50 protein-coding genes and 1 other RNA gene (2 of these 51 cut by a window edge) are annotated in these 56189 nt (G+C 65.0%); 28 read left to right on the forward strand and 23 right to left on the reverse strand.

What is annotated here, in order from left to right; translation table 11 throughout:
* From gabD to C3F42_RS18380, 3 genes are all read left to right on the forward strand, one after another.
* Positions 1 to 155, forward strand: the end of a protein-coding gene (gabD, locus tag C3F42_RS18370) for an NADP-dependent succinate-semialdehyde dehydrogenase (RefSeq protein ID WP_023632033.1). Its footprint begins 1288 nt before the window's first position; only the last 155 of its 1443 coding nucleotides appear in the window; its start codon lies beyond the left edge, outside the window; the stop codon is at positions 153 to 155.
* Between the two features lie 183 nt (positions 156 to 338).
* A complete protein-coding gene (gabT, locus tag C3F42_RS18375; RefSeq protein WP_094010935.1) occupies positions 339 to 1616 on the forward strand; it encodes a 4-aminobutyrate--2-oxoglutarate transaminase in 1278 nt (425 codons plus the stop codon).
* Positions 1617 to 1753: 137 nt separating this feature from the next.
* Positions 1754 to 3079 carry a response regulator gene (locus tag C3F42_RS18380; protein ID WP_256586205.1) on the forward strand — a complete coding sequence of 442 codons (1326 nt, stop codon included), beginning with the start codon at positions 1754 to 1756 and terminating at the stop codon, positions 3077 to 3079.
* Positions 3080 to 3122: 43 nt separating this feature from the next.
* Here C3F42_RS18380 and C3F42_RS18385 read toward each other — a convergent pair whose 3' ends face one another.
* Together C3F42_RS18385 and desA are read right to left on the reverse strand one after the other, a co-directional pair.
* Entirely contained in the window at positions 3123 to 4112 is a 990-nt protein-coding gene (locus C3F42_RS18385; protein ID WP_023632116.1) for a sensor domain-containing diguanylate cyclase, read from the reverse strand.
* 140 nt (positions 4113 to 4252) lie between these two features.
* A complete protein-coding gene (gene desA, locus C3F42_RS18390; RefSeq protein WP_023632117.1) occupies positions 4253 to 5437 on the reverse strand; it encodes a delta-9 fatty acid desaturase DesA in 1185 nt (394 codons plus the stop codon).
* A 150-nt stretch (positions 5438 to 5587) separates the two neighbouring features.
* Here desA and dibA point away from each other — a divergent pair, with 150 nt between their 5' ends.
* Positions 5588 to 7483 (forward strand): phosphodiesterase DibA, encoded by a 1896-nt coding sequence (dibA, locus tag C3F42_RS18395; RefSeq protein ID WP_031316111.1) that lies wholly within the window; start codon positions 5588 to 5590, stop codon positions 7481 to 7483.
* A 30-nt stretch (positions 7484 to 7513) separates the two neighbouring features.
* Here dibA and C3F42_RS18400 read toward each other — a convergent pair whose 3' ends face one another.
* The 7 genes from C3F42_RS18400 to C3F42_RS18430 form a co-directional block, all read right to left on the reverse strand.
* Positions 7514 to 8158, reverse strand: coding sequence for a methionine ABC transporter permease (locus C3F42_RS18400; RefSeq protein ID WP_023632119.1), 645 nt, complete (start codon positions 8156 to 8158; stop codon positions 7514 to 7516).
* Positions 8148 to 9257 (reverse strand): methionine ABC transporter ATP-binding protein, encoded by a 1110-nt coding sequence (locus C3F42_RS18405; protein WP_038707032.1) that lies wholly within the window; start codon positions 9255 to 9257, stop codon positions 8148 to 8150. The genes C3F42_RS18400 and C3F42_RS18405 overlap by 11 nt, the downstream gene beginning before the upstream one ends.
* A 1-nt stretch (position 9258) precedes the next feature.
* The gene (locus C3F42_RS18410; protein WP_023631950.1) at positions 9259 to 10059 is read right to left on the reverse strand and encodes a MetQ/NlpA family ABC transporter substrate-binding protein; all 801 of its coding nucleotides are present in this window, start codon (positions 10057 to 10059) and stop codon (positions 9259 to 9261) included.
* The gene (locus C3F42_RS18415) at positions 10052 to 11443 is read right to left on the reverse strand and encodes an LLM class flavin-dependent oxidoreductase (protein WP_104444721.1); all 1392 of its coding nucleotides are present in this window, start codon (positions 11441 to 11443) and stop codon (positions 10052 to 10054) included. The genes C3F42_RS18410 and C3F42_RS18415 overlap by 8 nt, the downstream gene beginning before the upstream one ends.
* The gene (locus C3F42_RS18420; RefSeq protein ID WP_104444722.1) at positions 11443 to 12624 is read right to left on the reverse strand and encodes an SfnB family sulfur acquisition oxidoreductase; all 1182 of its coding nucleotides are present in this window, start codon (positions 12622 to 12624) and stop codon (positions 11443 to 11445) included. The genes C3F42_RS18415 and C3F42_RS18420 overlap by 1 nt, the downstream gene beginning before the upstream one ends.
* Before the next feature lie 82 nt (positions 12625 to 12706).
* A complete protein-coding gene (locus tag C3F42_RS18425) occupies positions 12707 to 13948 on the reverse strand; it encodes an SfnB family sulfur acquisition oxidoreductase (protein ID WP_038707030.1) in 1242 nt (413 codons plus the stop codon).
* A gap of 250 nt (positions 13949 to 14198) precedes the next feature.
* Positions 14199 to 15179, reverse strand: a complete 981-nt coding sequence (locus C3F42_RS18430) for an NADPH:quinone oxidoreductase family protein (protein WP_046853717.1) — start codon at positions 15177 to 15179, stop codon at positions 14199 to 14201.
* Between the two features lie 157 nt (positions 15180 to 15336).
* On the opposite strand from C3F42_RS18430, the gene C3F42_RS18435 reads away from it, so the two are divergent.
* Positions 15337 to 15738: a flagellar basal body-associated protein FliL gene (locus tag C3F42_RS18435; RefSeq protein ID WP_094010940.1), complete on the forward strand. Its 402-nt coding sequence runs from the start codon at positions 15337 to 15339 to the stop codon at positions 15736 to 15738.
* Here C3F42_RS18435 and C3F42_RS18440 read toward each other — a convergent pair whose 3' ends face one another.
* The 4 genes from C3F42_RS18440 to C3F42_RS18455 form a co-directional block, all read right to left on the reverse strand.
* Entirely contained in the window at positions 15739 to 16848 is a 1110-nt protein-coding gene (locus C3F42_RS18440; protein ID WP_038707028.1) for an ABC transporter permease, read from the reverse strand.
* A gap of 1 nt (position 16849) precedes the next feature.
* On the reverse strand, positions 16850 to 19573 hold the full coding sequence (gene rbbA, locus C3F42_RS18445; RefSeq protein WP_104444723.1) for a ribosome-associated ATPase/putative transporter RbbA: 2724 nt from the start codon (positions 19571 to 19573) through the stop codon (positions 16850 to 16852).
* A complete protein-coding gene (locus tag C3F42_RS18450; protein ID WP_104444724.1) occupies positions 19570 to 20529 on the reverse strand; it encodes an HlyD family secretion protein in 960 nt (319 codons plus the stop codon). Before C3F42_RS18450 ends, rbbA begins: the two co-directional genes overlap by 4 nt.
* Positions 20530 to 20622: 93 nt before the next feature.
* Positions 20623 to 21072 carry an EVE domain-containing protein gene (locus C3F42_RS18455; RefSeq protein ID WP_023631740.1) on the reverse strand — a complete coding sequence of 150 codons (450 nt, stop codon included), beginning with the start codon at positions 21070 to 21072 and terminating at the stop codon, positions 20623 to 20625.
* Positions 21073 to 21248: 176 nt separating this feature from the next.
* Between C3F42_RS18455 and C3F42_RS29640 the strand changes: the two genes are divergently transcribed.
* Positions 21249 to 21404: a hypothetical protein gene (locus C3F42_RS29640; protein ID WP_011536298.1), complete on the forward strand. Its 156-nt coding sequence runs from the start codon at positions 21249 to 21251 to the stop codon at positions 21402 to 21404.
* A gap of 8 nt (positions 21405 to 21412) precedes the next feature.
* Here C3F42_RS29640 and C3F42_RS18460 read toward each other — a convergent pair whose 3' ends face one another.
* From C3F42_RS18460 to C3F42_RS18475, 4 genes are all read right to left on the reverse strand, one after another.
* Positions 21413 to 22021, reverse strand: a complete 609-nt coding sequence (locus tag C3F42_RS18460) for a 5-formyltetrahydrofolate cyclo-ligase (RefSeq protein WP_094010942.1) — start codon at positions 22019 to 22021, stop codon at positions 21413 to 21415.
* A 61-nt stretch (positions 22022 to 22082) separates the two neighbouring features.
* Positions 22083 to 22262, reverse strand: a non-coding RNA gene (gene ssrS / locus C3F42_RS18465) — 6S RNA.
* 17 nt (positions 22263 to 22279) lie between these two features.
* Positions 22280 to 22597, reverse strand: coding sequence for a cell division protein ZapA (locus C3F42_RS18470; protein WP_023631617.1), 318 nt, complete (start codon positions 22595 to 22597; stop codon positions 22280 to 22282).
* Positions 22594 to 22803, reverse strand: coding sequence for a TIGR02449 family protein (locus C3F42_RS18475; protein ID WP_094010943.1), 210 nt, complete (start codon positions 22801 to 22803; stop codon positions 22594 to 22596). Before C3F42_RS18475 ends, C3F42_RS18470 begins: the two co-directional genes overlap by 4 nt.
* A gap of 146 nt (positions 22804 to 22949) precedes the next feature.
* Between C3F42_RS18475 and C3F42_RS18480 the strand changes: the two genes are divergently transcribed.
* From C3F42_RS18480 to gcvP, 10 genes are all read left to right on the forward strand, one after another.
* The gene (locus tag C3F42_RS18480) at positions 22950 to 23504 is read left to right on the forward strand and encodes a YecA family protein (protein ID WP_038707024.1); all 555 of its coding nucleotides are present in this window, start codon (positions 22950 to 22952) and stop codon (positions 23502 to 23504) included.
* Between the two features lie 21 nt (positions 23505 to 23525).
* Complete coding sequence (gene pepP / locus C3F42_RS18485; protein ID WP_104444725.1) at positions 23526 to 24860, forward strand: Xaa-Pro aminopeptidase; 1335 nt, start codon at positions 23526 to 23528, stop codon at positions 24858 to 24860.
* Positions 24857 to 26056, forward strand: coding sequence for a 2-octaprenyl-6-methoxyphenyl hydroxylase (ubiH, locus tag C3F42_RS18490; RefSeq protein WP_094010944.1), 1200 nt, complete (start codon positions 24857 to 24859; stop codon positions 26054 to 26056). The genes pepP and ubiH overlap by 4 nt, the downstream gene beginning before the upstream one ends.
* Complete coding sequence (locus C3F42_RS18495; RefSeq protein ID WP_023633020.1) at positions 26053 to 26535, forward strand: DUF4442 domain-containing protein; 483 nt, start codon at positions 26053 to 26055, stop codon at positions 26533 to 26535. The genes ubiH and C3F42_RS18495 overlap by 4 nt, the downstream gene beginning before the upstream one ends.
* A gap of 9 nt (positions 26536 to 26544) precedes the next feature.
* Positions 26545 to 27762 carry a 2-octaprenyl-3-methyl-6-methoxy-1,4-benzoquinol hydroxylase gene (locus C3F42_RS18500; RefSeq protein ID WP_167335940.1) on the forward strand — a complete coding sequence of 406 codons (1218 nt, stop codon included), beginning with the start codon at positions 26545 to 26547 and terminating at the stop codon, positions 27760 to 27762.
* Between the two features lie 116 nt (positions 27763 to 27878).
* Positions 27879 to 28880 carry an extracellular solute-binding protein gene (locus tag C3F42_RS18505; protein WP_104444726.1) on the forward strand — a complete coding sequence of 334 codons (1002 nt, stop codon included), beginning with the start codon at positions 27879 to 27881 and terminating at the stop codon, positions 28878 to 28880.
* A gap of 116 nt (positions 28881 to 28996) precedes the next feature.
* Positions 28997 to 30619, forward strand: coding sequence for an iron ABC transporter permease (locus C3F42_RS18510; protein ID WP_038707021.1), 1623 nt, complete (start codon positions 28997 to 28999; stop codon positions 30617 to 30619).
* A gap of 123 nt (positions 30620 to 30742) precedes the next feature.
* On the forward strand, positions 30743 to 31825 hold the full coding sequence (gene gcvT / locus C3F42_RS18515; RefSeq protein WP_038707020.1) for a glycine cleavage system aminomethyltransferase GcvT: 1083 nt from the start codon (positions 30743 to 30745) through the stop codon (positions 31823 to 31825).
* Positions 31826 to 31873: 48 nt separating this feature from the next.
* Positions 31874 to 32257 carry a glycine cleavage system protein GcvH gene (gene gcvH, locus C3F42_RS18520; RefSeq protein ID WP_023631627.1) on the forward strand — a complete coding sequence of 128 codons (384 nt, stop codon included), beginning with the start codon at positions 31874 to 31876 and terminating at the stop codon, positions 32255 to 32257.
* Between the two features lie 171 nt (positions 32258 to 32428).
* Entirely contained in the window at positions 32429 to 35302 is a 2874-nt protein-coding gene (gene gcvP / locus C3F42_RS18525) for an aminomethyl-transferring glycine dehydrogenase (protein WP_094010949.1), read from the forward strand.
* Between the two features lie 32 nt (positions 35303 to 35334).
* Here gcvP and C3F42_RS18530 read toward each other — a convergent pair whose 3' ends face one another.
* From C3F42_RS18530 to C3F42_RS18540, 3 genes are all read right to left on the reverse strand, one after another.
* Entirely contained in the window at positions 35335 to 35649 is a 315-nt protein-coding gene (locus tag C3F42_RS18530) for a DUF2388 domain-containing protein (RefSeq protein ID WP_023631628.1), read from the reverse strand.
* Positions 35650 to 35741: 92 nt separating this feature from the next.
* Entirely contained in the window at positions 35742 to 37400 is a 1659-nt protein-coding gene (locus C3F42_RS18535) for a GspE/PulE family protein (RefSeq protein WP_094010950.1), read from the reverse strand.
* A gap of 97 nt (positions 37401 to 37497) precedes the next feature.
* A complete protein-coding gene (locus C3F42_RS18540) occupies positions 37498 to 37824 on the reverse strand; it encodes a hypothetical protein (protein ID WP_094010951.1) in 327 nt (108 codons plus the stop codon).
* 125 nt (positions 37825 to 37949) lie between these two features.
* On the opposite strand from C3F42_RS18540, the gene C3F42_RS18545 reads away from it, so the two are divergent.
* Positions 37950 to 38420 (forward strand): Lrp/AsnC family transcriptional regulator, encoded by a 471-nt coding sequence (locus C3F42_RS18545; protein WP_023631494.1) that lies wholly within the window; start codon positions 37950 to 37952, stop codon positions 38418 to 38420.
* Between the two features lie 52 nt (positions 38421 to 38472).
* Here the strand turns inward: C3F42_RS18545 and C3F42_RS18550 are convergent, their stop codons facing one another.
* Positions 38473 to 39852, reverse strand: a complete 1380-nt coding sequence (locus C3F42_RS18550; protein WP_038707017.1) for an inorganic triphosphatase — start codon at positions 39850 to 39852, stop codon at positions 38473 to 38475.
* A gap of 138 nt (positions 39853 to 39990) precedes the next feature.
* Between C3F42_RS18550 and argE the strand changes: the two genes are divergently transcribed.
* Positions 39991 to 41136 (forward strand): acetylornithine deacetylase, encoded by a 1146-nt coding sequence (gene argE / locus C3F42_RS18555; protein WP_023631495.1) that lies wholly within the window; start codon positions 39991 to 39993, stop codon positions 41134 to 41136.
* A gap of 108 nt (positions 41137 to 41244) precedes the next feature.
* The gene (gene argA, locus C3F42_RS18560) at positions 41245 to 42543 is read left to right on the forward strand and encodes an amino-acid N-acetyltransferase (RefSeq protein ID WP_038707016.1); all 1299 of its coding nucleotides are present in this window, start codon (positions 41245 to 41247) and stop codon (positions 42541 to 42543) included.
* A 45-nt stretch (positions 42544 to 42588) separates the two neighbouring features.
* On the opposite strand, the gene C3F42_RS18565 is transcribed toward argA, so the two are convergent.
* Entirely contained in the window at positions 42589 to 43965 is a 1377-nt protein-coding gene (locus C3F42_RS18565) for a glutamine synthetase family protein (protein ID WP_038707015.1), read from the reverse strand.
* Positions 43966 to 44632: 667 nt separating this feature from the next.
* On the opposite strand from C3F42_RS18565, the gene C3F42_RS18575 reads away from it, so the two are divergent.
* The 7 genes from C3F42_RS18575 (at position 44633) to C3F42_RS18605 (ending at position 52931) form a co-directional block, all read left to right on the forward strand.
* Entirely contained in the window at positions 44633 to 45991 is a 1359-nt protein-coding gene (locus C3F42_RS18575; RefSeq protein ID WP_038707014.1) for a glutamine synthetase family protein, read from the forward strand.
* Positions 45992 to 46039: 48 nt separating this feature from the next.
* Positions 46040 to 47401 (forward strand): aspartate aminotransferase family protein, encoded by a 1362-nt coding sequence (locus C3F42_RS18580; RefSeq protein WP_104444727.1) that lies wholly within the window; start codon positions 46040 to 46042, stop codon positions 47399 to 47401.
* Positions 47402 to 47570: 169 nt separating this feature from the next.
* The gene (locus C3F42_RS18585; RefSeq protein WP_104444728.1) at positions 47571 to 48668 is read left to right on the forward strand and encodes a polyamine ABC transporter substrate-binding protein; all 1098 of its coding nucleotides are present in this window, start codon (positions 47571 to 47573) and stop codon (positions 48666 to 48668) included.
* Positions 48669 to 48829: 161 nt separating this feature from the next.
* The gene (locus tag C3F42_RS18590; protein ID WP_104444729.1) at positions 48830 to 49924 is read left to right on the forward strand and encodes a polyamine ABC transporter substrate-binding protein; all 1095 of its coding nucleotides are present in this window, start codon (positions 48830 to 48832) and stop codon (positions 49922 to 49924) included.
* A 57-nt stretch (positions 49925 to 49981) separates the two neighbouring features.
* The gene (gene potA / locus C3F42_RS18595; protein WP_023630468.1) at positions 49982 to 51124 is read left to right on the forward strand and encodes a polyamine ABC transporter ATP-binding protein; all 1143 of its coding nucleotides are present in this window, start codon (positions 49982 to 49984) and stop codon (positions 51122 to 51124) included.
* Positions 51121 to 52041: an ABC transporter permease subunit gene (locus C3F42_RS18600; protein ID WP_023630467.1), complete on the forward strand. Its 921-nt coding sequence runs from the start codon at positions 51121 to 51123 to the stop codon at positions 52039 to 52041. Before potA ends, C3F42_RS18600 begins: the two co-directional genes overlap by 4 nt.
* Positions 52038 to 52931 (forward strand): ABC transporter permease subunit, encoded by an 894-nt coding sequence (locus tag C3F42_RS18605; RefSeq protein WP_038707013.1) that lies wholly within the window; start codon positions 52038 to 52040, stop codon positions 52929 to 52931. Before C3F42_RS18600 ends, C3F42_RS18605 begins: the two co-directional genes overlap by 4 nt.
* 63 nt (positions 52932 to 52994) lie before the next feature.
* Here C3F42_RS18605 and C3F42_RS18610 read toward each other — a convergent pair whose 3' ends face one another.
* The gene (locus tag C3F42_RS18610) at positions 52995 to 54161 is read right to left on the reverse strand and encodes an AAA family ATPase (RefSeq protein ID WP_104444730.1); all 1167 of its coding nucleotides are present in this window, start codon (positions 54159 to 54161) and stop codon (positions 52995 to 52997) included.
* A 139-nt stretch (positions 54162 to 54300) separates the two neighbouring features.
* Here C3F42_RS18610 and C3F42_RS18615 point away from each other — a divergent pair, with 139 nt between their 5' ends.
* Together C3F42_RS18615 and C3F42_RS18620 are read left to right on the forward strand one after the other, a co-directional pair.
* On the forward strand, positions 54301 to 55389 hold the full coding sequence (locus tag C3F42_RS18615) for an efflux RND transporter periplasmic adaptor subunit (protein WP_104444731.1): 1089 nt from the start codon (positions 54301 to 54303) through the stop codon (positions 55387 to 55389).
* On the forward strand, positions 55386 to 56189 hold the 5' portion of the coding sequence (locus C3F42_RS18620; protein WP_038707011.1) for an efflux RND transporter periplasmic adaptor subunit. Its footprint extends 264 nt past the window's final position; the window shows 804 of its 1068 coding nt (coding positions 1-804); its start codon is at positions 55386 to 55388; its stop codon lies beyond the right edge, outside the window. The genes C3F42_RS18615 and C3F42_RS18620 overlap by 4 nt, the downstream gene beginning before the upstream one ends.

The following is a 56189-nucleotide window of genomic DNA, read 5'->3' on the forward strand; positions in this document are numbered from 1 at the left end:
CCCTGGAATACGGCATGGTCGGCATCAACACCGGCCTGATCTCCAACGAAGTCGCGCCGTTCGGTGGCATCAAGGCCTCGGGCCTGGGCCGCGAAGGTTCCAAATACGGTATCGAGGACTACCTCGAGATCAAATACCTGTGCATCAGCGTCTGATCACCAGGTAAGCGGTTTTACCTCTGCCAGCGGGGCGCGAGAGCGACGTCTCGCTGGCCTTTTTGACATAGCGGTACCCGGTGTCCAGGGCATGCGTGACAGTCGATCAACGAATACTGTGCACGCCTGCGTCCAGCCACCCCCGAATAAAAGCGCCGCAGAACCGGCGCAATTGAGGGCACTATGAGCAAGACCAACGAATCCCTGATGCAACGTCGTGTCGCCGCCGTCCCACGTGGCGTTGGCCAGATCCACCCGATCTTCGTCGATACCGCGAAGAACTCGACGGTGATCGACGTTGAAGGCCGCGAACTGATCGACTTCGCCGGCGGCATCGCCGTACTGAACACCGGCCACCTGCACCCGAAAGTGGTCGCGGCCGTGCAAGAGCAGCTGACCAAGGTCAGCCACACCTGCTTCCAGGTGCTGGCCTACGAGCCTTACGTCGAGCTGTGCGAGAAGATCAACAAGCTGGTACCAGGCAACTTCGACAAGAAGACCCTGCTGGTCACAACTGGCTCCGAAGCCGTTGAAAACGCCGTGAAGATCGCCCGTGCCGCCACCGGCCGTGCCGGCGTGATCGCCTTCACCGGCGGCTACCACGGCCGTACCATGATGACCCTGGGCCTGACCGGCAAGGTCGTGCCGTACTCCGCCGGCATGGGCCTGATGCCAGGCGGCATCTTCCGCGCCCTGTTCCCGAGCGAGCTGCACGGTGTCAGCGTTGACGACGCCATCGCTTCGGTCGAGCGCATCTTCAAGAACGACGCCGAGCCGCGTGATATCGCCGCGATCATCCTCGAGCCGGTACAAGGCGAAGGCGGCTTCCTGCCTGCGCCGAAAGAACTGATGCAGCGCCTGCGCGCCCTGTGCGACCAGCACGGCATCCTGCTGATCGCTGACGAAGTGCAGACCGGCGCTGGCCGTACCGGCACCTTCTTCGCCATGGAGCAGATGGGCGTCGCGCCTGACCTGACCACCTTCGCCAAGTCCATCGCCGGCGGCTTCCCGCTGGCCGGTGTGTGCGGCAAGGCCGAGTACATGGACGCAATCGCCCCGGGCGGCCTGGGCGGCACCTACGCCGGTTCGCCGATCGCTTGCGCCGCGGCCTTGGCGGTGATCGAAGTGTTCGAGGAAGAGAAGCTGCTGGATCGCAGCAAGGCCGTTGGCGAGCGCCTGACCGCCGGCCTGCGTGAAATCCAGAAGAAACACTCGATCATTGGCGATGTCCGTGGTCTGGGCTCGATGATTGCCGTAGAAGTCTTCGAGAAAGGCACCCACACCCCGAACGCTGCCGCCGTTGCCCAGGTGGTCGCCAAGGCGCGTGACAAAGGCCTGATCCTGCTGTCCTGCGGCACCTACGGTAACGTCCTGCGTATCCTGGTACCGCTGACCGCCGAAGATGCCCTGCTGGACAAAGGCCTGGCCATCATCGAAGAGTGCTTCGCCGAACTGGCCTGAAATATGTGACGCGTTTCAGAAAAAAAACCCGCCTCGGCGGGTTTTTTTGTGCCGTTCGTAGGCATCAGGCGCTAAGGTTGTACGAGGAATCCGTGGAAGCTGCGATGGATCGCGCGTCATTTTCTGGAGACTCGCTCATGAGCGCTGCCGACCCCCTGCCCCCTTGCGTGCTGATTGCCGAGGGTGACCCCTGGGTACGCGACATGCTTAGCGAAATGCTGCTCAGCGTGCGCTGCGATGCGCGCTTGCAGATTTGCGCAGATGGCTCGCAGGCGCTGAGCGCGCTGGCGAGCAAGCCTGACCTGATCATTGCCGCCCGCGAACTCGCCGGCCTCGATGGCCTCGACCTGCTGCGCAAGGTGCGCGCCAAGGGCGACAGGCCTGGATTGCCATTTATCCTCATGAGCGATCGCACTGATAGCGCCAGCGTGCGCGAGGCCGTGCCACTGCAGCCCACGGCATACCTCAGCAAACCGCTCGACCTGGACAACCTGCGCAAGCGCCTGGAAAACCTGCTGCTGGAGGTGGGCGAGCAGATTGCCTGCCCGGTGCCGCCGCTGCAGCCCGGCGTGCAACTGCCGGCCTACCTCGAGCAACGCCGCGCCAGCGCCGATGGCGGCCCGCTGTTCGCCGATGTGCAGGTGGCGATCAAGCGAGCCCTCAACCCCGATGGCCTCAACCTCAAGGTGCTCGAGGAAGAGGTACGCAACGACCCGCAGATCACCGGCGTGCTCATCGCTGCCGCCAACAGCGCCGCCCTGCACCGCGAAGCGCCGGTGCAGACCTTGCTGCAGGCGCTGAACAAGCTTGGCAGCACCCAGAGCATGAACCTGATCCTCGGGCTCACGCTCAAGCGCAGCGCGAGGTTGAGTGACCCCTTGTTGGCGCGGCATGCCGCGCGCTACTGGAATCTGTCGCTGCATGCCGCCGACTACGCACGCACCCTGGCGCGCATGCTCGAAGTGGACGAAGGGCGTTGCTACTGCGCGGGTTTATTGCATTGCCTGGGCGACCTGGCGGTACTGCGCACCTTGCAGGAGTGGCGACTGGCCGGTGGCGAGCTGGACGAGGACCAGGTGGAGCTGTCGCTCAACGAGTTCGGCGCACCATTCGGCTCGGCCCTGCGCACCCGCTGGCGCTTGCCGCTCGACCTGCGCGAGCTGATCGCCGCGGTGTATCAGCTGGGTGGCGGTGTCTACTCCCGGGAGATCCTGGCGATGAACCTGGCCGGGCAACTGTCGCGACTCAGGCCCAGCGAGGGGCTGGAGAAGATCGCCAGCAGCAAGACGGCGCGGTTGCTCAAGCTGGGGTTGCCGGAGTTGTCGCGGCTGCGCAAGGTGGATCAGGAAGCGCTGGCGCGGGAGGAGGCTGAGCGTCTGGTGGCGGAAACTGCCGAAAGCGGACCGGAGGTCGCTCCGATTGCCCCGGCTAGCGGAGGCGATGGCGAGGAAAAGCCGCTCTGAGAGGGCAGGAAACCCAGCATCTTCCAGGTTTCACATGCAGGGATCATCCGCGAACGATCTGATTCTTGCCCTGGCGCTTGGCTCGGTACATCGCCGCATCGGCGCGGGCGAACAGGCTGTCCAGAGTCTCGTCTTCGTCTGTCAATCCGGTCAGCCCTTGGCTGATGGTCACGCCATAGGTCTGGTCGTCATGGCTGAAACTCAATCGCTGGATTTCCCGCTGCAGCCGCTCGGCAATCTGTTCGGCCACCTGAGCGGTGCAGCCGGGGAACACGGCGGCGAATTCCTCTCCCCCTATGCGCCCGAACTGATCGCCCCGGCGTAGCACGGCCTTGCCGCTGTCGGCGATGCGCTGTAGCACGTGGTCGCCTTCCTGATGACCATAGCTGTCGTTGATGTGCTTGAAATCATCGATGTCCAGCAGCAGGAAGGCCATCGGCGTGCCGTCCGCGCGGGCGCTGTCGAAGGCCTGCTGGGCGCACTCGAAGAAATGCCTGCGGTTGCTGCTCTGGGTGAGCACGTCGGTGGTGGCCAGCCGCTGCAACTCACCTTCGAGCTGCTTCTTCTCGGTGATGTCCTCGGCTATGCCGACGATGATCACCCGCTGGTCGCCCTCGCGCTGCTGGTTGATATAGCACTTGTCGCTAAGCCAGCGCACCTCGCCGGCGGCGTTGAGGATGCGGTACTCGCGGTCCTCGACGGTGCCCTTGACCAGCACCTGGGCCAGGCTGCGCTCGGCGTACTCCAGGTCATCCGGGTAGATGGCGTCGCGCCATTCGTTGTAGTCGGCCAGCACCAGGCTGGCCGGGCGACCGAAGATGCGTTCGTAGGCGGGGCTGACGTAGAGCACCTGGCGGGTTTCCCAGTCGAAGGCCCAGAGGACGGCGTTGACACTGTCGAGCAGCGAGCTGTACAGCTGCTCGCGCTCGCTTAGACGGGCCACTTCGCCTTGAGCGTGCAACAGGGCGAGCAGGGTTTGAGCAGCTTCGGGGCGCGGGGTGCCGGTAGAGGTGGGTGGGAGATCTTTGGCCATGAGCACGGAACGGTTCTCGACGATGGGCGTGCGGCCACGGTCCGGCCCGCCACGCGGGCGATATGCCGGATTTGAGTCGATTGCAGGGGGGTAAGTTCCGGTCGGCACGCCCCATTGCGGGGCATGCCGATCAACGGTGCTCAGGCGCCGTTGGGGCGCAGCGAGTAGGTCTTGAGCTGGGCGGCGAAGTCACGCAGCGACTGGATGCCACTGGCCTCGGCCTCGTGTACCCAGTCCTTCATGGCGGCGAGCATGTCGTGGCCGTTGGCGCTGGTGCGCGCCCAGATCTGCTGCAGCGCCAGGCGCTTTTCGTAGATGGTCTTGAGTGCCTGGCTGTGGGCCAGCAGCGACTCGATGCGGACGTGGTGGCGATCCTGCAGCAGGCTGGTTTCCCGCGAGAGCAGGCGCTTGGCACGGCGGAAGCGGCGGCGTACCGAAGTATCGACCTTGTCCAGCTCCTGCTTGACCAGTGGGCCGATCACCAGCTTGCGGTACTGGGCCATGATCTGGAAGCGGTTGTTGAGGATGGCCATGGCAGTGTCCATGTCCAGCGATGCCTTGCCCTCCACTCGGTGGGCAATGGGCGCCACGCGTTGCACCTTGGCCAGGCGCAGCATGCTCAGCAGGCGGATCCACATCCAGCCCATGTCGAATTCCCAGCGGCGGACCGAGAGCTTCGCCGAGTTGGGATAGGTGTGGTGGTTATTGTGCAGCTCCTCGCCGCCAATGATGATGCCCCACGGCACCAGGTTGGTGGCGGCGTCGCGGCATTCGAAGTTGCGATAGCCCACGGCATGGCCCAGGCCGTTGACCACGCCGGCGGCCCAGAACGGGATCCACATCATCTGGATCGCCCAGATGGTGATGCCGATGGTGCCGAACAGCAGCAGGTCGATGACTGCCATCAGCGCGATGCCGCCGAGCTTGTAGCGGGTGTAGAGGTTGCGCTCGATCCAGTCGTCCGGGCAGTTCTTGCCATATATGCGCAGCGTCTCCTCGTTGCGCGCTTCTTCCCGGTACAGCTCGGCGCCCTTGCGCAGCACGGTGCCCAGGCCCTTGTGTACAGGGCTGTGCGGGTCGTCGGGGGTTTCGCACTTGGCGTGGTGCTTGCGGTGGATGGCGGTCCACTCGCGGGTGTTCTGCGCCGTGGTGAGCCACAGCCAGAAACGGAAGAAATGCTTGAGGCCCGCGTTCAGCTCCAGGGCGCGGTGGGCCGAGTAGCGGTGCAGGTAGATGGTGACGCTGACGATGGTCACATGGGTCATCAGCAAGGTGACGGCGACCAGTTGCCAGGCCGACAGGTCGAGCAGACCGTAATACCACATAACGGGAAATACCCTCGGAAAACAGGCGGAACAACGCAGGCATTATCCTTTGATGGGGAAATAAAACCAGTCGCGCTTTTGGATAGGAAGTCACAGGGTGTTTCAGCCCCTATAATGCCCCTTCTTTTACCATGGGCTCATCCACCCGACATGTCTGTTTCCGTTCGCGACGCCTTGCGCATGGCCGGGCTTTACGTGTTGCTTTCGATTCTCTGGCTGGCGCTGTCCGAGCTGGTCCTGCACGGCATGACCGAGGACCCGCTGGCCCTGGCCGTGGGGCGGCAGATCAATGTCGTGCTCTGGGTCTTGCTCAGTGCCGCGCTGATCTTCGTTTCCCGCGCGCGCCTGCTCGATTTCATCGGCATCGGCGCCCGCCTGCGCAGCGAGGACCGCGAACGCCTGCGCATGGCCGCGGCGGTGTTCGACAGCACCCTGGAAGGGGTGCTGGTGACCGATCGCAACGGCCTGATCGTGCACGTCAACCGGGCGTTCATGCGTATCACCGGCTACCAGCAGGAAGAAGTCATCGGTCAGCGTCCGAGCAAGTTCAAGTCCGGGCGGCATGGCGCGCCGTTCTACCAGCAGATCTATGCCGCGCTGGCGGAGCAGGGCGAATGGAGCGGAGAAATCTGGAACCGCCGTAAAAGCGGGGAGATCTACCCCCAATGGCAGACGATCTGTGCCATTCGTGACGACAGTGGTGAACTCAGCCATTACGTCGCGGTGTTCAGCGACATCAGCGTGATCAAGCACACCGAGCAAGAGCTGGCCTACCTTGTCCATCACGACCCGCTGACCGGCCTGCCCAACCGCTTGCTGTTCAATGATCGCGCCATGCAGGCGATGGCCGCGGCGCAGGCCAACAAGCGTGGCTGCGCCTTGCTGCTGCTCGACCTCGACCACTTCCAGAGCATCAACGATGGCCTCGGCCACACCATTGGCGACCAACTGCTCAAGCTGGTTGGCGAACGCCTGCGCGAGGTGCTGGGCAACGGCGTGACCCTGGCGCGCCTGGGGGGCGACGAGTTCGGCGTGCTGGCCGAGAGCTGCCAGCAGGTCGGCCAGGCCGGCAAGTTGGCGCAATCGATCATCGAACGCTTGAAAGAACCGTTCTGCTTCGAGGGTAACCGCCTGTTCATCAGTGCCAGCATCGGCATCAGCCTGTTCCCCAACGATGCCCTGAGCGCCGAGCAACTGCTGCGCAACGCCGATTCGGCGCTGTTCAAGGCCAAGAGCAATGGCCGCGCCTGCTACGCGCTTTACACCGAGGAGCTTACCGCCCATGCCCAGCAGCGGGTCGAGACCGCCGGTGAATTGCGCCGGGCGCTCGAGCAGCAGGAACTGCGGGTGTTCTTCCAGCCGGTGCACGACCTGTTCACCGCGCGGATGATCGGCGTCGAGGCGCTGGTGCGCTGGCAACACCCTGTGCGTGGCCTGGTTCCTCCCGGGGAGTTCATTCCCATCGCCGAGCGTACCGGGATGATTGCCGAAATCGACGCCTGGGTGTTGTGCCAGGCGTGCCGGCAGATGATGCGGTGGCAGGCCGAAGGGCGGCAGCTGGCGTTCGTGGCGGTGAATATCTCCAGTCGCCTGTTCAGCCAGCGTGACCTGTACCGACAGGTGGCCAATGCGCTGCACGATACCGGGCTGGATCCGTCGCTGCTCGAGCTCGAAGTGACAGAGAGCGCGGTGATGGAAGACCCCGAGGTCGCCCTGGAACAGCTGCATCGACTGCGCGAGCTGGGCGTGACCTTGGCCATCGACGATTTCGGCACGGGTTACTCGTCATTGCTGCGACTCAAGCGCATGCCCGTGCAGAAGCTGAAGATCGACCAAGGTTTCGTCGCGGGTTTGCCCCATGACGAAGATGACATCGCCATCGTGCGGGTGATCATCGCACTGGCGCGGAGCATGGGCATGCAGGTGCACGCCGAAGGCGTCGAGCAGGCTGAGCAGGCGCGGTTCCTGCTGGAGCAGCAATGCCAGCTGGGGCAGGGGTACTGGTTCGGGCGGCCGGTGCCGGCGGCGGAGCTGCACTGGGGCTGACAGCATCGCGGGGCAAGCCCCGCGATAGGCTCAACGCTTGTTCAAACCTTTGGCCAAACGGTCCCCGCCCAGCTGGATCACCGCCACCAGCGCCACCAGCATCACGATCACGGTCAGCATGATCTGGCTGTCGAAGCGCTGGTAGCCGTAGCGATAGGCGATATCCCCCAGGCCTCCGGCACCGATCGCCCCGGCCATGGCCGAAGAGTTGATCAGCGTCACCAGGGTGATGGTGAAGCCGCCGACGATCCCCGGCAGCGCCTCGGGCAGCAGCACGTGCCAGACGATGTGCCAGCGTCGGCAGCCCATGGCCTGTGCCGCTTCGATCAGGCCGTGGTCCACCTCGCGCAGGCTGACCTCGGCGATGCGCGCGAAGAACGGCGTGGCGGCGATGGTCAGCGGCACCACGGCGGCCCACACGCCATAGGTGGTGCCGACCACCAGGCGGGTGAAGGGGATCAGCGCGACCATCAGGATCAGGAACGGGATCGAGCGGAACAGGTTGACGATGGCGCCCAGCACCCGGTTCAGCGCGGCGGCCTCGAAGATTCCGCCCTTGTCGCTGGTGACCAGCAGCACTGCCATCGGTACCCCGACGACCAGCGCGACCAGCGAGGACACGCCGACCATCAGCAGGGTGTCGAGCAAGCCTTGCAGCAGGCGATCAATCCACATGGCCAAGTACCTCCACATCCACGGCCCAGCGGCGGGCGCGTTCGAGCAACTGGTGGGTGTCCAGCGGCGAGCCGCGCACGGCCAGGATCAGTTGCCCCAAGGCATGCTCGCCGATGGTCTCGACGCCGCCCTGGAGCAGCCGCACGCGTCCGCCCAGATCGCTGAACAGGGCGCTCAGTTCCGGCTCGCCCACCAGGTCGAGCTTGAGCACCACGGCCGCGTCGCGGCTGACCGGCTGGGCACGCAGGCTGGCTTGCAAGGCGGCCGGCAGCTTGGTCTGCAGCGGTGCGAGCAGGGTGCGGGTGACGTCGTGGCGCGGTGTGCCGAACACTTGCCAGACCTCGCCTTGTTCGACGATTTCGCCCCGTTCGAGCACCACCACGCGCTGGCAGATATCGCGGATCACCGCCATCTCGTGGGTGATCAGCACCACGGTCAGGCCCAGGCGTTGGTTGATGTCGCGCAGCAGCTCGAGGATCGAGGCAGTGGTTTCCGGGTCCAGCGCGGAGGTGGCTTCGTCGCACAGCAGGATCTCGGGGTCATGCACCAGCGCCCGGGCGATGCCGATGCGCTGCTTCTGCCCGCCCGACAGTTGCGCGGGGTAGACATGGTGCTTTTCCGCCAGGCCGACGAGTTCCAGCAGCTCGCGGACCTTGCGCTGGCGTTCGGCCTTGGCCACGCCGGCCACCTTCAACGGCAGCTCGACGTTCTCCCACACGGTCTTGGCCGACATCAGGTTGAAGTGCTGGAAGATCATGCCGATGCGCCGGCGCAAGGCGACCAGATGGTCCTCGTCGAACGGCGCGATATCCACCTGGTCGATCAGCACCCGGCCCTGGCTGGGCTGTTCCAGGCGGTTGATGGTGCGCAGCAGCGAAGACTTGCCGGCACCGCTGCGGCCGATGATGCCGAATATTTCGCCGCGGCGGATGTTCAGGTCGATGCCCCGCAACGCCGGCTGGACCTGGCCCGGATAGGTCTTGCCCAGGCCGATGAAGCGGATGTGCGCCTGGTTCACTTCAGGGCGCAGGGCCGTTTCCTCGGCCTTGAACGGTTCGGCGGGCGGGATGGGCGCCCTCAGGGCGCTGGCCTGGGCCATGTCAGCCTTCCCAGCCGGCCTGGTAGAGCTTGCCGTGGGCCTTGTCGAGGGCGGCGCGCACGACCGGCGAGTGTTGGTAGATATCGACGAACTTGGCCAGGCGCGGGTCGTTTTTCTCCTGTGGGCGGATAACGAACTGGATCACGTACTCCTTGTTCTCCAGGCCGTCGAACAGCAGCGCCGAGGTGGCGTCAAAGGTGTTGGCCAGGCGGATGTACGCCGGGTAGCCCTGCACCAGGTCGGCGTCGTCATAGGCGCGCACCAGCTGCACCGCTTCTACCTGGAGAATTTTGATCTTCTTCGGGTTGGCGATGATGTCGTCCTCGGTGGCCTTGTAACCCACGCCCTGCTTGAGGGTGATCAGGCCGGCCTTGGCCAGCAGTTGCAGGCCACGGCCGCTGTTGATCGGGTCGTTGGCGATGGCCACGCTGGCGCCTACGGGCAGCTCGGCAAAGCTTTTGTACTTTTTCGAATACAGCCCAACGTTGTTGATGATCCCCGGTGCATAGGGGACCAGGTTGAAACCGGCGGCGGCCTTGGCGTTTTCCAGGAAGGGGATGTGCTGGAAGTAGTTCACGTCGATGTCGCCGCTGTTGAGGCTGACATTCGGCGCGATCCAGTCGCTGAATTCGATCAGCTTCACTTCCAGACCTTGTTTTTGGGCTTCTGCCACCGCGGCTTCCAACGGGATGGCGAAGGCGGCGGTGGTGCCGATCTTCAGTGGCTCCGCGGCGAAGGCGGCGGCGGACAGGCCGAGACCCAGGGCAATGGCCGCGACGGGCCGGAACAGTTTTTCAAGCATGGTGCAGGGCTCCAGTCGGGGCAGGGGTGGGGGTGTTGCGGTAGGAGGATCCGGGATGGTCGGCGGGCAAGTGCGGATGGTCGCTGGCGAACAGCTTCTCGCGCAGGGTGCCTTCGGCGTAGCCAGTCTTGTAGCGGCCACGGCGTTGCAGTTCGGGTACTACCAGGTCGATGAAGGCCTCGAAGCTTTCCGGGGTGACGGTGCGGGTCAGGTTGAAGCCGTCCAGGCCGGTGTCGTCGAGCCAGCCGATCAGTTGCTCGGCCACCTGCCCGGGGTCGCCGACCAGGGTCACGTAGCGGCCGCCCAAGGCGTGCTGCTCCAGCAGGCGGCGGCGGGTCCAGGCGCTGTCCTGCAATTGGCGGGTGGCGGACTGGATGGCATTGCCCTTGGCGAAACCGATGGGTTCGTCCAGTTCGTAGCGTGAGAAATCGATACCGGTGGAGCTGGCGAAATGCGCAACACCTGCCTCGGCGCTGGCGTAATGCAGGTACTCGGCGTGCAGGGCGTGGGCTTGGTCTTCTGTTGCGGCAACGATTACGGTGATGCCCATGAATACCTTGACCGCCTGCGGGTCGCGACCAGCGGCTTGCGCCGCTGCGCGCACCTTGTCGACCTGGGCGCGGGTGGCGGCCTTTTCCTGGCCGCTGATGAACACGCACTCGGCATGGTTGCCGGCAAAGGCCAAACCGCGCGCCGAACTGCCGGCCTGGAACAGTACCGGTGTGCGCTGCGGCGAAGGCTCGCACAGGTGATAGCCTTCGACCTTGTAGAACTCGCCATGGTGCTCGACCTTGCGCACCCTGTCCGGTCGCGCATACACGCGCTGCGCGCGGTCGGCGACCACGGCATCGTCGGCCCAACTGCCTTCGAGCAGCTTGTACAGCACCTGCAGGTACTCGTCGGCCTGGTCGTAGCGGCGATCGTGCTCGGGTTGCTGTTCCAGCCCCATGGCCCGGGCTGCACTGTCGAGGTAGCCGGTGACGATGTTCCAGCCGACCCGGCCGTTGCTCAGGTGATCGAGAGTGGAGAGGCGCCGGGCGAACAGGTAAGGCGCTTCATAGGTCAGGTTGGCGGTGAGGCCAAAGCCCAGATGCCTGGTAACAGCGGCCATGGCCGAGACCAGCAGCAGCGGGTCGTTGACCGGCAGCTGGATCGACTCCTTCAGCGTCACGTCCAGCGACTGGCCATAGACATCGTAGGTGCCGACGATATCGGCGATGAACAGCCCGTCGAACAGCCCCCGCTCCAGCAGGCGGGCGAGGTCGGTCCAGTAGTCGAGGGTCTTGTACTGGGTCGAAGTGTCCCGCGGGTGGGTCCACAAACCGTGGTTGATGTGCCCGATGCAGTTCATGTTGAAGGCATTGAGCAGGATCTGCTTGGCCATCAGATGGTCCCTCGGCGCGGCGGTTTCTCGTCGTTGAGGTAGTAGTTGCCGATGGCGTGGTACTTCCAGCGTACCGGGTCGTGCAGGGTGTGCACCCGGGCGTTGCGCCAGTGGCGGTCGAGGTTGTGCTCGGCCAGGGTGGCCTGGCTGCCGGCCAGCTCGAACAGGGTGGTGCCGGCGGCCAGGGAGATCTCGGTGCTGATCGCCCGGGCCTCGGCGACGGCAATCGAGGCGGCGGCCAGGGTCTCGGCGTTGCTGTCGGCCTGGGCGATGTCGAGGATTTCACCCGCGCGTTCGAGCAGGGCCTCGGTGGCATGCAGGCGGATTGCCAGATGACCGAAGCTCTTCAAGGTGAGCGGGTCGTCGCTGGCCTTGTCGAGGCCGGAGTCGATCCAGGGTCGGCTGCGGGTACGCACGAAGTGCAGGGCGTCCTCGTAGGCGGCGCGGGCGATACCGGTGTCGATCGCGGCATGGAGGATCTGCGCCAGCGGGCCGACCGTGGTCGGGCGCTCGAAGGCGCTCTGGAACGGCACCACGTCTTCGGCGCGGACCGGCACATGGTTGAACACTACCGAGCCGCTGCCGGTGGTGCGCTGGCCAAAGCCACTCCAGTCATCAATCACCTCGATGCCCTGGCTGTCGGCGGGCACGAAGGCCAGGTGCGATACGCCCTGCTCGTCGATCACCAGGGTCGGGATGCGCTGGGCGTAGATCGCGCCGGTGCAGTAGAACTTGCGGCCATCGATGCGGTAATGGTCGCCGTCGCGGCTCAGGCGGGTGGTGCGCTCGTGGGCGTTCTTCGTGCCGAGCTCGGCCAGGGCGTTGCCGAAGCGGCGGCCAGCGAGGACTTCGGCGTAGAGGCGTTGCTGTTGTTCGGGACCGCCGTTCACCCGCAGCACTTCCAGGGCGTAGAAGTGGTTCTGCGGGATCTGCCCGAGCGAGGCGTCGGCCTGGGCGATGCGGGCGATGACCTTGGCCAGGGTGACGCTGGACACGCCGGCGCCGCCAAAGGCCTTGGGCACGCTGATGCCCCACAGGCCGGACTGCACGAAACGTTCGAGTTCGGCATGGGGCAGACGGCGCTCGCGGTCGCGCAGGGCGCTGTCTTCGCGCAGGTAGTGGGCGAGTTCGTCGGCGACGGCCAGGGCCTGGGCGTCGGTGGTTATGATGGATGCAGTCATTGTGCTCTCCAGGTCCCATCGCGGAGCACGCCCGCCCTCACGCGAACGCATGGGAGCGGGCTTGCCCCGGGACGGGCCGATATCAGATCCAGGAATGGCGGGCAGGCAGGGTGCCGTTGAGGTGGTAGGCGCCGACGGCGTGGTACTTCCAGCGCACCGGGTCGTGCAGGGTGTGGACCCTGGCGTTGCGCCAGTGCCGGTCGAGGTTGAACTCGGCCAGGCTGGCGCGACTGCCGGCCAGCTCGAACAGTTTCTCGCTGGCCTGCAGCGAGATCTCGGTGGTGAGCACCTTGGCTTCGGCCACGGCAATCGAGGCACGGGCCGCGGCGGCGGCATCGATCACGCCGGCGTTCACTTCGTCGAGCACCCTGGCGGCCTTGCGCAGCAGGGCCTCGGCGGCGTGCAGTTCGAGCTTCAGGCGGCCGATATCGGCGATCACATAGGGATCGTCGCTGTTGCGTTCGACCTTGGCCTCGATCCAGGGCCGGGACTTCTCCCGCACGAACTGGATCGTGTCCTCGATGGCCGCTTCGGCGATGCCGGCGTCGATGGCCGCCTGGATCAGCTGCGAGGCGGCGCCCTGGATGCTGGGCTCTTCACGCAGGCGCCAGTTGTCCAGCACCAGGTCGGCGTCCACCGGCACCTGGTCGAGCAGCACGGTGCCGCTGGCGGTGGTGCGCTGGCCGAAGCCGGACCAGTCATCGACGATGCGCAGCCCTGGGCTGCCGCGACGGACAAAGGCCAGGCGTTGCCGGCCGTCATCGTCCAGGGCTTTTACCGCTACCCAGTGGGCGTACAGGGCACCGGTGGAATAGAACTTCTCGCCACTGATGCGATAGCCGTCGCCCTCGCGGGTAATGCGCGCCTTGAGTGTCAGGGTGTCCTTGGTCCCGCGCTCGGGGCCGGCATTGCCGATGCGCCAGCCGTCGAGCACGGCGCGGAAGATCGCTTCCTGCTGCGCCTGGGTGGCGGTAAGGCGCACCAGTTGCAGGATGCCGAACTGGTTCTGCGGAATCTGCCCCAGCGCCGGGTCGGCGGCACTGATCAGGCGGAACACTTCGGCGATGGTTTGGAACGATACCTCGGGACCGCCGAAGGCCTTGGGCACGCTGATGCTGCCCAGGCCGCTGCGGGTGAACTGCTCAATCTCGGCCCATGGCAGCTTGCGCTGCTGGTCACGTTTGGCGGCCTGCTGGCGGGCCACCTCAGCCAGTTCGCGGGCGGCCTGCAGGGCCTCTTCGTCGTTGCGCAGCACCTTGGCCGGCAGCAGCAGCGGCGAGCTGTCGTGATCGCTGTGGAATCGGGTAGTTGGTTGGCTGGACATCAGTACCGCTCCTTGGCTGCACTCAATGCCCTGGCGTTATGCACTGGGGTGATTGTGATCCTGACCATTCCTAACCTCACAAAGTTGAAAGCGTCGCCTCAGCTGATGGCGACAGACGTTTGCTGGTCCGGTGGTCCGGTCGATATACCCTATTCGCTTAGAAAAAGTTTATGAACTACCGTTTAGGAATATGAATAGAAGAACTGCGGGGTCTGCCCTGTCACTGTGAGCCAGTGACAGGGCAGAAAGGTCAGCGCTGAACCGTTACCACCAGCTTGCCCGCTGCCTGGCGCTGCGCCAGACGTTCGATCGCGGCGCCGCCCTCGGCCAGCGCGTAGGTCTGCGACACCAAGGGTTTCAGCTTGCCCTCGGCATGCCAGGCGAACAGTTGGCGGAAGTTGGCGGCGTTGTCCTCCGGCTGGCGCTGGGCAAAGGCGCCCCAGAACACCCCGACCACCGCCGCGCCCTTGAGCAGCGCCAGGTTCACCGGCAACTGCGGGATCGTCCCACTGGCGAACCCCACCACCAGCAACCGGCCGTTCCACGCCAGCCCCCGTACAGCCTGGTCGAACAACTCGCCACCGACCGGATCGTAGATCACATCCACGCCCTGGCCGCCGGTCAGGCGCTTGATCTCGTCCTTGAGGCTGGCCTGGCTGTAGTCGACCAGCTCGTCGGCCCCGGCCGCCTTGGCGATCGCCAGCTTCTCGGCACTGCTGGCCGCCGCAATCACCCGTGCCCCGAGGGCCTTGCCGATTTCCACCGCTGCCAGGCCGACGCCACCTGAGGCACCGAGCACCAGCAGGGTTTCACCGGCCTTGAGTTGGCCGCGTTGGGTGAGGGCGTGCATCGAGGTGCCGTAGGTCATGCCGAACGCGGCGGCAGTGGTGAAGTCCATGCCCGCCGGGATCGGCAGCACGTTGTAGAACGGCACCGCCACTTGCTCGGCGAAAGCGCCCCAGCCGGTCAGGGCCATGACCCGGTCGCCGACCTTGAACGCACCGGCCTTCTCGCCGACCGCGGCCACCACGCCGGCAGCTTCCGCCCCCGGCGAGAACGGCAACGGTGGCTTGAACTGGTACTTGCCCTCGATGATCAGGGTGTCGGGGAAGTTGACCCCTGCGGCGTGCACGTCGAGGAGTATCTCGTTCTTCTTTGGCACGGGGCTGGCGACCTCTTCCAGGACCAGGTCCCGCGCCGGGCCCAGGGCTTTGCACAACAAGGCTTTCATCAGGGCTATTCCTTTGCGTGTGGTGGCCGATAAGTGTAGGAGGGCCACCCCTAGGGTCAACGAGCATGGTCGGCCCTGATGAGCTGGCATAAGCCCGGGCTTGGGTTTGGCCGGCGCGCTGGGTAAGCTGGCGGCAACTGTATTGAGGAGCGAATTCGTGAAAGCGTGGATCTTGATGGTGCTGGCCCTGATGCTGCCGGTGGTGGCCATGGCCGAGGAAAAGGAAGGCGAGCCCAAGGTCGCCTATATCAACCTCAGCCCGCCCTTCGTTGGCAACTACGCCCTCGACGGCGGCCCCAAGCTGCGCGTGTACAAGGCCGACGTCGCCCTGCGCGTGACCGGGGATGCCGCCGCCACGGCGGTCAAGCACCACGAACCGCTGATCCGCAACCAGCTGGTGGCGCTGTTCACCCAGCAGGGCGTGGACAACATGAGCAACGTCGAAGCCAAGGAAAAGCTGCGCCAGGAAGCCTTGAAACAGGTGCAGCAGGTGATGGAGTCCGAAGAGGGCAAGCCGATCGTCGAGGACCTGCTGTTCAACAACCTGATCGTGCAGTGATCAGGCGGCGAGGCTGCGGCGAAAGCGCGCCAGGGCCACGCCGAAGAACACCAGGCCGATCGCGGCCAGCGCCGCGACGTCCGGCCACACCACGCTCAGCCCGGCGTCGCGGAACAGGATCGCCGCGCCGAGGCTGACGAAGTGGGTCGAGGGCGAGCCCTGCATGACCCACTGCAGCCACTGCGGCATGCTGTCCAGCGGTGTGCTGCCCCCCGACAGCAGCAGCATCGGGATGATCACCGGGATCGCCAGCAGGCCGAACTGCGGTGTCGAGCGCGCCAGGGTGGCGAGGAAGATGCCCAGTGCCGTGCTGGCGAACAGGTACAGCGCAGTCACCCCCAGGAACAACCCCATCGAGCCCGCCAGCGGCACGCCCAGGGCGCCCTTGACCACCACTTCCAGCGATATCCAGGTACAGGCCACCACCACCAGGGCGTTGCTGGCGATCTTCGCCAGCATGATTTCCAGTGCCGTCAGCGGCAGCACCAGCAGGTGGTCGAGGGTGCCGTGCTCGCGTTCGCGCAGCAATGCGGTACCGGTTAGGATGATGGCCAGGATGGTGATGTTGTTGACGATCTGGATCACCGCCAGGAACCAGCCGCCTTCGAGGTTGGGGTTGAACAGCGCCTTGGGATTGAGCAGTGCCGGGCTGCTGGTGCTGCGGCCTGCGTATTCGAGCAGCTCGCGTTCGAAGATCCGCCCGATGTAGCCCGCGCCCATGAAGGCCTGGCTCATGGCCGTGGCATCGACGTTGACCTGCAGCTCCGGTGAGCGCCCGGCCAGCAGGTCGGCCTGGAAATTTACCGGTACGTTGATCACGAAGGTGTACTGGCCGCTGTCCATGGCCTGGTCCAGGCGATCGGCCGGCAGTGCCACGGCGGGCTGGAATTCGGGCGGTTGCAGCGACTCGGCGAGCTTGCGCGAGATGGCGCCGTGGTCTTCGTCGACCACTGCGACACTGGCGTTGTGCACGCCTATTACCGAACCTGCGGCAGGCATGTAGATCGCCACGCTGAACGCGTACAGCAGGAACAGCAGCAACACGCTGTCATGGCGCAGGCTGGTGAGTTCCTTCAGGCCCAGGCGCAAGGTGTGGGAGAGCCGGCTCATTTCAGGCCTCCTGCTTTTTCAGCATGATCAGGCTCAGCCCGGTGAAGGCGGCGAAGAAGCCCAGCAGCGCCAGGCACTGCGGCCACAGCTCGTGCAGGCCCAGGGCCTTGGTGAAGGTGCCGACGGCGATGTCGAGGAAGTAGCCGGCAGGGAACAGCTGGCCCATCAGCGCCGCCGCGCCCTCCAGCGACGAGCGCGGCACGATCAGCCCGGAGAACTGGATGGTCGGCAGGCTGGTGATGATCAGGGTGCCGAGGATCGCGGCGATCTGAGTGCGGGTGAAGGCCGAGATCAACAGGCCCAGGCTGGTGGTTGCCAGCAGGTAGGCCAGGCCGCCGCAGGCCAGGGCCAGCGGGCTGCCCTTGAGCGGCACGCCGAACAGCCAGCGGTTCATCGCCACCAGCAGCGCCAGGTTGACCAGGCTCACCGCGAGGTACGGCGCCTGCTTGCCGAGCAGGAACTCCAGGCGGGTCAGGGGCGTTGCGTAGAAGTTGGTGATCGAGCCCAGCTCCTTTTCCCGCACGATGCCCAGCGCGGTGAGCATGGCCGGGATGAAGGCCAGGATCAGTGCCATGACGCCGGGGCCGATGGCGTTCACGCTGACCACGTCCTGGTTGTAGCGAAAGCGCGTTTCCAGGCGCACCGGCTGCTGGCGCGAGACTGGGTTCGGGCCGAGGGCCGCGAGCTGTTCAAGGTTGGCCTGGTGCACGGTCTCGACATAGTTGCGGCTGGTCTCGGCGCGAAACGGCATGCCACCGTCAAGCCAGGCCGCAACCACCGGCTGGCGCCCTGCATGCAGGTCGCGGCCAAAGCCCGGAGGGATCTCCAGGGCCAGCTTGATCTCCGAGCGCTGCAAGCGCTGGTGCAGCTGGCGGGCATCGCGGATCGGCGGCCGCTCGGCGAAATAGCGCGAGCCACGGAAGGCCTCCAGGTAGGCGCGGCTCTGCGGGCTCTGGTCCTGGTCATAGACGGCGAAGGCGAGGTTTTCCACATCCAGCGAGATGCCATAGCCGAAGATCACCATCATGAACAATGCCCCTGCCAGGGCGAAGGCCAGGCGCACCTTGTCGCGCAGCAGCTCTTTGCCTTCGCGGCTGGCTACGGCCAGCAGGCGGCGCAGACTGAAGGCCTGGCGCAGAGCGGGCGCTGGGGCAGCGGCCTGCTCCAGCGTGGCGTCGGCTTGGGCCTGGGTGGGCGCGTCCTGGGCCTGTTCGAGGCAACGCACGAAGGCGTCTTCCAGGGTGTCGCCGCCGAACTGGATTTGCAGGGCCTGCGGTGTGTCGCAGGCCAGCACCCGGCCGGCGTGCATCAGCGAGATACGGTCGCAGCGCAGGGCTTCGTTCATGAAGTGGGTGGACAGGAAGATGGTCACCCCCTGCTCGCGGGACAACTCCACCAGCAGCCGCCAGAAATCGTCGCGGGCCGCCGGATCGACGCCCGAGGTTGGTTCATCGAGGATCAGTACTTCCGGGCGGTGCAGCACCGCCACGGCCAGCGACAGGCGTTGGCGCAGGCCCAGGGGCAGGGCGCCGGAAGGCTGGTCGGCGATGGCGCCAAGGTCGAAGCGCTCGATGAGTTCGGCGATGCGCGGTGCGCTGTCGGCCTTGGCCAGGTCGAACAGGCGAGCATGCAGCTCGAGGTTCTGCCGGGCGCTCAGCTCGCCGTACAGGGAATAACTCTGGGACATGAAGCCGACCCGCTTGCGCGTGGCCAGGTCGCCGGCATCCACCGGGCGGCCAAGCAGGCTGGCGCTGCCTTCGCTGGCCGGCATCAGCCCGGTGAGCACCTTCATGGTGGTGGTCTTGCCGCAGCCGTTGGAACCGAGGAAGCCGAAAATTTCGCCGCGACCGATGGCGAAGCTGACCTTGTTCACCGCGGTGAAGTCGCCGAAGCGCAAGGTCAGGTCGTGGGCCTCGATGGCGATCGGCCCATCATCGACCTGGCGTGGCGGAATCCGCAGCGGCTCGGGTTGCTCGCGGCCGGCCCCTTGAAAGTGGGTGAAGGCATCGTCGAGCTTGCCACTGGGCGTGGTCGCAGCCAGCTCACGGCTCAGGCCTGCAGCCAGCAGGCGCCCGGCATCGAGCATCAGGCAGTGCTCGAACTGCTCGGCTTCCTCCATGTAGGCGGTGGCCACCAGCAGGGTCAGTTGCGGGCGCTGGGCGCGCACTTGCTCGACCAGTTCCCAGAAACGCCGCCGTGACAGCGGGTCGACGCCGGTGGTCGGCTCGTCAAGAATCAGCAGGTCCGGCTCGTGGATCAGCGCGCAGCACAACCCCAGCTTCTGCTTCATGCCGCCGGACAGCTTGCCGGCCGGCCGCTCGGCGAAACGTTCCAGGTCGGTGGCGCGCAGCAGGCTGGCCATGCGTTGCTCGCACTCAGCGCGGCCGAGGCCGAACAGGGTGGCAAAGAAGCGGATGTTCTCGCGGATCGACAGCTCCGGGTACAGGTTGTTGCCCAGGCCCTGGGGCATGAACGCGACCTTGGGGTACAGCGCGGTGCGGTGGCGACGTTGGCGGATCGAGCCGCCGAGCACATGCAACTCACCCTGTTGCAGGCGCTTGACCCCGGCAATCAGCCCGAGCAGGGTCGACTTGCCGGCGCCGTCCGGGCCGATCAGCCCGCAGCGGGTGCCGGCCGGCAGGCTGAACGCGAGGGGGTGCAGGGCCTGCAGATCGCCATAACGGTGGCTGACGCCGTCGGCCTGCAGTGCTGTCGCCGCGTTCATTGCAGGCTGGCCGGCCAGCCCACGTCGGCGGTGCGCACGTACCCGGCGCCGGGCATGCCCGGCTTGGCCTGGGGCACGGCGCTCGGCTCGGTCAGGCGCAGCTTGACCCGGAACACCAGCTTTTGCCGTTCGTCACGGGTCTCGACCTGTTTCGGGGTGAACTGCGCCTTGCCCGCGACAAACGCGATCTTCGCCGGCAGGGCCTGCTCGGGCAGGGCGTCGAGCACGATCCGCGCCTGGTCGCCCACGGTCAGCCGGCCGGTGGTGGCGGCGGGCAGGTAGAGATTCATGTACTGGTCGCTGGGGTCGATCAGCATCAGCACCCGGCCACCGGCACCGAGCACCTCGCCAGGCTCGGCCAGGCGCAGCTGGATGATGCCGTCGATGGGGGCACGCAGGCTGCTGTCGTCGATTTCGCTGGTGAGCTGGGCGACCTGGGCTTCGGCCGCGCCGATGGCGGCCTTGATTGCCGCCAGCTGGGCGCGGGCGGCGACCACGGCAGAGGTGGCGGTGTCATAGCGGGCCTGCTGCTGGTCGAGCAGTTGCTGGCTGGCGAACTTGCGCTGGTAGATTTCGCGCACGCGCTTGAGCTCCTGGCTGGCCAGCAGCAGTTCGCTCTGGCGCAGCTGCACGCTGGCCTGGGCGGCGGCGTAGTTCTCGCGGGCGCGCAGCACTTCGGCCTCGGCCTGGCTGCGCTGGGCCTCCATCGTGCGGGTATCGATGCGCGCGAGCAGTTGGCCGCGGGTGACCTTGTCGCCTTCATCGACCAGCACCTCGGCCAGGCGCCCGGGGACCTTGCTGGCGATCTGCACTTCGGTGGATTCGAGGCGCCCGTTACCCATGCTCAGGCCTTCGGGCAGGCGGTCGTGAAGGGACTTCCAGTAACCCAGCCCGCCGGCCGCCAATAGCAGCAACACCAAGGCGGAGGCGAAGATTCTGGGGGCTTTTCGATTCATCGGTCTGCATCCTGCGGCTTGCACGCCTTATCCTGGCGCGACGCGCATCCTGGCGCGTTGATATTGGTCAAACCCCTGACAATAGACGCACAATCAGCTCAGCGCGAGGATCGCCGCCCATTGTTCTGCGGTCACCGGCATCACCGACAGGCGGCTGCCCTTTTGCACCAGTGGCAGTTCCTCCAGTGCCGCCTGCTGCTTGAGCAGGCCCAGGCCGAGTACCTGGCGGAAGGTCTGCACATGCTCGACATCCACCGCGCTCCACGGGTTCTTCTCGGCGCTGGCCTTGGCATCGTGGTAGTGGCTTTGCGGGTCGAGGGCGGTCGGGTCCGGGTAGGCCGCGGCGCTGATCCGGGCAATGCCGGCGATCCCTGGTTGCGGGCAGCTGGAGTGGTAGAAGAAGAACTCGTCGCCTATGCTCATGGCCCGCAGGAAATTGCGCGCCTGGTAGTTGCGTACCCCGTCCCAACGGGCACTGCCCAGGCGTGCCAAGGCTTCGATGGAGAGCTCGTCGGGCTCGGATTTCATCAGCCAGTAGGCCATGGATGCTGCTCCTGAAAGAGTTTGAAATAACTCGTTGCATGAAACCGACAGTCGGTTGGCGTCAACGTTTGCCTAGCGACTCATGTTGTCGGAAAATGCGCCGATTTTAAGCTATACGCTCCGGCAGCCATCAAGAAAGCCGCCGAGCCTGGACAGTTGTTCTTGGGGGGCAATCAATGAAACAACGTAAACCGGACCTGCTCTGGATCCTGGCCTTCATCTTCGGCCTGGGCGTGGTCACCACCGGTTACGCGCAAGGTTTGTGGGAGCGCAAGCTCGATGCCGCCTATCAGCAGGCGCCCGTCGATCCGGCGCAGCAACAGCACCGCTGATCGCGGGTTCACTTCGCTGCCAAGTACCAACCACGGTCTGACACCGTGCCTTGCAACGGTACATCCCAGCTTGCCTGGTTGAGCCGCTCCACCTTCTGGCATTCATGCGCCAGCCCCAGCAGCAATGGTTTTTTCCAGGCCTTGCGCCGGCTCTGATAGGCCAGGCTGCGGTCATAGAAGCCCCCGCCCATGCCCAGGCGCCCCCCCATCTCATCGAAACCGACCAGCGGCAGCAGGATCAGGTCCAGCGCCCAGATCGGCCTTTGGCGTTTGCGCTCGACTACAGGTTCGGCGATGCCGAAGCGGTTGGGTCGCAGCTTTTCCCCTGGCTCGAAACGCTGGAACACCATGCGTGTGGCGGGCCAGGCGTGCAACACAGGCAGGTAGACGTGCTTGCCGCGCCTGTGCGCCTCGCGCAGCAGCAGGCGCGGGTCGATCTCGCCATCATTGGGCAGGTACAGGGCGATATGCCGGGCGCGGCGGAACAGTGGATGCTGCGCCAACTGGCGATAGAGGCCTTCGGCGGCCTGGCGTTGCTGGGCGGGTGTGAGGGCGCGGCGGGCATTGCGCAGGAGGCGGCGAAGCTGGGGGCGGGTAAGCGGCGCGGTGTCGGTCATGGCACGGGCGATCCCTGAAGAAACGAAAAGCCCGCCGTGGAAGGCGGGCAGTTCTGAAAGCAGGCTCCCCGACAAGACCGCTATCGGTGTAGCCCTTGAACCCGAAAGTTCAAGGTGGAGATTGCAGGGGGCGTTAAGGCTTTCCGTCGGGCGGACATGCACACCTGCCCCAGCGTGCAACCCCCGTGGTTGTGCGTATCGGCTCAGGGACATAACCGACTGGCGCATCCCCCAGGGAGTGGCGCCAGTATACCAATCTCAGTCGCTTTTGCTAACCGGATCGTCGGAGAGGGCCTGGTCGACCCGTTCCAGCAGGTCACGCACCTGTTCGCGGGTGGTGCCGCCGCTGGCCACTTCGGGGCGTTCCTGGCGGTGCAGCAGCTCGTGGGTGATGTTCAGCGCGGCCATCACCGCGATACGGTCGGCGCCGATCACCTTGCCGCTGCTGCGGATCTCGCGCATCTTGCCATCCAGGTAGCGGGCGGCACCGACCAGGTTGTTGCGCTCCTCGGGCGGGCAGATGATCGAGTATTCCTTGTCGAGGATCTGGACGGTGACGCTATTGCTTGAACTCATGAGTCTTGCTCCAGGGCCTTGAGGCGCAGGATCATCGATTCGATCTTGCGTTTGGCGATCTCGTTCTTTTCGATCAGGTGGGCGCGCTCCTCGCGCCAGGATCGTTCCTGAGCTACTAAGAGTGCGTTTTGCCGCTTTAGTTGCTCGACCCGTTGGATCAGCAACTCGAACCGGCTCATCAGCGCTTGCAGGTCGTTCTCTTGCATGGATTGCACTCGATTCCTTGACTCGCCTGGCGATCATGCCTGCCCCAAGGGCGCGACGGCCAGTGCCGATGGTCTTGGCGCGCCTGCCGGTGCTAGGATACAAGGTCTCCATTCTAGTCATTGCGCCGTCTGGCGCCTAGCTGCCCATGCCCAATACCCAATCGCCCTACATTGCCTTCGCCATGTTGCTTTCGAGCAATGGCCACCCAGTCACCCCCGCCGAGCTGCACGGTCTGCTGATCGGCCGCAGCTGCGCCGGCGCCGGTTTCGATGCCGATGCCTGGCTGGCCGACGCCGCCCAACTGCTCGAGACCGAGCCCGGTGACACTGTCCGCAACGCCCTGGTCGGCCTGCAAGAGATGGTCAAGGCCGAGCTGACCGGCGACGACGTCGCCATCGTCCTGCTGCTGCCTTCCGATGATGCCGCACTCAGCGACCGCGCCACCGCGCTGGGCCAGTGGTGCCAGGGCTTCATCACCGGTTTCGGCCTGAACGCCGGTGGCAAGGACTTGTCCACCGATGCCAAGGAAGTGCTCCAGGACCTGGTGGCCATTTCGCAGGTCCAGGAAGCGCTGGAAGAATCCGAGGACGGCGAAAGCGACTACATGGAAGTCATGGAGTACCTGCGCGTCGCCCCGCTGCTGCTGTACACCGAGCTGGCCAAGCCCGAAGCGCCCGCGCCAAAGCCATCGCTGCACTGATCTGATCGGGGTCGTTTGCCCATGAGCCACATACCCAAGGCGGAGTACGCCCGTCGGCGCAAGGCGCTGATGGCGCAGATGGTCCCCAACAGCATCGCCATCCTGCCCGCCGCCGCAGTTGCCATCCGCAATCGCGACGTCGAGCATGTCTATCGTCAGGACAGCGATTTCCAGTACCTGAGCGGTTTCCCCGAGCCGGAGGCTGTGATCGCGCTGATCCCGGGCCGCGAGCATGGCGAGTACGTGCTGTTCTGCCGCGAGCGCAATCCCGAGCGCGAGCAGTGGGATGGCCTGCGGGCCGGCCAGGAAGGCGCGGTGCGTGATTTCGGCGCCGACGACGCCTTCCCCATCAGTGATATCGACGAGATCCTGCCGGGCCTGATCGAGGGCCGCGAGCGGGTCTACAGCAACATGGGCGGCAATGCCGAATTCGACCGCCGGCTGATGGAGTGGATCAATGTGATTCGCTCCAAGGCCCGCCTGGGCGCTCAGCCGCCGAACGAGTTCGTTGCCCTGGATCATCTGCTGCACGACATGCGCCTGTATAAATCGGCGGCGGAAGTGAATGTCATGCGCGAGGCCGCGGCGATCTCCGCCCGTGCCCATGTGCGCGCCATGCAGGCCTGCCGCGCTGGGCTGTACGAGTACAGCCTGGAAGCCGAGCTGGACTACGAGTTCCGCAAGGGCGGGGCGAAGATGCCGGCCTACGGCTCGATCGTCGCCGCCGGGCGCAATGGCTGCATCCTGCACTACCAGCAGAATGATGCGCCGCTCAAGGACGGTGACCTGGTGCTGATCGACGCCGGTTGCGAGATCGACTGCTACGCCAGCGACATCACCCGCACCTTCCCGGTCAGTGGGCGCTTCTCGCCCGAGCAGAAAGCCATCTACGAGCTGGTGCTCGCGGCCCAAGCCGCGGCGTTCGCCGAGATCGCCCCGGGCAAGCACTGGAACCATGCCCACGAGGCGACCGTGCGGGTGATCACCGAAGGGCTGGTGGCGCTGGGCCTGCTCAAGGGCGAGGTACAGGCGCTGATCGACAGCGAGGCCTACCGTGCCTTCTACATGCACCGCGCCGGGCACTGGCTGGGCATGGACGTGCACGATGTGGGCGAATACAAGGTCGGTGGCCAGTGGCGCGTGCTCGAGCCGGGCATGGCGTTGACGGTCGAACCGGGCATCTATATCGCGCCCGACAACCAGGCCGTGGCGAAGAAATGGCGCGGCATCGGCGTAAGGATCGAGGACGACGTGGTGGTAACCAGACAAGGCTGTGAAATCCTCACTTCGGGTGTGCCACGCACGGTCGCCGAGATCGAGGCGCTGATGCACGAAGCGCGTAAGGACGCCGCATGAACCGGGTCAACCTGGCGATCATCGGTGGCGGCCTGGTGGGCGCCAGCCTGGCCCTCACGCTGCAGGCCGCAGCTAAGGCGCGTGGCTGGACGATCCTGCTGATCGAGCCGTTTGCACCGGGCGACAGCTTCCAGCCCAGCTACGACGCGCGTTCTTCGGCGCTGTCCTACGGCACCCGGCAGATCTATGAGCGGCTGGGGCTGTGGCAGGCCATCAGCCGCCGCGCCGAGCCGATCCGGCAGATCCAGGTGTCCGACCGTGGCCGCTTCGGCGCCGCGCGCCTGGATGCGCTGGAGGAAGGCGTGCCGGCGCTCGGCTATGTGGTGGAGAACGCCTGGCTCGGCCAGTGCCTGTGGCAGGCCATCGACAACGAGGTGGTCAGCTGGCGCTGCCCAGCGCAAGTGCAGGCGATGCAGGCCATCGCCGGTGGCTATCGGTTGCAGCTGGACGACGACACCGTGTTGGAGTGCGACCTGGCGGTGCTGGCCGATGGTGGCCGTTCGGGCCTGCGCGAGCAGTTGGGCATCCATGTGCGCCACACGCCGTATGACCAGAGCGCGCTGATCGCCAACATCACCCCAGGCGAGGCCCATGCCGGGCAGGCGTTCGAGCGCTTCACCGAGCAAGGGCCGATGGCCCTGCTGCCGCTGGCAGACAACCGCTGCGCGCTGGTCTGGACCCGCCAGGGCATGGATGCCAAGCGCCTGGCCGAGCTCGACGAGCGCAGCTTCCTGCGCGAACTGCAGGAAGCATTCGGCTACCGCCTCGGCGCCCTGCGCCAGGTCGGTGCCCGTCATCTCTATCCACTGTCGCTGGTGGAGGCCGAGGAGCAGGTGCGCCCGCACCTGGTGGTGCTGGGCAATGCTGCCCACAGCCTGCACCCGATCGCAGGCCAAGGCTTCAACCTGTCGCTGCGCGATGTGCAGTCGCTGGCGGACGCCTTGCTGGCCGGCCCGGCGCTGCCGGGCGATCTGCCCACGCTACAGGGCTATCACCAGCGCCAGCGCCTCGACCAGGCCTTGACCATCGGCTTCTCCGATCAGGTCACCCGTGTGTTCGGCAGCAGCCAGCCGCTGCTGGCGGCCGGGCGCAACCTCGGCCTGCTCGGGTTGGACTTGCTGCCGCCGGCGAAAAGCTGGTTCGCCCGCCAGGCCATGGGCCTCGGTACTCGCCCCGATCCGCGGGGCCGCCCATGAGCGCTGCGCGCCGGCTCGCACGGCGAGCGCGGATGCTGCGCTGGTTGCTGAACTTCTACCCGCCCTACCTGGGCGCCGGCATCCACATCCAGGAAATCAGCCCGGACATGCGCAGCGTCAAGGTGCGCATGAAGCTGACGCGGTGGAATCGCAACTACGTCGGCACCCAGTTCGGTGGCAGCCTGTACGCGATGGTCGACCCGTTCTACATGCTGCTGCTGATCGAGCAGCTGGGGCGCGAGTACATCGTCTGGGACAAGGCCGCTTCCATCGATTTCATCTCGCCGGGCAAGGGCCCGGTGTATGCCGAATTCCACGTCGACGACGCGCTGCTGGACGAGATCCGCCAGCAGACCGCCAGCGGCAAGAAGTACCTGCCGCGGTTGCAGGTGGAGATCCGCGATGGCGCCGGCGAGCTGGTGGCGCGGGTCGACAAAACTTTATACGTGCGGCTCAAGCCGCAAGCGAGGCAGGCGTAAGGCATGGAAATGCGCGCAGATCTGTTGATTGTCGGTGCCGGCATGGTCGGCAGCGCCCTGGCCCTGGCCTTGCGCCACAGTGGCCTGGAGGTGCTTCTGCTCGACGGTGGGCCGTTGTCGGTCAAGCCGTTTGACGGCGAGGCGCCTTTCGAACCAAGGGTCAGTGCCCTGTCGGCGGCCAGCCAGCGCATTCTCGAGCGCCTGGGGGCCTGGGAGGGCATCGCCCGGCGCCGTGTCTCGCCGTACTCGGACATGCACGTGTGGGATGGCAGCGGCACCGGCGAGATTCATTTTTCCGCGGCCAGCGTGCATGCCGAGGTGCTGGGGCATATCGTCGAGAACCGTGTGGTCCAGGACGGCCTGCTGGAGCGCCTGCACGATAGCGATGTCGGGCTGCTGGCCAATGCCCGCCTGGAACAGTTGCGCCGCTCCGGTGACGAATGGTTGGTGACCTTGGCCGATGGTCGCAAGCTGCGCGCGCCGCTGGTGGTCGCCGCTGACGGCGCCAATTCGGCTGTACGTCGCCTGGCCGGTTGCCAGACCCGTGAATGGGATTACCTGCATCACGCCATCGTCACCAGTGTGCGTTGCAGTGAGGCGCACCGCGCCACGGCCTGGCAACGCTTCACCGACGAAGGCCCGCTGGCCTTCCTGCCGCTGTCGCGTGATGGCCGCCAGGACTGGTGCTCGATCGTCTGGTCGACCACGCCGGAGCAGGCCGAGCAGGCCATGGCGCTGGACGATACGGCGTTCCGCAAGGCGCTTGAGCGTGCCTTCGAAGGCCGACTGGGCGACGTGCTCGAGGCTGATCCGCGGGTCTGCGTGCCGCTGCGCCAGCGCCATGCCAAGCGTTATGTCGATGAAGGGCTGGCGCTGATCGGTGACGCCGCCCACACCATCCATCCGCTGGCGGGGCAGGGGGTCAACCTGGGCTTCCTCGATGCCGCCGTGCTGGCCGAAGAGCTGGTACGTGCCAGCGAGCGCGGCGAGCGCCTGGCCGATGTGAAGGTGCTGAGCCGCTTCGAACGGCGGCGCATGCCGCACAACCTGGCGCTGATGGCGGCGATGGAGGGCTTCGAGCGGTTGTTCCAGGCTAACCCGTTGCCGCTGCGCTGGTTGCGTAATAGTGGGTTGAAGCTGGTGGAGCAGATGCCGGAGGCCAAGGCGCTGTTCGTGCGCCAGGCGTTGGGGTTGTCCGGGGACCTGCCGGAGTTGGCCAAGGCCTGAGGGTCGCTGGGGCTGCGCCGCAGCCCCTTGCAACATTCGGTAACGGCTAAGCAGATGAGCGGGAAAATGGGATTCACTACCATTTGCACCTCTCAACCCAGCGAGGAGTACCCCCGATGTTGCCCCGCAAGCCCCTACTGGCCGCTCTGGCCCTCACTCTGTTCGGCGGCACCGCCCAGGCGGCGGAAGAAGTGGTGGTGTACTCCTCGCGCATCGACGAGCTGATCAAGCCGGTGTTCGATGCCTACACCGCCAAGACCGGCGTCAAGATCAAGTTCATCACCGACAAGGAAGCGCCCTTGATGCAGCGCATCAAGGCCGAGGGCGAGAACGGCGTGGCCGACCTGCTGCTCACCGTCGATGCCGGCAACCTCTGGCAAGCCGAGCAGATGGACATCCTGCAACCGATCAAGTCGGCCACCATCGACCAGAACATTCCGCCGCAATACCGCGCCTCGTCCCACGACTGGACTGGTCTGAGCCTGCGCGCACGGACCATCGCCTACTCCACCGACCGGGTCAAACCCGCCGAGCTGACCACCTACGAGGCCTTGGCCGACAAGCACTGGGAAGGCCGCCTGTGCCTGCGCACGGCGAAGAAGGTCTATAACCAGTCGCTGACCGCCACCCTGATCGAGAATCACGGCGAGGCCGAGACCGAGAAGCTGATCAAGGGCTGGGTCAACAACCTCTCCACCGACGTGTTCTCCGACGACACCGCAGTGCTTCAGGCCATTGCCGCTGGCCAGTGCGACGTGGGCATCGTCAACACCTATTACTACGGGCGCCTGCACAAGGAAAAGCCTGATCTGCCGGTGAGGCTGTTCTGGCCCAACCAGGGTGACCGCGGTGTGCACGTCAACCTGTCGGGCATCGGCCTGACCAAGCATGCGCCGCATCCCGAAGCGGCAAAGAAACTGGTGGAGTGGATGACCGGCGAAGAGGCACAGAAGCTGTTTGCCGACATCAACCAGGAGTTCCCGGCCAACCCGAAGGTGAAGCCATCGGCGGAAGTGGCGGCCTGGGGTAGCTTCAAGGCCGACAGCATTCCGGTGGAAGTCGCTGGCAAGCGCCAGGCCGAAGCCATTCGCTTGATGGATCGGGCTGGCTGGAACTGAGTCCACCGCCTTATCCTTGAGAACCGATCGCGGGGCAAGCCCGCTCCCACGAACCATGCGGACGTGGGAGCTGGCTTGCCCCGCGATGCTATCGCACAGCCATCGAGATTTTCGATTTGCCCCATTATCCCCAACGCCGCTGGTACCTGCCGGTCTTCCTGGTCGCCGCCCTGGTCTTGCTGCCGCTCAGTGTCTTGCTGTTGTCATGGCAGTCGGTCGACACCCAGATCTGGTCGCACCTGCTCGACACCCAGATGAGCCGCCTGCTGGGCAATACCCTGACCCTGGTGCTGGGCGTGGGTATCGGCGTGTGCGTGCTGGGGGTTAGCCTGGCGTGGCTCACCAGCCTCTGCGAATTCCCTGGCCGGCGTTGGCTGGATTGGGCGCTGATGCTGCCGTTCGCCATCCCGGCCTATGTGCTGGCTTTCGTCTTCGTCGGCCTGCTCGATTTTGCAGGCCCCGTGCAGACCGCGCTGCGCGAGGTGTTCGGGCCCATGCGCCTGCCCAGGGTGCGCTCCACTGGTGGTGTGATCACGGTATTGGTGCTGGTGTTCTACCCCTACGTCTACCTGCTGGCGCGTACGGCCTTCCTGGCCCAGGGCAAGGGCTTGATGGAGGCGGCGCGGGTGTTGGGGCTGTCACCGCTGCAGGCCTTCTGGCGGGTGGCCTTGCCCATGGCGCGGCCGGCCATCGGCGCCGGCATCGCCCTGGCACTGATGGAGACCCTGGCCGATTTCGGCGCGGTGGCAGTATTCAATTTCGACACCTTTACCACAGCCATCTACAAGACCTGGTACGGCTTCTTCAGCCTCTCCAGCGCGGCGCAACTCGCCAGCCTGCTGCTGCTGGCGGTGATGCTGGTGCTGTATGGCGAGCGCCGGGCCCGAGGCGCCAGCCGCAGTGGCAACGAACGCCCGAGGGCGCAGGCGCTTTATCACTTGCGGGGCATCAAGGCGTTGGCTGCCAGTGGCTGGTGCCTGCTGGTGTTCGCCTGTGCCTTCGTCATTCCGATGCTGCAGTTGCTGGCGTGGTTCTGGCAGCGCGGGCGGCACGACCTCGACGAGCGCTATCTCGGCCTGGTCATGCACACCCTGTACCTGGGGGCCATGGCGGCGCTGATCACGGTCAGCGTGGCCATGCTTCTGGCGTTCGCCAGGCGGCAGGCCCCGACTGCCGGTATCCGCGCCGGGGTTGGATTGGCCAACTTGGGTTACGCCTTGCCCGGCTCGGTGCTGGCCGTGTCGATCATGCTGGCGTTCAGCTACCTGGACAACCAGCTGGTAGTGCCGCTGTCCCAGTGGTTGGGCGGGGTGGGCAAGCCGTTGTTGCTGGGAAGCTTATCGGCATTGTTGCTCGCCTATCTGGTGCGGTTCATCGCCGTGGCCTATGGTCCGCTGGAGAGCAGCCTGGAGCGGATCCGCCCATCGCTTCCGGAAGCGTCGCGCAGCCTCGGGGTCGCTGGCCCAGGATTGTTTTTCAAGGTGTATCTGCCGTTGCTGGTGCCCGGCGCCCTCAGTGCCGCCCTGCTGGTGTTCGTCGATGTACTCAAGGAGATGCCGGCGACTTTGCTGATGCGCCCGTTCGGCTGGGATACCCTGGCCGTGCGCGTGTTCGAGATGACCAGCGAGGGCGAATGGGCGCGTGCTTCGCTGCCAGCGTTGACCCTGGTACTGGTCGGCCTGCTGCCGGTGATCGGGCTGATCCGCCGCTCGGCCCATCGTCCGGGGCATCCGCGCTGAGGGTGTCACGCAGCGCCCTTGCGGCTACAATGCGCGGCATTCGCAGCGACGGGTCTACAAGAACAGGTGATGACAGAACATCGCCGACCGCCGCTGCCTCGCCACGCCCGGAAGGAGAAACCCATGGGACAGCGTACGCCTCTGTATGACCTGCACCTGGCGCTCGGCGCCAAGACGGTCGATTTCGGCGGATGGGACATGCCCCTGCACTACGGCTCGCAAGTCGAGGAGCACCACCAGGTGCGCAGTGACTGCGGGGTGTTCGATGTTTCCCACATGACGGTCATCGATATCGATGGCTGCGCCGCCACGCCCTGGCTGCAACACCTGCTGGCCAACGACGTGACGCGCCTGGAAAGCCCCGGCAAGGCCCTCTACAGCCCGCTGCTCAATGCCGAGGGCGGGGTCATTGACGATCTCATTGCCTACCGCACCGAAGACGGTTATCGCCTGGTGGCCAATGCCGCCACCCGCGACAAGGTGCTGGCCTGGCTGCAGGCCCGCAGCGAAGGCTTCAAGGTGAATTTCAAGGCACGGCCTGAACTGGCCATTCTCGCCATCCAGGGGCCGCATGCCCGAGAAAAGGTCGCTGCCCTGCTCAGCGCCTCGCGGGCCGCGCTGATCCGCGAGCTGCGCCCCTTCGAAGGCCTCGCCGACGGTGACTGGTTCATCGCCCGCACCGGCTATACCGGGGAAGACGGGCTGGAAATCATTCTTCCGGGCGAACAGGCCCCGGCGTTCTACAACGACCTGGTCGGCGCCGGTATCGCCCCGAGCGGCCTGGGCGCCCGCGATACGCTGCGCCTGGAAGCCGGCATGAACCTGTATGGCCAGGATATCGATGAAGCCCATACTCCTTTGACCTCCAACCTGGGCTGGAGCGTCGCTTGGGAGCCGGTCGGGCGCGAATTTATTGGCCGCAGTGGCTTGCTCGCTGAAATCGAACAGGGCGTGAAGGAAAAACTGGTCGGCCTGGTGCTTGAGGAGCGTGGCGTATTGCGCGCGCATCAGGTGGTCCGTGTATCCGGGATTGGCGAAGGGGAGATCACCAGTGGTAGTTTCTCGCCTACGCTGAGCAAATCCATTGCCTTGGCCCGCGTGCCCATGGCCACCGGTGACCGAGCCGAGGTGGAAATCCGCGGCAAGTGGTACCCGGTGCGAGTGGTAAAGCCGACCTTCGTGCGCCATGGCAAGATCCTGATCTGAACATTAACGGCGGGCCGTCCGCTGACCCATTACGAGGAATACAAGACAATGAGCCAAATCCCCGCCGACCTGCGTTTTGCCGAAAGCCACGAGTGGGCTCGCCTGGAAGCCGATGGCACGGTGACCGTGGGCATCAGTGACCACGCCCAGCAAGCACTGGGCGACGTGGTGTTCGTCGAGCTGGCCGAAGTCGGCAAGGTGTTCGCCGCAGGCGACGCCGCTGGCGTGGTCGAGTCGGTCAAGGCCGCCTCGGATATCTATGCGCCGGTGGGTGGTGAAGTCATCGCGGTCAACGAAGAACTGGCCGACAGCCCGGAGCTGCTCAACGAAGAACCTTACGAATCGTGGATCTTCAAGCTGAAGCCGAGCGACAAGTCCGAGCTGGACAAGCTGCTGGATGCAGCAGGCTATACAGCGCTGATCGGCGAGTAACAGGGCCGCCCTTATCGCGGGGCAAGCCCGCTCCCACGGAGTATTCCTTGTGGGAGTGGGCTTGCCCCGCGATAAGGGCCGCACGGCAAACGCAATAATCCCCGCACATTCGGCAATCCTTCCTAGACTTGTAAGTCTCCATGAGAGCTGGTCCAGGAAGAGATCGTCGCCATGTCCCAGTCGCCATCGCTGAGCCAACTGCAAGAGTCCAACCCTTTCCTGCGTCGCCACCTGGGGCCCGATGCCCAGGAGCAGCAGGCCATGCTCGACGCCCTCGGCGTCGCCAGCCGCAGTGAACTGATCGAGCAGACGGTGCCGCCGGGCATCCGCTTCAATCGCCCACTCGACCTGCCGCCGGCCCTCGATGAGCAGGCCGCACTGGCCAAACTCGCGGGCTACGCTGCGCAGAACCAGCTGTGGACCAGCCTGATCGGCATGGGCTACCACGCCACCATCACCCCCACGGTCATCCTGCGCAACGTGCTGGAGAACCCTGGCTGGTACACCGCCTACACGCCCTACCAACCGGAGATCGCCCAAGGCCGGCTGGAGGCGCTGCTGAACTTCCAGCAAATGGTCATCGACCTTGCCGGCCTGCCCCTGGCCAATGCCTCGCTGCTAGACGAGGCCACCGCCGCGGCCGAGGCGATGGCCCTGGCCAAGCGCGTGGCGCGCAGCAAGAGCAACGCCTTCTTCGCCGACGAGCACTGCCACCCGCAAACCCTGTCGGTGCTCAAGACCCGCGCCGAGGGGTTCGGCTTCGAGCTGATCGTCGATTCGGTGGATAACCTGGGCCGGCACCAAGTGTTCGGCGCGCTGTTGCAATACCCCGATACCCACGGCGAGGTGCGCGACCTGCGCCCGCTGATCGACCAGCTGCATGGCCAGCAGGCCCTGGCCTGCGTCGCCGCCGACATCCTCAGCCTGGTGGTGCTGACGCCGCCCGGCGAACTGGGTGCCGACGTGGTGCTCGGCTCGACCCAGCGCTTTGGCGTGCCCATGGGCTATGGCGGGCCGCACGCGGCCTACTTCGCCTGCCGCGACGACTACAAGCGCGCCATGCCCGGGCGCATCATCGGCGTATCACGTGATGCCCGTGGCAACACCGCGCTGCGCATGGCCCTGCAGACCCGCGAGCAGCACATTCGTCGCGAGAAGGCCAACTCCAACATCTGCACGGCCCAGGTGCTGCTGGCCAACATCGCCGGCTTCTACGCCGTCTATCATGGCCCCGAGGGCTTGCAGCGCATCGCCCAGCGCGTGCATCGGCTGACGTTCATCCTCGCCGCCGGCCTCGAAGCCAAAGGCATCAAGCGCCTCAACCAGCATTTCTTCGACACCCTGACGCTGGACGTCGGCGGCACCCAGGCGGCGATCATCGAAAGCGCCGAGGACGCCCGCGTCAACCTGCGCATTCTCGGTCGCGGGCACCTGGGGCTGAGCCTGGACGAGACCTGCGACGAAGCCACGGTGCTGAAGCTGTTCGATATCTTTCTTGGCGTCGACCACGGCCTGGACATTGCCGCCCTCGACCAGCAGGCCCTGCCCGAAGGCATCCCCGGCGCGCTGGTGCGGCGCACACCGATCCTGCAGCACCCGGTGTTCAACCTGCACCACAGCGAGACCGAGATGCTGCGCTATCTCAAGCAGCTGGAGAACAAGGACCTGGCACTCAACCAGTCGATGATCCCGCTGGGCTCGTGCACCATGAAGCTCAATGCCACCAGCGAGATGATCCCCATCACCTGGCCTGAATTCGCCCAGCCGCATCCGTTCGCCCCGGCGGCGCAGGTGCAAGGATACAAGGCGATGATCGATGAGCTCGAAGCCTGGTTGTGTGCCATCACCGGCTTCGATGCGATCTGCATGCAGCCCAACTCGGGCGCCCAGGGCGAGTACGCCGGGCTGATGGCGATCACTCGTTATCACCAGAGCCGCCACCAGGCCGGGCGCACGATCTGCCTGATCCCGTCCTCGGCCCATGGCACCAACCCGGCGTCGGCGCAGATGGCCGGCATGGAAGTGGTGATCGTCGAGTGCGACGAGGATGGCAACGTTGACCTCGATGATCTCAAGGCCAAGGCGCGCCATGCCGGCGAGCGGCTGTCATGCCTGATGGTGACCTACCCGTCTACCCATGGGGTGTACGAAGAGGGCATCCGCGAGATCTGCGAGGTGGTGCACCAGCTTGGCGGGCAGGTTTACATGGACGGCGCCAACCTCAATGCCCAGGTGGGGCTGACGCGGCCGGCGGACATCGGTGCCGATGTCTCGCACATGAACCTGCACAAGACCTTCTGCATCCCCCATGGCGGCGGTGGCCCGGGCATGGGGCCCATTGGCATCCGGGCACACCTCAAGCCGTTCGTGGCCAGCCACCCGGTGGTGCCGGTGCCGGGGCTGGACCCGAACAACAGCGCGGTGAGCGCGGCGCCGTGGGGCAGCGCCAGCATCCTGCCGATCAGCTGGATGTACATCGCCATGATGGGGCCGCAGCTGGCCGATGCCAGCGAGGTGGCGATCCTGTCCGCCAACTACCTGGCCAGCCAGCTGCGCGATGCCTTCCCGGTGTTGTATCGCGGGCGCAACCAGCGCGTGGCCCATGAATGCATCTTCGATCTGCGCCCGCTCAAGGCGTTGACCGGCATTACCGAGGAGGACGTGGCCAAGCGCCTGATGGACTATGGCTTCCATGCCCCGACCATGTCGTTCCCGGTACCGGGCACGTTGATGGTCGAGCCCACCGAGAGCGAGTCGAAGGCCGAGCTGGACCGTTTCGTCGAAGCGATGCTGGCGATCAGGGCGGAGATTGCCGAAGTCGAGGAAGGCAACTGGCCGGCCGAGGACAACCCGCTCAGGCACGCGCCGCATACCCTGGCCGATGTACTGGCGCCGTGGAGCCGGCCATACAGTCTCGAGCAGGGCATCGCCCCCAGCGCTCACGCCCGCCAGCACAAGTACTGGCCGGCGGTGAACCGGGTCGACAATGTGTATGGGGACAGGAATCTGTTCTGCGCGTGCGTGCCGGTGGAGGCGTATCGTTGAGCTAGCGATCCACCTCCACTGCAGGAATGGACTTACTCGGCCACGGCGTTCTTGGCCAGGATCGCGTTGGCCAGTTCCATGTCACTGGCCTGCACGCCCGGATTGTCCGCGCGCACCTGGCGGATCGCTGCTTCCAGGAACGGCCCGCGAATGGCGCCCTCACTGGCAACGAAGCTGCCGGCGTCGTCCTGGGCGGCGACGATCAGCTTGTGGTCCTTGAAGGTCAGGTAGGTCGAGGCGGTGGTCGCACCGGAGGAGATGATATTGCGCCAGAACGTGTCGGCCATGGCGGAGCCAAGGGGCAGCGAGAACAGGACGGTGGCTGCGATGGCTGTTTTGAGACGCATGATGAATCACCTCGGTGTATGAGGGCGGTTGAGATGCCGATTTGATCGTTGCCCATGGCCCCAAGTTCCCGGCTACAAAGGAGATTTCTTGGTTATCCACAGACCCGCAGGACCTCTTCGGTACAGGTTCTGCCCTGGGCGACCCGCTCCCCACCGTGCCGTCGAAGGTCACGCAGCCCGTCTACCTTGGCCTGTTGCCGCAGGGCTGCGAGGTCGCTGGCGGGGGTGATCCGTTCGCGCAACGCGGTGCTGACCTGGAGCAGTTCGAACAGCCCGGTACGCCCATGGAAACCCGTGCCCCTGCATTGCCGGCAGGCCTGGCGATCCTGCGGGCGAAGCTCCAGACATGCGCGACATAGCGTGCGCACCAGGCGCTGGGCCATGACCCCGAGCAGAGTCGCCCTGATCAAGTAGTCGGCGACACCCAGCTCCAGCAGGCGGGTGATCGCGCCGCAGGCGTCCTGGGTATGCAGGGTCGACAACACCAGATGCCCGGTGAGGGCCGCCTGCACGGCCACCTGGGCGGTTTCCCGGTCGCGGATTTCGCCGATCATGATGATGTCCGGGTCCTGGCGTAGCAGGGCGCGGGCACCGCTGGCGAAGTCCAGCTCCAGGCTGGGTTGGACCTGCAACTGGTTGATCATCGGTTCAAGGCGCTCGATCGGGTCCTCGATGCTGCACAGGTTGACCTGGGGGCTGGCCAGGTGCCGGAGGCTGGCGTACAGGGTGCTGGTCTTGCCCGAGCCGGTCGGCCCCGTCACCAGCAGGATGCCCTGACGTTGTTGCAGCAAGGCCAGCCACTGCTCCAGCAACGCGCCCTCCAGGCCCAGGGTTTCGAGGCTGTCGTGCAATTGTTGAGGGTCGGACAGGCGCAGCACCAGCTTCTCGCCGAACGGGGTGGGCAGGGTGGACAGGCGCAGCTCCACCTCGGCGCCGCTGGGCAGGCGGGTTTTCAGGCGGCCGTCCTGTGGCCGGCGCTTCTCGGCGACGTTCATGCGGCCCAGGTGCTTCAGCCGGCTGACCATTGCCAGGGTGACGCTGGCCGGGAAGGCATACACCGCGTGCAGCAGGCCATCGATGCGCAGGCGCAGATGGCCTTGTTCACGGCGGGGCTCCAGGTGGATATCGCTGGCGCGCTGCTCAATGGCGTACTGCAGCATCCAGTCGACGATGTGCACGATATGGGCATCGTCCGCGCTGGCCTGGGTTTGCCTGGCACCTAGTTCGAGCAGTTGCTCCAGCTCGCCGAGGCGGGGCAACTGGCCAAGGCCTGCGCCGCGCACGGAGTGGGCCAGGCCCAGGAAGGTCGGGCGCAGCTGGCGCAGCTGTCGCGGACTGGCCAGCACCCGGCGCACTGCCTTGCCCAGGCTGCGGCTCAGGTCTGCCTCCCATTCGCGTTGATAAGGCTGGGCGCTGGCCACCGTGACACTGTGTTCATCCACGGCCACGGCGAGGATGCCATGGCGCTGGGCGAAGGCGGCGGACATCAGCCCGGCCACGCGCACCAGGTCGACCTGCAAGGGGTCGATTGCCAGAAATGGCTGGCCAACCCGGTCTGCCAACCAACGGCACAGGGCATCCAGCCCCAGCGGGTGGCCGATGGCGGCGATCAGCTCCAGGGGATGTTCGCCAGGGTGGGCCTTGGCGCGCTCGAGAGCCGCGAGCGCGGCTTCGGGGGCGATCCGCTGCTCCGCCAGCAAGGCGTCCAGCAGGCGATTGAGGTCGAGATCAAGGTGGTCGTTGGCGAGCATGCAAGCGTCCTTGCCGGGCTTCAGAGGCTTGGGCAAGGCTAGTCGTGCAGGACGCACGGCGTCGGTGCAAAGGGTTTCCGGACATTGCCTGCCGGTTTCAACGGCGGGCGACCTCCGCAAGCTGTGGCAGGTTCGCCAGGCACACTTCGCTAACGCAGACCAGGTTGCGCAGTTTCTGCGCGATGACTTCGGCTCGGTGCCAGCTCAGGCCGCCGACGCCGATCGCCACGTCCAGCAGATCGTCGCACTGGCTCACGTTGACGCTGTGCGGGGTGAGGAACTGCAGGGCGAACAGGTTGAGCACGCGACACAGGCTGTCCGGTTCGGCGTCGGCCTGCAGGCGGTAGTGCACAGTGCAGTGGACAGTGTTGGCGGCCCAGGCGTCGAGGCGGGGCAAGTTGAGGGGCCGTTCGAGTGCGTTCATGCTGGGTCTCCGCGAAAGTGGAGAAATTCTTGCACGTCAGACGGGGCATTTTTTCGCTATGATTCGCCAATATCGCGCTAATTCGAATTTTTTAATTCGCAAAAATGCAAATTGGAGAATTAATAATGCTTGGCGAATTGGACGCTTATGACCGGCGCATTCTTGAACTGCTGCAAGACGACGCCTCGCTGTCCAGCGCGCAGATCGCCGAGCGTGTGGGCCTGTCGCAGTCACCTTGCTGGCGGCGCATTCAGCGCCTGAGAGAGGAGGGGGTGATTCGCGGCCAGGTGACGCTGCTGGACCGCAAGAAGGTAGGGCTGAACACGCAGATCTTCGCCGAAGTGAAGCTCAACGCCCATGGCCGTTCGAACTTCGCCGAGTTCACCGAGGCGATCCGCGGTTTTCCCGAAGTGCTGGAATGTTATGTGCTGATGGGGGCGGTGGACTTCCTGCTGCGTATCGTCACCTCGGATATCGAGGCTTACGAGCGGTTCTTCTTCGAAAAGCTGTCGAACGTGCCGGGTATTCAGGAAGTCAACTCGATCGTGGCGTTGTCGGAGATCAAGTCGACCACGAGCCTGCCGCTGAGGCCCTGAAGAGCCAATCGCGGGCAAGCCCGCTCCCACGAGTGCAGGAGCGGGCGGCCACTCAGGCCTTGAGCAGGTGCTTCCAGGCGCGGTTCTGCTCGATGGCGCGAGCCTGCTCGATGCGGGCTTCGAGCAGTTCGCCCTTGTCTTCCTCCAGTAGCGGCAGTTCAGCCAGCTCGTGCAGCTTGTTCAGCTCGCCGTAGAGGCGGTCCTGCTGTGGCAGGTCGAGCACTTGGCGGGCGTGGTGCAGCCAGGTCTGCACGGTCTCGATGCGCGGCAGTTGCTCGGCCAGGTCCTCTGGACGCTGCACATACAGCGGCAGCTTCAGGGCGCGGGCTTCCTCGCCCAGCAAGTGCTGCAGCCAGCTGGCCAGCTGCGCCTTGCCCTGGCGCTCGCCACGGCCCTTGCGCTCGACGGTCCAGGCGCGGGCGGTCAGCCAGCGTGCGGTCTCCAGGGAGAACTGGCCCCAGCGCGGATCTTCCAGCTCTTCGGCGAACTGCTCGGGGGCGGCGCGACGGATGTCCTCGTCGTCATTGCCGGCCAATACCAGCGGGCGCCAGTCTTCCAGCAACGCATCGAGGCTGGCGCGCAGGGCGCGGGTGGTCGGGCGCGGTGCCGCCTGGCCGAGGCTGGCGGTTAGGGCGCGCAGTTCGGCCAGACAGCGAACCCAGTCCTGCAGCAGGCGCCAGTGGCCATTGTGGCGATACTGCTCGGCCAGGCGCTGGCTGCTGCCCAGCAGTTGCCAGGCCAGGGCGGCGTAGGCGTCGTCCATCGGCATCTCGGCGTGCAGCTCGGTCACCGGCAGGCCCAGCTCGTAGCTGTCCGGATCGAGCAGGCGGTAGCCGCGCTCGGCCTTGCTGATGTCGCAAGGCATCAGGGCGAGGCTGGCAGACAGCTCGGCGGCCAGTTCCAGCAGCGCCTCTGGGGCACCTTCACGCAGTTCCAGTTCCAGCTCGCAAATTTCTTCCTTGCGCTTGCCGGCGATCACGAAGCCCTGGTCGATGGCCGCTTCGATCACTACCTTGGCCTTGCCGCGGCCCCAGGCGATCTCGGCGTACTCGCGGGTGAAATCGGTGGTGAACAGCGGTTTGATGGCCTTCTTGTCCAGCCCGGCCAGTTGCTCGGGCCAGCAGGTGCCATCGAGTTTCTTCAGGTCGAGCTTGACCTTGTCCAGGTGCCATTCGAACTCGTTGCGCTCGGACAGGCCGGCCACGCTCTGGCCGCGGCATTTGAGGGTCTGGATGATGACCTCGCCGTCGCGGCGCAGGCGCAGGGCGACACGGGCGGCGGACAGGTCGCGCTCCGGGGTGTCGAAGTACTGGTTGAGCAGTTCGCGGGTCTGCCAGCCGGACTTGTTGCGCTTTTTCAGCAGCGGGTGCTCGCGCAGGGCGGCAAGGGTCTCGCGACTGGCGCGGAGTTTGAGTTCGGTTTCTGTGTGCATCGCGGGCTCGGAAGGAGGGGCATCGTGATTGGGCAGTCTACAGCACTTGCGGCTTGAATCCTTGCTTGTGGGCGCGCGCTTGCCTTGCGGGTCTTTTGCATTGTTATGATGCCCCTCACGCCTCCGAGGAATCCGCGCATGCCGTTGCCATCGCTGAAAGACCAGTTTGCCGCCCTGATCGCCGCACCTTCGGTCAGTTGCACACAGGCTGCGCTGGACCAGTCCAACCGAGCCGTCATCGACCTGCTGGCCGGCTGGTTGGGTGACCTGGGTTTCACCTGCGAGATCCAACAGGTCAGCCCTGGCAAGTTCAACCTGCTGGCCAGCCGCGGCACCGGCCCGGGCGGGCTGGTGCTGGCCGGGCACAGCGACACGGTGCCCTTCGACCCGCAACTGTGGAGCAGCGACCCGCTCAGGCTCACCGAAGTCGATGGCCGTTGGGTCGGCCTGGGCAGTTGCGACATGAAGGGCTTCTTCGCCCTCGTCATCGAGGCGGTGATCCCGCTGCTCGAGCACGATTTCAAGCAGCCTCTGCTGATCCTCGCCACCTGCGACGAAGAAAGCTCGATGTCCGGGGCCCGGGCCCTGGCCGAGGCCGGCCAGCCCCTCGGGCGGGCGGCGGTGATCGGCGAGCCCACCGGGCTCAAGCCGATCCGCATGCACAAGGGCATCCTCATGGACCGCATCGACATTCTCGGGCGCAGTGGCCATTCGTCGGATCCGAACCTGGGCCGCAGCGCCCTGGAGGCCATGCATGCGGTGATGGGTGAGCTGATGGCGCTGCGCCGCAGCTGGCAGGAGCAGTACCGCAACCCCCAGTTCACGGTGCCTGCCCCGACCCTGAACTTCGGCTGCATACATGGCGGCGACAACCCCAACCGCATCTGTGGTCAATGCGCCCTGGAGTTCGACCTGCGCCCGTTGCCAGGCATGGATGTGGAGCAGCTGCGCGCAGCGATCCGCGGCAAGCTCACCCCGCTGGCCGAACGTCATGAAGTGCGTATCGACTATGCGCCGCTGTTCCCGGAAGTGCCCCCGTTCGAGCAGGCTGCCGACAGCGAGCTGGTGCGCCTGGCCGAGCGCCTGACCGGCCATCGCGCCGAAGCAGTGGCCTTTGGTACCGAAGCGCCTTATCTTCAGCAGCTCGGTTGCCAGACCATCGTGCTGGGGCCCGGGGACATCGCCTGTGCCCATCAGCCCGGCGAGTACCTTGAAATGTCACGTATCGAGCCTACCGTGCGTCTATTGCGTGACCTGATCCGGCACTATTGCCTGAACCATTGAGCTTTCCTGAGCAGAGGAGACCGCGCGTGACCGCAAGCCTGTTCCGACGATGACTTTCGAACGTTGTGCGCCTTTTCGTTCTCCGTTCACTTATCCACAGGCCTTGTCATGCCCGATTACGTCAACTGGTTGCGCCATGCTTCTCCCTACATCAACGCCCACCGCGATTGCACTTTCGTGGTCATGCTCCCCGGTGATGGCGTCGAGCACCCGAACTTCGGCAACATCGTCCACGACCTGGTGCTGCTGCACAGCCTGGGCGTGCGCCTGGTGCTGGTCCACGGTTCACGTCCGCAGATCGAGAGTCGCCTCGCCGCACGCGGCCTGACCCCGCACTATCACCATGGCATGCGCATCACCGATGCGGCCACGCTGGACTGCGTGATCGACGCTGTCGGCGCCCTGCGCCTGGCCATTGAAGCGCGCCTGTCGATGGACATGGCGGCCTCGCCCATGCAGGGCTCGCGCCTGCGGGTGGCCTCCGGCAACCTGGTCACGGCACGGCCAATCGGGGTGCTTGAAGGGGTCGACTATCACCATACCGGAGAAGTGCGCCGCGTCGACCGCAAGGGCATCAATCGCCTGCTCGATGAACGTTCCATCGTGTTGCTGTCGCCGCTGGGCTATTCGCCGACCGGCGAGATCTTCAACCTCGCCTGCGAGGATGTGGCCACCCGCGCCGCCATCGAGCTGGGCGCCGACAAGTTGCTGCTGTTCGGGGCCGAGCCGGGTCTGCTGGACGAGCGTGGGCAATTGGTGCGCGAGCTGCGCCCGCAGCATATCGCGCCGCACCTGCAGCGGCTGGGCAGTGACTACCAGGCCGAGCTGCTGGATGCCGCCGCCGAGGCCTGCAAGGGCGGTGTGGCACGCAGTCATATAGTCAGTTATGCCGAGGACGGCGCGCTGCTGACCGAGCTGTTCACCCGTGGGGGCGGTGGCACGCTGGTGTCCCAGGAGCAGTTCGAGGTGGTGCGCGAGGCGACCATCGAGGATGTCGGCGGCCTGCTGGAGCTGATCAGCCCGCTGGAAGAGCAGGGCATCCTGGTGCGCCGTTCACGGGAGGTGCTGGAGCGGGAGATCGAACAGTTCAGCGTGGTCGAGCGCGAGGGCATGATCATCGCCTGCGCGGCGCTTTACCCGATTGCCGATTCCGAGGCGGGGGAGCTGGCGTGCCTGGCGGTAAACCCGGAGTACCGGCATGGCGGGCGTGGTGACGAACTGCTCGAGCGCATCGAGGAGCGGGCGCGCACGCTGGGGCTCAATACCTTGTTCGTGCTGACGACCCGGACCGCACACTGGTTCCGTGAGCGCGGCTTCTCGCCCAGTGGCGTGGAAAGGCTGCCGGCGGCGCGGGCTTCGCTGTACAACTACCAGCGTAATTCGAAGATCTTCGAGAAACCGCTCTGATGCCGAGGCAATGAAAAACGCCGCCCTTGTGGGCGGCGTTTTCGTTTACACGGTGTGCAAGTACCAGTTGTACTCGAGGTCGGAGATCGAGTGCTCGAACTCCTCCAGCTCGCTTTCCTTGCACGCGACGAAGATGTCGATGTACTTCGGATCGATGTACTTGTTGAGGATCTCGCTGTCGTCCAGCTCGCGCAGTGCATCGCGCAGGTTGTTCGGCAGGCTCTGCTCCAGCTGCTCGTACGAGTTGCCTTCGATCGGCTCGCCCGGTTCGACCTTGTTGGTCAGGCCATGGTGCACGCCGGCCAGTACCGCAGCCATCATCAGGTACGGGTTGGCGTCGGCGCCGGCCACGCGGTGCTCGATGCGCACGGCATCCGGCGAGCCGGTCGGCACGCGCAGCGCCACGGTACGGTTGTCCAGGCCCCAGCTCGGTGCGTTCGGCACATAGAACTGCGCGCCGAAACGGCGGTACGAGTTGACGTTCGGGCAAAGGAACGCCATCGAGGCGGGCAGGGTCTCGAGCACACCGCCGACAGCGTGACGTAGCGCGGCGTTCTGCTCGGGATCCTCGCTGGTGAAGATGTTGTTGCCATCTTTGTCCAGCACGGAAATGTGTACATGCAGGCCGTTGCCTGCCTGGCCCGGGTAGGGCTTGGCCATGAAGGTGGTGTCCATTTCATGGTCGTAGGCGATGTTCTTGATCAGGCGCTTGAGCAGCACCGCATAGTCACAGGCCTTGAGCGGGTCGGCGACGTGGTGCAGGTTGACTTCGAACTGCGCCGGGGCGCTTTCCTTGACGATGGCGTCGGCAGGAATGCCTTGCTCCTTCGCACCTTCGAGGATGTCCTGCAGGCAGTCGGCGTATTCGTCGAGGTCGTCGATCAGGTACACCTGGGTCGACTGCGGGCGCTTGCCGGAAATCGGCGAGCGTGGCGGCTGCGGGCGGCCGTTCACGTTCTCCTGGTCGATCAGGTAGAACTCCAGCTCGAACGCGGCGCAGATGGTCAGGCCCAGGTCGGTGAACTTGCTCACCACCTGGCGCAGTACTTCACGGGGGTCTGCGAAGAACGGCTCGCCTTCGATCTCGTGCATGGTCATCAGTAGCTGCGCGGTCGGGCGCTTCTGCCAAGGCTCGTTGCAGAGAGTGTCGGGGATCGGGTAGCAGATACGGTCGGCATCGCCGATGTCCAGGCCCAGGCCTGTGCTTTCGACGGTTGAACCGTTGATATCCAGGGCGAAGAGGGAGGCCGGCAGGTTGATGCCTTTCTCGTAAACCTTGTGGAGGCTGGTGCGCTCTATGCGCTTGCCGCGCACCACACCATTCATATCTGCAATCAGAAGGTCAACGTAGAGAACCTCAGGATGTTCCTTAAGGAACGCGTTCGCTTCGTTAAGCTGAACGGCACGCGGGGGTACCGACATGATGCAACACCTTTGTTGTTAAAAATATCAATCAAGGGGGGCTTGCAACCCCAGTCAATCGGAAAGACCAGGTTAAGTCAAGCCAGCACCCTGATGCCCTTAAATGGCACATCTACGGCAGATTTGCTGCATCTCGGGGCGTGCCATTATCCGCTATTTTCGACTTGAAGGGTTATCCCGAGCGGGGCGTGTTTTATTTTTTACGGGGGAGTTGTGTAAAAAAATGAACGAGGCTAAGCTCGGCATCAACCCAGAACACAATAATACGAGGGTCACATGGTCCGCCTGTCGAGACCTGCCAGCGCCGCATGCACGGTGCGTTCAGGTACATCTCCCGGTTGCCGTCCGGTCACTGCACGCCTGCTTCGAAGGGGCGCCGCGCTGGCCGCAATAATTGACGGTTCGCTTGAAAAAGCCATGCCTCGTAACGCTTTAGCGCAACACCTCCTTTCCTTCTGCCCTTCGTTTTCTATCCGGACGCGCGCCCATGGCGTGTATCCATTGTCGTCCTGCGCGAGGGTTTTTGCTTTAGCCATGCACAGCATCCAGAATCAAGGCGCGGGCCTGTCCTGGCCCCTCGGCGCGCTGCGCGCCGACTTTGTCCGACGCTTGGCGTCAGTGGCCGCCGGTTGCCGCCAACCGCGCCACATTACCTCCTGAGGTATTTATGAGTAACAACCTCGACCAGCTCACCGATTGGTTGAAAGAGCACAAGATCACCGAAGTGGAATGCCTGATCAGCGACCTGACCGGTATCACCCGCGGCAAGATCTCGCCCACCAACAAATTCATCGCCGAAAAGGGCATGCGCCTGCCCGAGAGCGTGCTGCTGCAGACCGTGACCGGCGATTACGTCGACGATGACATCTATTACGAACTGCTCGACCCGGCCGATATCGACATGATCTGCCGCCCCGACGAGAACGCGGTGTTTCTCGTGCCATGGGCCATCGAGCCGACCGCCCAGGTGATCCACGACACCTACGACAAGAAGGGCAACCCGGTCGAGCTGTCGCCGCGCAACGTGCTGAAGAAGGTCCTTAAACTCTACGCAGACAAAGGCTGGCAGCCTATCGTCGCCCCCGAGATGGAGTTCTACCTGACCAAGCGTAGCGAAGACCCGGACTTTCCGCTGCAGCCGCCGGTGGGCCGTTCCGGCCGCCCGGAAACCGGCCGACAGTCGTTCTCCATCGAGGCGGCCAACGAATTCGACCCACTGTTCGAGGACGTCTACGACTGGTGCGAGCTGCAGCAGCTGGACCTCGACACGCTGATCCACGAGGACGGCACCGCGCAGATGGAAATCAACTTCCGTCATGGCGACGCCCTGCACCTGGCCGACCAGATCCTGGTGTTCAAACGCACCATGCGCGAGGCGGCGCTCAAGCACAACGTGGCCGCCACCTTCATGGCCAAGCCGATGACCGGCGAGCCGGGCAGCGCCATGCACCTGCACCAGAGCGTGGTAGATGCCGTCACCGGCAAGAACATCTTCTCCAACGCCGACGGCAGCATGAGCGAGTTGTTCCTCAATCACATCGGCGGCCTGCAGAAGTTCATCCCCGAGGCGCTGCCGCTGTTCGCCCCCAACGTCAACTCGTTCCGCCGCTTCCTGCCGGACACCTCCGCGCCGGTGAACGTCGAGTGGGGCGAAGAGAACCGCACCGTCGGCTTGCGCGTACCGGATGCCGGGCCGCAGAACCGCCGGGTCGAGAACCGCCTGCCGGGCGCCGACGCCAACCCGTACCTGGCCATCGCCGCCAGCCTGCTGTGCGGCTATATCGGCATGGTCGAAGGCATCGAGGCCAGCGCGCCAGTCCAGGGCCGCGGCTACGAGCGCCGAAACCTGCGCCTGCCGCTGACCATCGAGGACGCCCTCGAGCGCATGGAAATCAGCCGTGCGCTGGAGCAGTACCTGGGCAAGAAATTCATCACCGGCTACGTCGCCACCAAGCGCGCCGAGCACGAGAACTTCAAGCGCGTCATCAGCTCCTGGGAGCGAGAGTTCCTGCTGTTTGCTGTGTGATCAACCCTGAGGCCGCCAGGGCGCGGCCACCGGACCATGGAGAAGCACATGAGCGTCAACAACCCGCAAACCCGTGAATGGCAAACCCTGAGCGGCGAGCACCACCTTGCACCTTTCAGCGACTACAAACAGCTGAAGGAAAAGGGGCCGCGCATCATCACCAAGGCGCAGGGTGTGCATTTGTGGGACAGCGAGGGGCACAAGATCCTCGACGGCATGGCCGGCCTGTGGTGCGTGGCGGTCGGCTATGGCCGTGAAGAGCTGGTACGGGCGGCGGAGCAGCAGATGCGCGAGCTGCCGTACTACAACCTGTTCTTCCAGACGGCCCACCCGCCGGCGCTGGAGCTGGCCAAGGCGATCACCGACGTGGCGCCTGCCGGCATGACCCATGTGTTCTTCACCGGCTCCGGCTCCGAGGGCAACGACACCGTGCTACGCATGGTCCGCCACTACTGGGCGCTCAAGGGCAAGCCGGGCAAGCAGACGATCATCGGTCGCATCAACGGTTACCACGGTTCCACCGTCGCCGGTGTGAGCCTGGGCGGCATGAGCGGCATGCACGAGCAGGGCGGCCTGCCGATCCCGGGCATCGTGCATATCCCGCAGCCGTACTGGTTCGGCGAGGGTGGCGACATGACCCCGGATGAGTTCGGCGTATGGGCCGCCGAGCAGTTGGAGAAGAAAATTCTCGAAGTCGGCGAGGACAATGTCGCCGCCTTCATCGCCGAGCCGATCCAGGGCGCCGGCGGGGTGATCATTCCGCCAGACACCTACTGGCCGAAGATCAAGGAAATCCTCGCCAAGTACGACATCCTCTTCGTTGCCGACGAAGTGATCTGCGGTTTCGGCCGCACTGGCGAGTGGTTCGGCTCCGACTACTACGGCCTTGAACCCGACCTGATGACCATCGCCAAGGGCCTGACTTCCGGTTACATCCCCATGGGTGGTGTGATCGTGCGTGACACTGTGGCCAAGGTGATCAGCGAAGGCGGCGATTTCAACCATGGCTTCACCTACTCCGGCCACCCTGTGGCGGCAGCGGTGGGCCTGGAAAACCTGCGCATCCTGCGTGACGAGCAGATCGTCGAGAAGGCCCGCGATGAAGTGGCACCCTACTTGCAAAAACGACTGCGTGAGCTGCAGGACCACCCACTGGTGGGCGAGGTGCGCGGCCTGGGCCTGCTCGGCGCGATCGAGCTGGTCAAGGACAAGGCCACCCGCAGCCGTTACGAGGGCAAGGGCGTGGGCATGGTCTGCCGCAACTTCTGCTTCGACAACGGCCTGATCATGCGCGCCGTCGGCGACACCATGATCATCGCGCCGCCGCTGGTGATCAGCCGCGAAGAAGTGGACGAGCTGGTGGAAAAGGCGCGCAAGTGCCTGGATTTGACGTACGAAGCGATTAAATGACGGTCTGCTAGGCTGGCGAGGTGACATTAAGTCCGTTACAGGCGCTGCTTTTGTTGAAACAGCGCCTTGTAACTTGCCAGACTAACGGCTGTTTCAGTCGCCCAGCGCGTGACCCGTGGGACCTGGCTGCTGAACAGATGGCTTGATAATAAATTCTGGAGCATTACGCATGAAGAAATTGGGCAAGACGCTGCTGGCCGCCGCCCTTATGGGTGCCATGGCCACCGCTGTTCAGGCTGACGACAAGGTGCTGCACGTCTACAACTGGTCGGACTATATCGCCCCGGACACCGTGGCCAACTTCGAGAAAGAGACCGGCATCAAGGTCGTCTACGACGTCTTCGACAGCAACGAGACTCTTGAAGCCAAGCTGCTGGCGGGCAAGTCGGGTTACGACATCGTCGTGCCGTCCAACAACTTCCTGGCCAAGCAGATCAAGGCCGGCGTCTATCAGGAACTGGACCGCTCCAATCTGCCGAGCTGGAAAAACCTCGACCCGGCCCTGCTCAAGGCGGTCGGCGATGCCAGCGACCCGGGCAACAAGTACGCCTTCCCCTACATGTGGGGCTCCATCGGCATCGGCTACAACCCGGAGAAGGTCAAGGCCGCGCTGGGCGTCGACAAGATCGACTCGTGGGACGTGGTGTTCAAGCCAGAGAACATCGCCAAGCTCAAGAGCTGCGGCGTGAGCTTCCTCGATGCGCCGACAGAGATGATCCCGGCCGCGCTGCACTACCTGGGCAAACCGAGCGACAGCACCAAGAAAGAAGACCTGAAGGCGGCCGAGGACCTGTTCCTGAAAATCCGCCCTTCGATCACCTACTTCCACTCTTCCAAGTACATCTCGGACCTGGCCAACGGCAACATCTGCGTGGCCGTGGGTTACTCGGGTGACCTGGAGCAGTCCAAGGCCCGTGCCCACGAGGCCGGCGACAAGGTCAAGCTGAGCTATGTCATTCCGAAGGAAGGTGCTGGCACCTTCTATGACATGGTCGCCATCCCGAAAGATGCCGAGAACGTCGACGCCGCCTACAAGTTCATGGAATACCTGCTGCAGCCGAAAGTGATGGCCGGTATTACCAACGCCGTGCGTTTCCCGAACGGTAACAAGGCAGCCACCGAGTTCGTCGACAAGGACATTACCAGCGATGCGGCGATCTACCCTTCCGAGGAAGTGAAAGCGCAGCTCTACGCGATCAAGGCGCCCGAGAAGACCGCCCAGCGCGAGATCACCCGCAGCTGGACCAAGATCAAGTCGGGCAAGTAAGCCCGATGCGGCAACCTCTGGGCCGGGCTTTTCCGGCCCAGAGGCCAGTAACGGCAAATAAGTTTGCGGCATCCACGCCGTGAAGGTAAGTTGCGCGCCGGTTTTGCGTGTGCGGCCGAGGTTTACTGCCCGCAAAGGCACTGATTGTGAGGACCACCCACTTGTCTATTTCTTTTTTTCGCCAGGCCTTGATGGCCGGAGCGGGTCTGACGCTGGCTTGCAGCGTCCAAGCGGCGCCCACGGTGCACATCTACAACTGGTCCGACTATGTCGGCCCCACCACGCTCGCCGATTTCCAGAAGGAAACCGGGATCGAGCCCAAATACGATGTCTTCGACAGCAACGAGACGCTGGAAGGCAAGCTGCTGGCCGGGCGCACCGGCTATGACGTGGTCGTGCCGTCCAACCATTTCCTCGGCAAGCAGATCAAGGCGGGCGCGTTCCAGAAGCTCGACCGCGACCTGCTGCCCAATTATGCGAACCTCGACCCGGCGCTGATGAAGCGCCTGGAGAAGAACGACCCGGGCAACCAGTACGCCGTCCCCTACCTGTGGGGCACCAATGGCATTGGCTACAACGTCGAGAAGGTCAAGGCGGCGCTGGGCACCGACAAGATCGATTCCTGGGCGGTGCTGTTCGAGCCCGACAACATGAAGAAGCTCAGCAAGTGCGGCGTGGCCTTCCTCGACTCCGCCGATGAGATGCTGCCGGCGGTGCTCAACTACATGGGCCGCGACCCCAACAGCAGCAACCCCAAGGACTACGCCGATGCGGAGAAGAAACTGCTGGCCGTGCGTCCCTACGTGACTTACTTCCATTCTTCGAAATACATCACCGATCTCGCCAACGGCGACATCTGCGTGGCCGCCGGCTTCTCCGGCGACGTGTTCCAGGCCAAGGCCCGCGCTGAAGAGGCGAAGAAGGGCGTGAAGCTGGCCTACGCCATCCCCAAGGAAGGCGGCAACCTCTGGTTCGATGTGCTGGCGATTCCCAAGGACGCCAGCAACGTCAAGGAGGCCCATGCCTTCATCAACTATTTGCTGAAACCTGAGGTTATCGCCCAGGTCAGTGATTACGTCGGTTACGCCAACCCGAACCCCAAGGCTGGCGACCTGATGGACCAGGCCGTGAGGACTGACGCCGCGGTTTACCCACCGCAGGAAGTGCTGGACAAGATGTTCGTCAACGCCGAGTTGCCACCCAAGGTGCAACGTTTGATGACCCGCAGCTGGACCAAGGTCAAGTCGGGCAAGTAACAATCCAGGCCCGCCAGCGCAGCGGCGGGCACACAAATCTTGTTGGGAGTTTCACTCATGGCAGTTGCCTCCGGTGCCTATAAGAAAGCCCTCGAGGGTGGCCAGCAACCCAAGCAGGTGCTGGTCAAGATCGACCGGGTCACGAAAAAGTTCGACGAAACGGTAGCCGTGGACGATGTGTCCCTGGAAATCCGCAAGGGCGAGATTTTCGCCCTGCTGGGCGGCTCCGGTTCCGGCAAGTCCACCTTGCTGCGCATGCTGGCCGGTTTCGAGCGTCCGACCGAAGGGCGGATCTTCCTCGATGGCGTCGACATCACCGACATGCCGCCCTACGAGCGGCCGATCAACATGATGTTCCAGTCCTACGCGCTGTTCCCGCACATGACCGTGGCGCAGAACATCGCCTTCGGCCTGCAGCAGGACAAGATGCCCAAGGCCGAGATCGAGGCCCGCGTGGCCGAGATGCTCAAGCTGGTGCACATGACCCAGTACGCCAAGCGCAAGCCGCACCAGCTGTCCGGTGGCCAGCGCCAGCGCGTGGCCCTGGCCCGATCGCTGGCCAAGCGTCCCAAGCTGCTGCTGCTCGACGAGCCGATGGGCGCGCTGGACAAGAAACTGCGCTCGCAGATGCAACTGGAGCTGGTGGAGATCATCGAGCGCGTGGGCGTGACCTGCGTGATGGTGACCCACGACCAGGAAGAGGCCATGACCATGGCCCAGCGCATCGCCATCATGCACCTGGGTTGGATCGCCCAGATCGGCAGCCCTATCGACGTCTACGAGACCCCGACCAGCCGCCTGGTCTGCGAGTTCATCGGCAACGTCAACCTGTTCGAGGGAGAGGTGGTCGACGACGCCGAAGGCCACGCGATCATTGCCAGCCCGGAACTGGAGCGCAAGATCTACGTCGGCCACGGTGTCACCACCTCGGTCGAGGACAAGCACATCACCTACGCCTTGCGCCCCGAGAAGCTGCTGGTCACCACCGAGCAGCCGACCTGCGAGCACAATTGGTCGCGCGGCAAGGTCCACGACATCGCCTACCTCGGCGGCCACTCGGTGTTCTACGTCGAGCTGCCCAGCGGCAAGATCGTCCAGTCGTTCGTCGCCAACGCCGAGCGCCAGGGCACCCGCCCGACCTGGGACGACGAAGTCTACGTGTGGTGGGAAGACGACAGCGGCGTGGTGCTGCGGTCATGAAAATCCGCAAGCTCAAGCGAGCGTTCCAGCGCCTTGTCCCGGAGGGGCGGCACCTGGTGATCGGCGTGCCGTTCATCTGGCTGTTCCTGTTCTTCATGCTGCCGTTCTTCATCGTCCTGAAGATCAGCTTTGCCGAAGCCGATGTGGCCATCCCGCCGTACACCGAGATCTACACCTACCTGGAAGGCAAGGTCCAGCTGGTGCTGAACCTGGCCAACTATGGCCTGCTGACCGAGGACGAGCTGTACATCGCGGCCTACCTCGGCTCGCTCAAGGTGGCCTTCTTCAGCACCTTGCTCTGCCTGCTGATCGGCTACCCGATGGCCTACGCCATCTCCAAGGCCAGGAAAGAGTCGCAGACCGTCCTGCTGCTGCTGATCATGATGCCGACCTGGACTGCGATCCTGATCCGCGTCTACGCCTGGATGGGCATCCTCAGCAACAACGGCCTGCTCAACAGCTTCCTGCTGTGGCTGGGGCTGATCGACCAACCGCTGCAGATCCTCAACACCAACCTGGCGGTGTATATCGGCGTGGTCTATTCGTACCTGCCGTTCATGATCCTGCCGTTGTACGCCAACCTGGTGAAGCACGACGAGAGCCTGCTGGAGGCTGCATCCGACCTCGGTTCGAGCACTTTCAACAGCTTCTGGAAGATCACCGTGCCGCTGTCGAAAAACGGCATCATCGCCGGCTGCATGCTGGTTTTCATCCCGGTGGTGGGCGAATTCGTGATTCCTGAACTGCTCGGCGGCCCGGAAACCCTGATGATCGGTAAAGTGCTGTGGCAAGAGTTCTTCAACAACCGTGACTGGCCGGTGGCATCCGCGCTGGCGGTAGTGATGCTGGCGATCCTGATCGTACCGATCCTGCTGTTCAACCGCAGCCAGGCCAAAGAGATGGAGGGCCGCGCATGAAACGCTTCAGTTTCTCCAAGCTGATGCTGGTGCTCGGCTTGCTGTTCATCTACCTGCCGATGCTGATCCTGGTGATCTACTCGTTCAACGCCTCCAAGCTGGTGACGGTATGGGGCGGCTGGTCGGTGAAGTGGTACGTCGGCCTGCTCGACAACACCCAGCTGATGGGTTCGGTGATGCGCTCGCTGGAGATCGCCTGCTACACGGCAGTGGCCGCGGTGGCGCTGGGTACCCTGGCGGCCTTCGTGCTGACCCGGGTCACCCGCTTCAAGGGTCGCACGCTGTTCGGTGGCCTGGTCACCGCGCCGTTGGTGATGCCCGAGGTGATCACCGGTCTGTCGCTGTTGCTGCTGTTCGTGGCCATGGCGCAGATGATCGGCTGGCCGCAGGAGCGTGGCATCGTCACCATCTGGATCGCCCACACTACATTCTGCGCCGCCTATGTGGCGGTGGTGGTGTCGGCACGCCTGCGCGAACTGGACCTGTCCATCGAGGAGGCGGCCATGGACCTGGGGGCCAAGCCGTGGAAGGTGTTCTTCCTGATCACCATCCCGATGATCGCGCCGTCGCTGGCAGCGGGCGGCATGATGTCCTTCGCCCTGTCGCTGGATGACCTGGTGCTGGCCAGCTTCGTCTCCGGCCCAGGCTCGACCACCCTGCCGATGGAAGTGTTCTCGGCCGTGCGCCTGGGCGTGAAGCCGGAGATCAACGCCGTGGCCAGCCTGATCCTGCTGTCGGTGTCGCTGGTGACCTTCATGGTCTGGTACTTCAGCCGCCAGGCCGAGGAGCGTCGTCGTCGGGCGATCCAGCAGGCCATCGAGGAGGGCGCCGCGGCGAACGTCTCGCAGCCGCAGGTACGTCGTCCGGCCCAGGCCGCCGCGCAGGCCTGAGCCAACGCATCGCGGGGCAAGGCGCATCGCCGGTGTGCCGATGCGCCTTGCCCCGCGGTCTTTTCAGCCTTGGTCCGGCCAGTTCCAGGCCGGTTCATCCAGCATCCCCTGCCCGACGATACCGGTCTGCCCCAAGGTCTTCTCCAGGTGGATCGAGTTACAGTCTTCATCCTCCTCCAGGGCCGCCACCAGCCGCGGCGCGTGCGACACCACCCAGACCTGACATTCTCGCGCCGCGCGGCGGATCAGGCGTGCCAGTGCCGGCAACAAGTCCGGATGCAGGCTGGTCTCCGGCTCGTTGAGCACCATCATGCTCGGTGGGCGCGGCGTGAGCAGGGCAGCCACCAGCAACAGGTAGCGCAAGGTCCCGTCGGACAGCTCGGCAGCGCTCAGCGGCCGCAACAGCCCGGCCTGGTGCAAGCGCAGGCCGAACAGGCCGCCGGGCTGGGCGTCGACCGCAAGCCGGGCGCCGGGAAAGGCGTCAGCCACTGCATCCTGCAGGGCCTGCAGGTCGCCGATCTCGTCGATGGTCTGCAGGGCGGCGGCGAGGTCGCGGCCATCGTGATGCAGCACCGGCGTGCGCGTTCCCAGCCGCGATTGTCGGGCGGGCGCTTCGGCATCGGTACGGAAATGGTCGTAGAAGCGCCAGCTGCGGATCTGCTCGCGCAGATGCGGCACCTCGGGGGAGCCCTGGAGACTGCCGACCTGGTCGAACAGGCTGTCGAACTCGGTCATGTGCTGGTGCAGCACCTGCCATTGGCGCCCGTCGCGGGCCTTGACCATCCCCGCGTTGCGCTGCACCAGCTGGCTGGCGGGTCGGCACAGGGGGCCGGCCCAGATCGTTTCCTGCTTGATCTGCGGGTCCAGGGCGAACTTCGACCGGCTGGGTTCGGGCAGGCCGAGGCTGATCGCGTAGCCGAAGTCTTCGCCGGCAAAGCCCATCTTCAGCCGCCGGGCTTGCTGGCGTGGCCCGCCTTCCACTGGCACCTCGCCATTGAGCATGCGCCGGGTGAGCTTCTCGGGGCCGGCCCAGAAGGTCGATTCCAGCCCGCCCTCGGCAGCCAGCGCGTTGACCACGCCGCCGCGCGCGGTCTCTGCCAGCAGGCGCAAGGCCTTGTACAGGTTGGACTTGCCACTGCCATTGGCTCCGGTAATCACGTTCAGCCGCCCCAGCGGCAGCGCCAGCTGGTTGATCGAGCGGTAGTTGGCAATGGCCAGGGTGGTGAGCATAGGCGGCATCCTTGAGCGGTCGGACGGCAGTATCGCCGATACCGCCTCGCTTTGTTGAACCCTGGCCAATGCCGTTTGTCGATCACTGATCTACGCTTTCAAACGCATCCCTTTTACCTGAGAGAAGCAAGGAGCCTGCATGACGCTAGAGCGTGCGCCGCTGGTCGTTTGCCTGGGGTTGCTTTCCCTGCTATCAGGCTGTGGCAAGGAGGAGGTTGGTCAGGTGCTGCCCCGGGTCGCGGTGCAACAGGTGCAGCCCACCGATTTTGCCGCCCGGGTCACCCTGACCGGTGACGTGCAGGCGCGGGTGCAGACGGATTTGTCGTTCCGCGTGGGCGGCAAGATCATCGCCCGCAGCGTCGATGTCGGTGACCATGTCAAGGCCAACCAGGTACTGGCGCGTCTTGACCCCAAAGACCTGCAGAACAACGTGGATTCGGCGAAGGCCGAGGTGTTCGCCGAACAGGCCCGGGTCGCCCAGACCAGCGCCGCGTTCGCGCGTCAGCAGAAGCTTCTGCCCAAGGGCTACACCAGCCAAAGCGAGTACGACTCCGCCGAGGCCGCGCTGCGTAGTAGCCAGAGCGCGCTCAAGGCCGCTCAGGCGCAATTGGCCAACGCCAACGAGCAATTGGGCTACACGGCATTGGTTGCCGAAGCCGACGGCGTTATCACTGCGCGTCAGGCCGAGGTCGGCCAGGTGGTACAGGCGACCATGCCGATCTTCAGCCTGGCCGTCGATGGCGACCGTGACGCGGTGTTCAATGTCTACGAATCGCTGCTGGTGGCGCCCAGCAGCGAGAGGGACTTGACGGTAAGCATGATCGACAACCCCACCATCACCGCCCAGGGACATGTGCGCGAGATCACCCCGACGGTCTCGGCCCAGAGTGGCACGGTGCAGGTCAAGGTGGCCCTGCGCGATGTGCCCAGGGGCATGGCCCTGGGCGCGCCGGTGACCGTTTCGGCCAGTGCACACGGCAAACCGAGCGTCGAGCTGCCCTGGTCTGCCCTGACCAAGGCGCTGAGCGAGCCCGCCGTGTGGGTGGTTAGCGAGGGTGACAAGGCGCAACTGCGCAAGGTCCAGGTGGCGCGCTACCTGACCGGCAAAGTGGTGATCAGCGAGGGTCTCGAGGCCGGTGAGGTGGTGGTGGTCAGTGGTGGCCAGCTGCTGAACCCAGGTATTCAGGTCGAAAAGGTCGACGCCAAAAGCGGGGGAGTCGCGCCATGAGGCCGTTGCTGCCGATATTGTCTGCCTGTGCGTTGCTGGCTGCCTGTGGCAACGAGGACGTCCAGCCCGAACCCGTGCGCCCGGTGCTGTCGACCGTGGTCGAGCCCCAGGTGCAAGCGCAGCTTGGGCGTTTTGCCGGCAACATCCAGGCACGTTTCGAGAGCACCTTGGGTTTCCGCGTGTCTGGCCGCATCGCTCGGCGCTGGCTGGATGTCGGGGCCCAGGTCAAGCCGGGCGACACCCTGGCGACCCTCGATCCGACCGACCAGCAGAACCAGCTGCGTGCCGCCGAAGGCGACCTTGCGCGGGTCCAGGCCCAGTGGATCAATGCCCAGGCCGATGCCCGCCGCCAGCAACAGCTGTATGACCGCGGGGTCGGCGCCCAAGCCCAGCTAGACATTGCCCAGACCAACCTGAAGACCACTGGCGCGTCACTGGAGCAGGCGCGCTCGGCGGTCAGCCAGGCCCGCGACCAGCTCGGCTACAGTACCCTGCGTACCGACCATGCCGCGGTGATCACGGCCTGGCAGGCCGAGGCCGGGCAGACCGTCAGCGCCGGCCAGGCCGTGGTCACACTGGCGCGCCCGGATGTGAAGGAAGCGGTGATCGACCTGCCGATCGCTTTGGCCGAACAATTGCGTCACGACCTCACCTTCACCGTCGCCTCGCAGCTCGACCCTAGCATCAACACCACCGCCACCTTGCGCGAGCTGGAGCCCCAGGCCGATGCCACCACCCGTACCCGCCGCGCCCGCCTGACCCTGGCCAGCACCCCGGACGCCTTCCACTTGGGGACTGCG

The organism is Pseudomonas sp. PONIH3, from assembly GCF_002934345.1.
Taxonomy (GTDB): Bacteria; Pseudomonadota; Gammaproteobacteria; order Pseudomonadales; family Pseudomonadaceae; genus Aquipseudomonas; species Aquipseudomonas soli.

What these genes read in the sequence shown, in the direction of transcription:
- gcvH (WP_023631627.1), top strand. Translation starts at nt 31,874, where the DNA reads ATGAGCCAAATCCCCGCCGACCTGCGTTTTGCCGAAAGCCACGAGTGG.
- C3F42_RS18600 (WP_023630467.1), top strand. Translation starts at nt 51,121, where the DNA reads ATGAAAATCCGCAAGCTCAAGCGAGCGTTCCAGCGCCTTGTCCCGGAG.
- C3F42_RS18460 (WP_094010942.1), bottom strand. Translation starts at nt 22,021, where the DNA reads ATGACCGACACCGCGCCGCTTACCCGCCCCCAGCTTCGCCGCCTCCTG.
- C3F42_RS18615 (WP_104444731.1), top strand. Translation starts at nt 54,301, where the DNA reads ATGACGCTAGAGCGTGCGCCGCTGGTCGTTTGCCTGGGGTTGCTTTCC.
- C3F42_RS18580 (WP_104444727.1), top strand. Translation starts at nt 46,040, where the DNA reads ATGAGCGTCAACAACCCGCAAACCCGTGAATGGCAAACCCTGAGCGGC.
- gcvP (WP_094010949.1), top strand. Translation starts at nt 32,429, where the DNA reads ATGTCCCAGTCGCCATCGCTGAGCCAACTGCAAGAGTCCAACCCTTTC.
- C3F42_RS18430 (WP_046853717.1), bottom strand. Translation starts at nt 15,179, where the DNA reads ATGAAAGCCTTGTTGTGCAAAGCCCTGGGCCCGGCGCGGGACCTGGTC.
- rbbA (WP_104444723.1), bottom strand. Translation starts at nt 19,573, where the DNA reads ATGAACGCGGCGACAGCACTGCAGGCCGACGGCGTCAGCCACCGTTAT.
- C3F42_RS18500 (WP_167335940.1), top strand. Translation starts at nt 26,545, where the DNA reads ATGCGCGCAGATCTGTTGATTGTCGGTGCCGGCATGGTCGGCAGCGCC.
- C3F42_RS18400 (WP_023632119.1), bottom strand. Translation starts at nt 8,158, where the DNA reads ATGTGGATTGATCGCCTGCTGCAAGGCTTGCTCGACACCCTGCTGATG.
- dibA (WP_031316111.1), top strand. Translation starts at nt 5,588, where the DNA reads ATGTCTGTTTCCGTTCGCGACGCCTTGCGCATGGCCGGGCTTTACGTG.
- C3F42_RS18550 (WP_038707017.1), bottom strand. Translation starts at nt 39,852, where the DNA reads ATGCACACAGAAACCGAACTCAAACTCCGCGCCAGTCGCGAGACCCTT.
- gabT (WP_094010935.1), top strand. Translation starts at nt 339, where the DNA reads ATGAGCAAGACCAACGAATCCCTGATGCAACGTCGTGTCGCCGCCGTC.
- C3F42_RS18385 (WP_023632116.1), bottom strand. Translation starts at nt 4,112, where the DNA reads ATGGCCAAAGATCTCCCACCCACCTCTACCGGCACCCCGCGCCCCGAA.
- pepP (WP_104444725.1), top strand. Translation starts at nt 23,526, where the DNA reads ATGAGCCACATACCCAAGGCGGAGTACGCCCGTCGGCGCAAGGCGCTG.
- C3F42_RS18475 (WP_094010943.1), bottom strand. Translation starts at nt 22,803, where the DNA reads ATGCAAGAGAACGACCTGCAAGCGCTGATGAGCCGGTTCGAGTTGCTG.
- C3F42_RS18380 (WP_256586205.1), top strand. Translation starts at nt 1,754, where the DNA reads ATGAGCGCTGCCGACCCCCTGCCCCCTTGCGTGCTGATTGCCGAGGGT.
- C3F42_RS18495 (WP_023633020.1), top strand. Translation starts at nt 26,053, where the DNA reads ATGAGCGCTGCGCGCCGGCTCGCACGGCGAGCGCGGATGCTGCGCTGG.
- C3F42_RS18420 (WP_104444722.1), bottom strand. Translation starts at nt 12,624, where the DNA reads ATGACTGCATCCATCATAACCACCGACGCCCAGGCCCTGGCCGTCGCC.
- ubiH (WP_094010944.1), top strand. Translation starts at nt 24,857, where the DNA reads ATGAACCGGGTCAACCTGGCGATCATCGGTGGCGGCCTGGTGGGCGCC.
- C3F42_RS29640 (WP_011536298.1), top strand. Translation starts at nt 21,249, where the DNA reads ATGAAACAACGTAAACCGGACCTGCTCTGGATCCTGGCCTTCATCTTC.
- C3F42_RS18610 (WP_104444730.1), bottom strand. Translation starts at nt 54,161, where the DNA reads ATGCTCACCACCCTGGCCATTGCCAACTACCGCTCGATCAACCAGCTG.
- C3F42_RS18450 (WP_104444724.1), bottom strand. Translation starts at nt 20,529, where the DNA reads ATGAATCGAAAAGCCCCCAGAATCTTCGCCTCCGCCTTGGTGTTGCTG.
- argE (WP_023631495.1), top strand. Translation starts at nt 39,991, where the DNA reads ATGCCGTTGCCATCGCTGAAAGACCAGTTTGCCGCCCTGATCGCCGCA.
- C3F42_RS18540 (WP_094010951.1), bottom strand. Translation starts at nt 37,824, where the DNA reads ATGAACGCACTCGAACGGCCCCTCAACTTGCCCCGCCTCGACGCCTGG.
- C3F42_RS18425 (WP_038707030.1), bottom strand. Translation starts at nt 13,948, where the DNA reads ATGTCCAGCCAACCAACTACCCGATTCCACAGCGATCACGACAGCTCG.
- C3F42_RS18585 (WP_104444728.1), top strand. Translation starts at nt 47,571, where the DNA reads ATGAAGAAATTGGGCAAGACGCTGCTGGCCGCCGCCCTTATGGGTGCC.
- C3F42_RS18480 (WP_038707024.1), top strand. Translation starts at nt 22,950, where the DNA reads ATGCCCAATACCCAATCGCCCTACATTGCCTTCGCCATGTTGCTTTCG.
- C3F42_RS18455 (WP_023631740.1), bottom strand. Translation starts at nt 21,072, where the DNA reads ATGGCCTACTGGCTGATGAAATCCGAGCCCGACGAGCTCTCCATCGAA.
- C3F42_RS18530 (WP_023631628.1), bottom strand. Translation starts at nt 35,649, where the DNA reads ATGCGTCTCAAAACAGCCATCGCAGCCACCGTCCTGTTCTCGCTGCCC.
- C3F42_RS18575 (WP_038707014.1), top strand. Translation starts at nt 44,633, where the DNA reads ATGAGTAACAACCTCGACCAGCTCACCGATTGGTTGAAAGAGCACAAG.
- C3F42_RS18545 (WP_023631494.1), top strand. Translation starts at nt 37,950, where the DNA reads ATGCTTGGCGAATTGGACGCTTATGACCGGCGCATTCTTGAACTGCTG.
- potA (WP_023630468.1), top strand. Translation starts at nt 49,982, where the DNA reads ATGGCAGTTGCCTCCGGTGCCTATAAGAAAGCCCTCGAGGGTGGCCAG.
- C3F42_RS18605 (WP_038707013.1), top strand. Translation starts at nt 52,038, where the DNA reads ATGAAACGCTTCAGTTTCTCCAAGCTGATGCTGGTGCTCGGCTTGCTG.
- gcvT (WP_038707020.1), top strand. Translation starts at nt 30,743, where the DNA reads ATGGGACAGCGTACGCCTCTGTATGACCTGCACCTGGCGCTCGGCGCC.
- C3F42_RS18440 (WP_038707028.1), bottom strand. Translation starts at nt 16,848, where the DNA reads ATGAGCCGGCTCTCCCACACCTTGCGCCTGGGCCTGAAGGAACTCACC.
- C3F42_RS18505 (WP_104444726.1), top strand. Translation starts at nt 27,879, where the DNA reads ATGTTGCCCCGCAAGCCCCTACTGGCCGCTCTGGCCCTCACTCTGTTC.
- C3F42_RS18535 (WP_094010950.1), bottom strand. Translation starts at nt 37,400, where the DNA reads ATGCTCGCCAACGACCACCTTGATCTCGACCTCAATCGCCTGCTGGAC.
- argA (WP_038707016.1), top strand. Translation starts at nt 41,245, where the DNA reads ATGCCCGATTACGTCAACTGGTTGCGCCATGCTTCTCCCTACATCAAC.
- desA (WP_023632117.1), bottom strand. Translation starts at nt 5,437, where the DNA reads ATGTGGTATTACGGTCTGCTCGACCTGTCGGCCTGGCAACTGGTCGCC.
- C3F42_RS18415 (WP_104444721.1), bottom strand. Translation starts at nt 11,443, where the DNA reads ATGGCCAAGCAGATCCTGCTCAATGCCTTCAACATGAACTGCATCGGG.
- C3F42_RS18405 (WP_038707032.1), bottom strand. Translation starts at nt 9,257, where the DNA reads ATGGCCCAGGCCAGCGCCCTGAGGGCGCCCATCCCGCCCGCCGAACCG.
- C3F42_RS18565 (WP_038707015.1), bottom strand. Translation starts at nt 43,965, where the DNA reads ATGTCGGTACCCCCGCGTGCCGTTCAGCTTAACGAAGCGAACGCGTTC.
- C3F42_RS18470 (WP_023631617.1), bottom strand. Translation starts at nt 22,597, where the DNA reads ATGAGTTCAAGCAATAGCGTCACCGTCCAGATCCTCGACAAGGAATAC.
- C3F42_RS18410 (WP_023631950.1), bottom strand. Translation starts at nt 10,059, where the DNA reads ATGCTTGAAAAACTGTTCCGGCCCGTCGCGGCCATTGCCCTGGGTCTC.